54 protein-coding genes (2 of these 54 running past the window's edge) are annotated in these 57,671 nt (G+C 59.5%); 17 read left to right on the top strand and 37 right to left on the bottom strand.

The window, feature by feature from the left end:
* Positions 1-191 carry the final stretch of a hypothetical protein gene (locus tag NX84_RS07120; RefSeq protein WP_052319701.1) on the top strand. 370 nt of this gene lie to the left of the window's left edge, so the window shows 191 of its 561 coding nt (coding positions 371-561); its start codon lies off the left edge, out of view; the stop codon is at positions 189-191.
* Positions 192-390: 199 nt separating this feature from the next.
* Positions 391-1,056 (top strand): tetraspanin family protein, encoded by a 666-nt coding sequence (locus NX84_RS07115; RefSeq protein WP_052319700.1) that lies wholly within the window; start codon positions 391-393, stop codon positions 1,054-1,056.
* Here NX84_RS07115 and NX84_RS07110 read toward each other — a convergent pair.
* On the bottom strand, positions 1,053-1,742 hold the full coding sequence (locus tag NX84_RS07110; protein WP_039675297.1) for an NAD(P)H-binding protein: 690 nt from the start codon (positions 1,740-1,742) through the stop codon (positions 1,053-1,055). The two genes, NX84_RS07115 and NX84_RS07110, sit on opposite strands and share 4 nt — an antisense overlap.
* 79 nt (positions 1,743-1,821) lie before the next feature.
* Between NX84_RS07110 and NX84_RS07105 the strand changes: the two genes are divergently transcribed.
* The 4 genes from NX84_RS07105 (at position 1,822) to NX84_RS07090 (ending at position 4,810) form a co-directional block, all read left to right on the top strand.
* Positions 1,822-2,091, top strand: a complete 270-nt coding sequence (locus NX84_RS07105; protein WP_039675295.1) for an ACT domain-containing protein — start codon at positions 1,822-1,824, stop codon at positions 2,089-2,091.
* Positions 2,092-2,106: 15 nt separating this feature from the next.
* Positions 2,107-3,471: a PFL family protein gene (locus NX84_RS07100; RefSeq protein WP_039675292.1), complete on the top strand. Its 1,365-nt coding sequence runs from the start codon at positions 2,107-2,109 to the stop codon at positions 3,469-3,471.
* 72 nt (positions 3,472-3,543) lie between these two features.
* Entirely contained in the window at positions 3,544-4,233 is a 690-nt protein-coding gene (locus tag NX84_RS07095) for a MerR family transcriptional regulator (RefSeq protein WP_039675290.1), read from the top strand.
* 148 nt (positions 4,234-4,381) lie between these two features.
* On the top strand, positions 4,382-4,810 hold the full coding sequence (locus NX84_RS07090; RefSeq protein WP_231913679.1) for a hypothetical protein: 429 nt from the start codon (positions 4,382-4,384) through the stop codon (positions 4,808-4,810).
* Here NX84_RS07090 and NX84_RS07085 read toward each other — a convergent pair.
* Positions 4,807-5,544 (bottom strand): hypothetical protein, encoded by a 738-nt coding sequence (locus NX84_RS07085; protein ID WP_039675288.1) that lies wholly within the window; start codon positions 5,542-5,544, stop codon positions 4,807-4,809. The two genes, NX84_RS07090 and NX84_RS07085, sit on opposite strands and share 4 nt — an antisense overlap.
* Positions 5,545-5,712: 168 nt before the next feature.
* Positions 5,713-7,344, bottom strand: coding sequence for an ABC-F family ATP-binding cassette domain-containing protein (locus NX84_RS07080; RefSeq protein WP_039675286.1), 1,632 nt, complete (start codon positions 7,342-7,344; stop codon positions 5,713-5,715).
* Positions 7,345-7,505: 161 nt separating this feature from the next.
* Here NX84_RS07080 and NX84_RS07075 point away from each other — a divergent pair, with 161 nt between their 5' ends.
* Positions 7,506-9,506, top strand: coding sequence for a fructose-specific PTS transporter subunit EIIC (locus tag NX84_RS07075; RefSeq protein ID WP_039675517.1), 2,001 nt, complete (start codon positions 7,506-7,508; stop codon positions 9,504-9,506).
* A gap of 131 nt (positions 9,507-9,637) precedes the next feature.
* Here NX84_RS07075 and NX84_RS07070 read toward each other — a convergent pair whose 3' ends face one another.
* The 7 genes from NX84_RS07070 to NX84_RS07040 form a co-directional block, all read right to left on the bottom strand.
* The gene (locus NX84_RS07070) at positions 9,638-10,063 is read right to left on the bottom strand and encodes a metal-sulfur cluster assembly factor (protein WP_039675284.1); all 426 of its coding nucleotides are present in this window, start codon (positions 10,061-10,063) and stop codon (positions 9,638-9,640) included.
* Positions 10,064-10,513, bottom strand: a complete 450-nt coding sequence (sufU, locus tag NX84_RS07065; RefSeq protein WP_039675282.1) for a Fe-S cluster assembly sulfur transfer protein SufU — start codon at positions 10,511-10,513, stop codon at positions 10,064-10,066.
* Entirely contained in the window at positions 10,510-11,757 is a 1,248-nt protein-coding gene (locus tag NX84_RS07060; RefSeq protein ID WP_039675280.1) for a cysteine desulfurase, read from the bottom strand. The genes sufU and NX84_RS07060 overlap by 4 nt, the downstream gene beginning before the upstream one ends.
* A 68-nt stretch (positions 11,758-11,825) precedes the next feature.
* Positions 11,826-12,584 carry a Fe-S cluster assembly ATPase SufC gene (gene sufC / locus NX84_RS07055; RefSeq protein WP_039675278.1) on the bottom strand — a complete coding sequence of 253 codons (759 nt, stop codon included), beginning with the start codon at positions 12,582-12,584 and terminating at the stop codon, positions 11,826-11,828.
* A 27-nt stretch (positions 12,585-12,611) separates the two neighbouring features.
* Positions 12,612-13,802, bottom strand: coding sequence for a Fe-S cluster assembly protein SufD (sufD, locus tag NX84_RS07050; RefSeq protein WP_039675275.1), 1,191 nt, complete (start codon positions 13,800-13,802; stop codon positions 12,612-12,614).
* Positions 13,803-15,209, bottom strand: coding sequence for a Fe-S cluster assembly protein SufB (gene sufB / locus NX84_RS07045; protein ID WP_169744709.1), 1,407 nt, complete (start codon positions 15,207-15,209; stop codon positions 13,803-13,805).
* A gap of 60 nt (positions 15,210-15,269) precedes the next feature.
* The gene (locus tag NX84_RS07040; protein ID WP_039675271.1) at positions 15,270-15,977 is read right to left on the bottom strand and encodes a helix-turn-helix transcriptional regulator; all 708 of its coding nucleotides are present in this window, start codon (positions 15,975-15,977) and stop codon (positions 15,270-15,272) included.
* A 137-nt stretch (positions 15,978-16,114) separates the two neighbouring features.
* On the opposite strand from NX84_RS07040, the gene mptB reads away from it, so the two are divergent.
* The 5 genes from mptB to NX84_RS07015 all read left to right on the top strand — a co-directional run bounded on the left by mptB (position 16,115) and on the right by NX84_RS07015 (position 21,753).
* Positions 16,115-17,878 (top strand): polyprenol phosphomannose-dependent alpha 1,6 mannosyltransferase MptB, encoded by a 1,764-nt coding sequence (gene mptB, locus NX84_RS07035; RefSeq protein ID WP_039675269.1) that lies wholly within the window; start codon positions 16,115-16,117, stop codon positions 17,876-17,878.
* 6 nt (positions 17,879-17,884) lie between these two features.
* Positions 17,885-18,799 carry an ABC transporter ATP-binding protein gene (locus tag NX84_RS07030; RefSeq protein ID WP_039675266.1) on the top strand — a complete coding sequence of 305 codons (915 nt, stop codon included), beginning with the start codon at positions 17,885-17,887 and terminating at the stop codon, positions 18,797-18,799.
* Positions 18,800-18,854: 55 nt separating this feature from the next.
* Positions 18,855-19,616, top strand: coding sequence for an ABC transporter permease (locus NX84_RS07025; RefSeq protein ID WP_039675264.1), 762 nt, complete (start codon positions 18,855-18,857; stop codon positions 19,614-19,616).
* 80 nt (positions 19,617-19,696) lie between these two features.
* Complete coding sequence (locus NX84_RS07020; protein ID WP_052319699.1) at positions 19,697-20,671, top strand: COX15/CtaA family protein; 975 nt, start codon at positions 19,697-19,699, stop codon at positions 20,669-20,671.
* Between the two features lie 113 nt (positions 20,672-20,784).
* On the top strand, positions 20,785-21,753 hold the full coding sequence (locus NX84_RS07015) for a quinone oxidoreductase family protein (RefSeq protein ID WP_039675262.1): 969 nt from the start codon (positions 20,785-20,787) through the stop codon (positions 21,751-21,753).
* Between the two features lie 28 nt (positions 21,754-21,781).
* Here NX84_RS07015 and NX84_RS07010 read toward each other — a convergent pair whose 3' ends face one another.
* The gene (locus NX84_RS07010) at positions 21,782-22,726 is read right to left on the bottom strand and encodes a heme o synthase (RefSeq protein ID WP_039675260.1); all 945 of its coding nucleotides are present in this window, start codon (positions 22,724-22,726) and stop codon (positions 21,782-21,784) included.
* 276 nt (positions 22,727-23,002) lie between these two features.
* Between NX84_RS07010 and tkt the strand changes: the two genes are divergently transcribed.
* From tkt to pgl, 5 genes are all read left to right on the top strand, one after another.
* Positions 23,003-25,078, top strand: a complete 2,076-nt coding sequence (gene tkt / locus NX84_RS07005) for a transketolase (RefSeq protein WP_174519853.1) — start codon at positions 23,003-23,005, stop codon at positions 25,076-25,078.
* A gap of 89 nt (positions 25,079-25,167) precedes the next feature.
* Entirely contained in the window at positions 25,168-26,253 is a 1,086-nt protein-coding gene (gene tal / locus NX84_RS07000; protein ID WP_039675256.1) for a transaldolase, read from the top strand.
* Between the two features lie 253 nt (positions 26,254-26,506).
* Positions 26,507-27,958 carry a glucose-6-phosphate dehydrogenase gene (zwf, locus tag NX84_RS06995; protein ID WP_370664343.1) on the top strand — a complete coding sequence of 484 codons (1,452 nt, stop codon included), beginning with the start codon at positions 26,507-26,509 and terminating at the stop codon, positions 27,956-27,958.
* Positions 27,959-27,978: 20 nt separating this feature from the next.
* Positions 27,979-28,917 (top strand): glucose-6-phosphate dehydrogenase assembly protein OpcA, encoded by a 939-nt coding sequence (locus tag NX84_RS06990; RefSeq protein ID WP_039675253.1) that lies wholly within the window; start codon positions 27,979-27,981, stop codon positions 28,915-28,917.
* 44 nt (positions 28,918-28,961) lie between these two features.
* Complete coding sequence (gene pgl, locus NX84_RS06985; RefSeq protein WP_039675252.1) at positions 28,962-29,723, top strand: 6-phosphogluconolactonase; 762 nt, start codon at positions 28,962-28,964, stop codon at positions 29,721-29,723.
* Between the two features lie 152 nt (positions 29,724-29,875).
* Here the strand turns inward: pgl and secG are convergent, their stop codons facing one another.
* The 26 genes from secG to carA form a co-directional block, all read right to left on the bottom strand.
* Positions 29,876-30,109, bottom strand: a complete 234-nt coding sequence (gene secG / locus NX84_RS06980; RefSeq protein WP_039675251.1) for a preprotein translocase subunit SecG — start codon at positions 30,107-30,109, stop codon at positions 29,876-29,878.
* A gap of 197 nt (positions 30,110-30,306) precedes the next feature.
* Positions 30,307-31,086 carry a triose-phosphate isomerase gene (gene tpiA, locus NX84_RS06975; protein WP_039675250.1) on the bottom strand — a complete coding sequence of 260 codons (780 nt, stop codon included), beginning with the start codon at positions 31,084-31,086 and terminating at the stop codon, positions 30,307-30,309.
* Between the two features lie 38 nt (positions 31,087-31,124).
* Complete coding sequence (locus NX84_RS06970) at positions 31,125-32,342, bottom strand: phosphoglycerate kinase (protein ID WP_039675249.1); 1,218 nt, start codon at positions 32,340-32,342, stop codon at positions 31,125-31,127.
* Between the two features lie 191 nt (positions 32,343-32,533).
* Positions 32,534-33,541, bottom strand: coding sequence for a type I glyceraldehyde-3-phosphate dehydrogenase (gene gap, locus NX84_RS06965; RefSeq protein ID WP_039675247.1), 1,008 nt, complete (start codon positions 33,539-33,541; stop codon positions 32,534-32,536).
* Positions 33,542-33,930: 389 nt separating this feature from the next.
* Positions 33,931-34,920 (bottom strand): DNA-binding protein WhiA, encoded by a 990-nt coding sequence (gene whiA / locus NX84_RS06960; protein WP_039675245.1) that lies wholly within the window; start codon positions 34,918-34,920, stop codon positions 33,931-33,933.
* 141 nt (positions 34,921-35,061) lie between these two features.
* A complete protein-coding gene (locus NX84_RS06955; RefSeq protein ID WP_039675243.1) occupies positions 35,062-36,027 on the bottom strand; it encodes a gluconeogenesis factor YvcK family protein in 966 nt (321 codons plus the stop codon).
* A gap of 63 nt (positions 36,028-36,090) precedes the next feature.
* Complete coding sequence (rapZ, locus tag NX84_RS06950) at positions 36,091-36,972, bottom strand: RNase adapter RapZ (protein ID WP_082013929.1); 882 nt, start codon at positions 36,970-36,972, stop codon at positions 36,091-36,093.
* 114 nt (positions 36,973-37,086) lie between these two features.
* Positions 37,087-39,141, bottom strand: coding sequence for an excinuclease ABC subunit UvrC (gene uvrC, locus NX84_RS06945; RefSeq protein WP_039675239.1), 2,055 nt, complete (start codon positions 39,139-39,141; stop codon positions 37,087-37,089).
* On the bottom strand, positions 39,141-39,704 hold the full coding sequence (locus tag NX84_RS06940; RefSeq protein WP_039675237.1) for a PH domain-containing protein: 564 nt from the start codon (positions 39,702-39,704) through the stop codon (positions 39,141-39,143). The genes uvrC and NX84_RS06940 overlap by 1 nt, the downstream gene beginning before the upstream one ends.
* Positions 39,705-39,794: 90 nt before the next feature.
* Positions 39,795-40,277, bottom strand: coding sequence for a 6,7-dimethyl-8-ribityllumazine synthase (ribH, locus tag NX84_RS06935; RefSeq protein WP_039675235.1), 483 nt, complete (start codon positions 40,275-40,277; stop codon positions 39,795-39,797).
* Positions 40,278-40,313: 36 nt separating this feature from the next.
* On the bottom strand, positions 40,314-41,576 hold the full coding sequence (locus NX84_RS06930) for a bifunctional 3,4-dihydroxy-2-butanone-4-phosphate synthase/GTP cyclohydrolase II (protein WP_039675232.1): 1,263 nt from the start codon (positions 41,574-41,576) through the stop codon (positions 40,314-40,316).
* 11 nt (positions 41,577-41,587) lie between these two features.
* Complete coding sequence (locus NX84_RS06925) at positions 41,588-42,202, bottom strand: riboflavin synthase (RefSeq protein WP_039675230.1); 615 nt, start codon at positions 42,200-42,202, stop codon at positions 41,588-41,590.
* 7 nt (positions 42,203-42,209) lie between these two features.
* On the bottom strand, positions 42,210-43,208 hold the full coding sequence (gene ribD / locus NX84_RS06920; RefSeq protein ID WP_255209179.1) for a bifunctional diaminohydroxyphosphoribosylaminopyrimidine deaminase/5-amino-6-(5-phosphoribosylamino)uracil reductase RibD: 999 nt from the start codon (positions 43,206-43,208) through the stop codon (positions 42,210-42,212).
* Between the two features lie 8 nt (positions 43,209-43,216).
* The gene (gene rpe, locus NX84_RS06915) at positions 43,217-43,894 is read right to left on the bottom strand and encodes a ribulose-phosphate 3-epimerase (protein ID WP_039675226.1); all 678 of its coding nucleotides are present in this window, start codon (positions 43,892-43,894) and stop codon (positions 43,217-43,219) included.
* 28 nt (positions 43,895-43,922) lie between these two features.
* Positions 43,923-45,464 (bottom strand): RsmB/NOP family class I SAM-dependent RNA methyltransferase, encoded by a 1,542-nt coding sequence (locus NX84_RS06910; protein WP_039675224.1) that lies wholly within the window; start codon positions 45,462-45,464, stop codon positions 43,923-43,925.
* Positions 45,461-46,426, bottom strand: coding sequence for a methionyl-tRNA formyltransferase (gene fmt, locus NX84_RS06905; RefSeq protein ID WP_039675222.1), 966 nt, complete (start codon positions 46,424-46,426; stop codon positions 45,461-45,463). Before fmt ends, NX84_RS06910 begins: the two co-directional genes overlap by 4 nt.
* 71 nt (positions 46,427-46,497) lie before the next feature.
* A complete protein-coding gene (gene def / locus NX84_RS06900) occupies positions 46,498-47,007 on the bottom strand; it encodes a peptide deformylase (RefSeq protein ID WP_039675220.1) in 510 nt (169 codons plus the stop codon).
* Between the two features lie 91 nt (positions 47,008-47,098).
* Positions 47,099-49,132 (bottom strand): primosomal protein N', encoded by a 2,034-nt coding sequence (locus NX84_RS06895; RefSeq protein ID WP_039675218.1) that lies wholly within the window; start codon positions 49,130-49,132, stop codon positions 47,099-47,101.
* Between the two features lie 11 nt (positions 49,133-49,143).
* Entirely contained in the window at positions 49,144-50,367 is a 1,224-nt protein-coding gene (gene metK, locus NX84_RS06890) for a methionine adenosyltransferase (protein WP_039675216.1), read from the bottom strand.
* Between the two features lie 132 nt (positions 50,368-50,499).
* Positions 50,500-51,741: a bifunctional phosphopantothenoylcysteine decarboxylase/phosphopantothenate--cysteine ligase CoaBC gene (gene coaBC / locus NX84_RS06885; RefSeq protein ID WP_039675214.1), complete on the bottom strand. Its 1,242-nt coding sequence runs from the start codon at positions 51,739-51,741 to the stop codon at positions 50,500-50,502.
* Positions 51,742-51,852: 111 nt separating this feature from the next.
* Positions 51,853-52,155, bottom strand: coding sequence for a DNA-directed RNA polymerase subunit omega (gene rpoZ, locus NX84_RS06880; protein ID WP_039675212.1), 303 nt, complete (start codon positions 52,153-52,155; stop codon positions 51,853-51,855).
* Between the two features lie 38 nt (positions 52,156-52,193).
* Positions 52,194-52,763 carry a guanylate kinase gene (gene gmk, locus NX84_RS06875; RefSeq protein WP_039675210.1) on the bottom strand — a complete coding sequence of 190 codons (570 nt, stop codon included), beginning with the start codon at positions 52,761-52,763 and terminating at the stop codon, positions 52,194-52,196.
* An 8-nt stretch (positions 52,764-52,771) separates the two neighbouring features.
* Positions 52,772-53,092, bottom strand: a complete 321-nt coding sequence (gene mihF / locus NX84_RS06870; protein WP_039675208.1) for an integration host factor, actinobacterial type — start codon at positions 53,090-53,092, stop codon at positions 52,772-52,774.
* A gap of 259 nt (positions 53,093-53,351) precedes the next feature.
* Complete coding sequence (gene pyrF / locus NX84_RS06865) at positions 53,352-54,212, bottom strand: orotidine-5'-phosphate decarboxylase (protein ID WP_039675206.1); 861 nt, start codon at positions 54,210-54,212, stop codon at positions 53,352-53,354.
* Positions 54,196-57,537 carry a carbamoyl-phosphate synthase large subunit gene (gene carB, locus NX84_RS06860; RefSeq protein ID WP_039675204.1) on the bottom strand — a complete coding sequence of 1,114 codons (3,342 nt, stop codon included), beginning with the start codon at positions 57,535-57,537 and terminating at the stop codon, positions 54,196-54,198. The genes pyrF and carB overlap by 17 nt, the downstream gene beginning before the upstream one ends.
* Before the next feature lie 30 nt (positions 57,538-57,567).
* Positions 57,568-57,671: the 3' end of a glutamine-hydrolyzing carbamoyl-phosphate synthase small subunit gene (gene carA, locus NX84_RS06855; protein WP_174519852.1), read on the bottom strand. It continues 1,075 nt past the right edge of the window; the window shows 104 of its 1,179 coding nt (coding positions 1,076-1,179); its start codon lies off the right edge, out of view; its stop codon occupies positions 57,568-57,570.

Genomic DNA, 57,671 nt, shown 5'->3' with positions numbered 1-57,671 from the left:
ACACGCCAATGGAATTTTCTCAGATGGGCATCGCGGTGGTCGACGATGAAAACGACGCGAAGTTTGAACGAGTGAACGGTTGGTACCTGGCAGGCCACATCGCTACCAAGCCGCTGAATGAAGCTGGTTTCGCGCACCGACTCACCAAAGATCAGGTGCGGGCAGGCCTCAATGCTGCCCTACATGCCTAGCAATCGGAGCTAATCCTCCGAGTCTCCTCGGCGACGCTCCCCATCCAGCATTGCATGAGCCGGTTTCTCAGTTAGTGTGCGAACTATGACACAGTCACCCATCACTCTGCCGCGCACCAAGTTGAAGCTTTCGCCGCATGTGCCGAGAACTCTCGCAGCTCAACAATCTACAGCCGATGTATCCCAGCCAAATCCACATATGGATCGCAGTGGTGTCCGCGAAATCATCGATGGCGCCGGCCCCAGCCCGGGACGCGCCCTGCTGGAAAAGAATTCCACTGGCCTCATCACCGGAATTCTTGCCATAACAGTGGGCATCATCGGCCTCGCGATAGCTGTTGCCGCTTACGCGATATGGGCAGAGACCAAGGCAACAGGCCCCATCGTCCTTATATGCCTTCTGGTCTTTATCGCACTGACAGCATTTATTGTTGCCGCTTCTATCCGTGGCAAGAAGTCGTTGAACCGCATCGCAGAAAGCACAGATAACGCGTGGATAAACGGGTGGATCGAATACCGCCCAGTCCTCATTGGCGAGCTAGCCCACGTGCGTCAGGTGGACGACGGCGACACAGTGACGCACTACTACACCGCACCGCTTTTGATGCTGCAGCCAGATGGAACCATGCATAGGGTTCCTACGTACGAGTTCATTTATAGGGACCCAGCGTGGCTAAAGGCGAAAAACTTCGCGGTAGCCGACAGCCCACAGACAGCTACCGTAGACTTCGCCCACAATAATGGCTGGGACGTGGCTGGATACCGTGTGGACGTACCCAACCCGAAGCCCCAGTTTGGACTCGGGCTCACCAAGCAGCAGGTAGACGCAGTTCTTTCCTTCGCAGAGCAGAACTGGGTGCGCTAAATATCCTGGACGCTGCCGTCGCCGTCGATGAACTCCAGCGGAGAAGACGGAAGAGTCTCACGAGAGGCTACCTCGGCGACAACCTCGGCTACCAATTCTCGCGATGTCTTCATATCAGCAGTGCGCTGCGAATTATCCGTGACAGCGGTAATGCCCTGCGCTGGCTCCTCAGTGAGAGCAGCTGGGCCTAGGATAAGATAATTCAGGTCAGTGGAGTTGAGCTTATTGTCCACGGCCTTCTTGGACTCCACGTAGGCATACCACTTCTCGTCCGCAGGATCGGTGGTATTCGTCGTGGCACCCATGTAGGAAATCATGATGTAGGCCGGAGTGTTCTTGCCGGCGGCAGCAAGCTTCTCCAGACCCGCAATCGATGCGAGCGCAGCATCGCGGTCCACGGCCCAGGTTACGTCAGCGCCTGCGCGGCCACCGTTGCCAGCGCCCCATACGACGACGTCATAATCACCGAGGAGTTCAGCCCACTGTTCCTCGGAAATCTCAGTGAGATCGTGCAGAACCGGTGTGGCTCCACTCGCCTCGATATCTGGAACCTGGTTGGGGTTACGGATAAGCGAGTGGACGTCTAAGTTGGCGTCGACAAGTTTCGGCGCCGCCAGCAATCCCACCTTCCCGTGGCCGCCAATGTAGAGAACTTTCTTACGCGCGTTAGTTGTCGTATCAGTCATGTGCGCCACCGTACGCGCCTTCCTGGCACACTGCATGACCCCTGGGCAGTGTTAAAAACGCGCGGGATACAATGAGATCATGATTGCCATCATGACTGTCACCGGTGCCGATCGCACCGGCATCATCGCGTCCGTGTCTACTGCCCTCGCTGAGCTCAACGTCAACATCGTGGATGTTTCGCAGACTCTTATGTCGGGCTTTTTCACCATGATCCTGAGGGTTGAATTCGACGAGAATGAGGTGAGCATCCGCGAGATCCAGGACCGTATGAACGCCGTGGGCGAGTCCACCAAACAGTCCATTCGTGTGCAGTCGGAAGCGCTGTTCACTGCCATGAACGAGATCTAGGGACGATAACTAGTCATGCTTAATCGCTTCAATGCTGCCAGTATTCTCGACACCATCGAAATGATCGAGAAATACCGCCTCGATATTCGCACCGTCACCATGGGTATTTCCCTGCTCGGCTGCACGCGACCCACCATGGAAGCCACGGCTGAAGCCGTCTACGACCACGTGACCTCCCGCGCCGCGCAACTGGTCGAGGTGTGCGAAGGGATCGAGGCCGAGCTCGGCATCCCGATCGTCAACAAGCGCATCTCCGTGACCCCTATCGCGCTCATCGTGGCCGGTGTCGACGGCAACCCCGTCGACGTCGCCCGCGCGCTGGACCGTGCGGCAGCCGCCACTGGCGTCGACTTCGTTGGTGGCTACTCTGCGCTCGTTGAAAAGGGCGCTACCACCGCCGAAAAGGCGCTCATCCGTTCCATCCCGGAAGCCCTGGCAGAGACAAACCTTGTCTGTTCCTCGGTCAACATCGCCTCCTCCCGCGCCGGCATCAACATGAATGCGGCCGCACAGATGGGGCGCATCATCAAGGAAGCAGCCGAGCTTACCAAGGACCGTAGCGCCATCGGCTGCGCCAAGCTCGTGATCTTCTCCAACTCCGTCGGCGATAACCCCTTCATGGCCGGCGCTTTCCACGGCATCGAGGAGCCCGACTGCGTTGTGTCCGTTGGTGTTTCCGGTCCTGGCGTAGTCGACCGCGCACTCGGTTCCCTCGAGGGCGCCACGCTCAACGAGGTTGCCGAGGAGGTCAAGAAAGCCGCCTTCAAGGTCACCCGCGCTGGCCAGCTCGTGGGTGAAATGGCTTCTGAGCGCCTCGGTGTTCCCTTCGGCATCATCGACCTCTCCCTCGCTCCCACCGCGGAGCTGGGTGACTCCGTCGCACACATCCTGGAGCACATGGGCCTGGATCAGGTGGGCACGCACGGCACCACGGCAGCATTGGCGCTGCTTAACGACGCCGTCAAGAAGGGCGGCATGATGGCTTGTTCCCGCGTGGGCGGATTGTCTGGTTCCTTCATTCCGGTCTCTGAGGACAAGGGCATGATCGATGCAGTGCGCTCTGGCGCTATCTCCATCGACAAGCTGGAAGCCATGACTTCTATTTGTTCGGTGGGCCTCGACATGATCGCTATCCCGGGCGATACCTCTGCGGAGACCATCGCCGGCATGATCGCGGACGAAGCCGCCATCGGCGTGATGAACCATAAGACAACCGCTGTGCGTGTTATCCCCGCCCCTGGCACGCAGGCCGGCGACGAGGTCAACTTCGGCGGTCTACTGGGCTACGCCCCGGTCATCCCGGTTAATGAGGTGGGCAACTCCACCTTCATTAACCGCGGTGGCTTCATTCCGGCTCCGGTGCACGGATTCCGAAATTAAAGCCTCACCACCTCGGATTAGTTTTCACCAAGCGCTTGACCCTCACACAGTGTGAGGGTTTAGCTTTGTCCTATGAAGATATCGGACGTTGCCGCGGTCGCTGGTTGCTCAGTGCGCTCCGTGCGCCATTTGCACGAAACGGGCGCGGTTCCTGAACCCGCACGCACCAGCGGAAACTATCGCGACTATTCTGTCTCTGACCTGGCTTCGGTGCTGCGAGCGCGTGCGCTTATCGACGCCGGCGTCCCCATCGCTGATGTCTCATCTCCTGATGCGGTCGAGCGCTCGTTTAACATGCTGGATGAGCGCATTGCTCGGCTGCAACAGCAGCGAGAACGTTTGCGTGCCCTTTCTCAAGCCCCAAAAGGGACACCAGAGGATATCCGTGACTCCCTCAGCCAGCTCATCGAGGATCCGGCAATACTTCAACTCGAACTGGATTCCTGGGATCTCATGGCGTTGACCAGTGTCGCCACACCAGCGACATGGGAACAACTACGAGAGAATCTTCGGGACAACACTTGCCTTGCAGCGCTCCCCGAATCCGAGATGTTGTGGCTAGAGCTTGGCTCACTGTCTCCGCATGATTGTGGGGTCACGCGTGTCGTCGAGAAGCTGCGCTACCTGGGGGAACACGGGTTGATGCGAGGAATCTATCCCACCTTGCAACCTGGTAAAGCTCCGCTAGCAGTAGCTGATGCTCCGGCTACTGGTGCGCAAGGTGTAGCGCTCAAAGCTTTGGTGGGTGGCTCAGGTGGCTAGTATCTGGCGACTTGTGGGGAAACATCCTGGATTTCGCCTAGCCAAATATGAAATAGGCTTCTACCACGATCTGTGGCGCTGGCTTCGGGGCCAGACGTTGGTCCCCGCCGGAGCGGTGGCGCTTCCCCACCCTCCGGGCAGGCTACAAATGCTCGGCTTCGTCACTGCAGTGTTGGTGATTGAAATGGTGGCAGTTCATTTCGTATTGCCTGCAGGCGCCCTACGAATCTTAGCCTTGCTGCTGTCGGTGTGGGCCATTATTTTTGTCTGGGGCTTGATTGCTGCCGAACGTATTCGACCGAGCTATGTCACCGAAGAACGCACGGTTTTGCGGCGCGGAAAAACTATCTTCGTCCAGGTGCCGATGGCTCTTGTCCGCAGCAAGCGGGCAGACCGTACTTTCGAATCAGCAGTTGTTATAAGCAAAGGTGAACTCACTGTAGGTGGCCCAGCTGGAACCGATACCCTCCTTGACCTCAGTGAACCCGTCCAGGCATCACCGGACCGCTACCCATGGCAGCGCGCTCACCCAAAGGAGGTAACGAAGGTGCGCTTCTATGGTACTCTTTCTTGCTAATTGCTGGCGTTGCGTAGTTGCTCCTCAAGCTCCGCAATCATGGGAAGCGCTAACTTCGCACGTTCAGCATCAATTCCCCACTTCTCCGGTTCACTGCGGACCATGGTGGCTGTGGCCTTGAGAAAGCGGGCGAAGTTTTCGACTACGGCACGGTTGTTATTGCGAATACCTTCGGTGAGCACGGTGGTACTCAGCCGTTCGGTCCAAATTTCGAGGATATGGGGTGAGGTGCTCTTGGCTATCGTGGTGCAGGCGGCGCGCGCTAAGCGCACACTCTCATCGTCATGCCACACTCCTCCGGGGGCGCGAAGTCGGCACGAAATAATTGCTGCGCCTTCGACGGCCGGGATCATTCCCATGCGCACACACGTTTCTACGTAGTCGGCGCCGTAACCGACGGCCATGATAGGACCGATGTCCTTGACAATGCCACGTGTGTCATCCTCTGTGACGTACCACGCGCGGAAGGCGAGGTAGTCCTCGTAGTGGAAGTGGCCCGCCGCCGCGAGCACTTTCAGCAACCTGGCGGACAACACCTTAGTCCACACCTTGTCTGTACGCAGGTAACCGTTAAGGCGGTCACGAATCTGATCGAGATGGTCATCCCACTGACCTGACTCAATTCCCTCTTTCAATTCGGTGTAGGCCCAGTCCACGCGGACTTCAGGCCGTTTGCTCACTAAACCGGTGAGTAGCGGTTCGATGACAGAACCGAGGCTATCGGCGGTGCTCATGACTTCTTCCTCTCCTGCGGCAGCGCGTCGGGGTCTGACCACTTCTAGACCCTGTGCGTGGGAAGCGGAAGGACCCAAGAGAAGAGTCTTGAGCGGTGTGTGTGATTGTGAGCTCGAGTCTAGCCCAGGATGTAGAACAAGGATAGAGCCATATTTGAGAATTAGTCTTTAGGCTAGCTCCACGATTTCCATGTACTCGTCGTTCCACAAGTCCTCATCGCCGTCCGGCATGATGATGACGCGCTCCGGGTTGAGGGCCTTGACCGCTCCCGGGTCGTGGGTAACCAAGACCACGGCGCCGGTGTAGGTGCCTAGGGCGTCAAGTACCTGTTCGCGGGACTGGGGATCGAGGTTGTTTGTGGGCTCGTCGAGAAGCAGTACGTTTGCACGCGAGGATACAAGCGTTGCCAGGGATAGTCGGGTCTTCTCACCACCGGAGAGCGTACCAGCAGGTTGCTCCAGCTTGTCGCCGGAGAACATGAAGGCGCCGAGCAGACCGCGCAGATCCTGCTGCCCAGCATCCGGGCAAGCTTCGATGGTGTTTTCCCACACGGTCTTATCTGGATCGATGTTGTCGTGTTCCTGGGCAAAGTATCCGATGCGCAGGCCGTGACCGGTGACGATACCGCCTTCGCCGTCGGTACGCTCAACACCCGCCAACAGTTTCAGCAGCGTCGTCTTACCTGCGCCGTTATAGCCCAGCACAACCACGCGGGAGCCCTTGTCGATGGCCAAGTCGACGCCAGCGAAGACCTCAAGCGAACCATACATCTTGGTCAGGCCCTTGGCGTTCATCGGAGTCTTGCCGCAGGGAGCGGGTTCCGGGAATTTGATGTGGGCAACCTTATCGGCAACGCGGACGTCATCCAACTCGTTCATCATGCGCTCAGCTCGGTGCAGCATCTGCTTGGCGGCGGCGGCCTTCGTCGCCTTCGCACCCAGCTTGGCGGCTTGCTTGTGCAACGCTGCAGCCTTCTTTTCCGCGTTAGCGCGCTCGCGACGGCGGCGAGCCTCATCAGTCGCACGCGCGTCGAGGTACTTCTTGAAGCCCATGTTGTAGACATCGGCCTCGGCACGCACGGCGTCGAGGAACCAGACCTTGTTGCACACGGCCTCCAGCAGGTCCACGTCGTGCGAAATCATGACGAGGCCGCCCTCGTGCTTGGACAAGAAGCCACGCAGCCAGGTAATGGAGTCTGCGTCGAGGTGGTTGGTGGGCTCGTCGAGAAGCAATGTGGTCTGAGATTTGCCGGACCCTGCTGAGGCCGCGAAAAGGATCTGCGCTAGCTCCACACGGCGGCGCTGACCGCCGGACAGCGTCTTGAGCTGCTGATCAAGGACGCGCTGTGGAAGGCACAAGTTGTCGCAAATCTGCGCGCATTCGGAGTCCGCCTCGTAGCCGCCGAGAGCGTGATACTCCTCTTCCAAGCGAGAGAACTTGCGGATAGCCTTGTCGCGGAACTTATCGTCCGTGGCGGTTTCCATGAGCTCTTGCTGCTTGGCCATGCGGCGCTTAATGTCGTCTAAGCCGCGGGCCGAGAGCACACGCTCACGCGCCGTCTGCTCGATATTGCCCTCTCGGGAATCCTGCGGTAGGTAACCAATGGGCCCCGAGCGCGTCACCGAGCCGCCATAGGGCTCGGTCTCCCCCGCCAGAATGCGCATCGTCGTGGTCTTGCCCGCACCGTTACGCCCGACTAGGCCGATGCGGTCGCCCGGTTGCACGCGTAGGTGCTGGCCGGGGGCGTCGAGAAGCGTGCGTGCGCCCACGCGCACCTCGAAATCATTGGTCACAATCACGTCGAAACAGTCTAGCAACCAGGGTAGTTAAACCCGAACCCGCGGCAGTACGCCTGCAGCAGGTATCTGGGGGATCTGGAGTGTAGAGCATCTTGGAAAACCTGACTCCTGTTCGGCGCGTTTCACTCATGCATGAAAGTCGATGTGACTACATTGGCGTCATGAGCACATCAGACACATCGAGATCACCGTTGATCCTCGCGATTACCGCATGTCCGACCGGAATCGCTCACACTTACATGGCCGCTGAAAACCTGGAAGCTGCTGCCGCTGAACTTGGTTACCGCATCAAGATTGAGACACACGGTTCAATTGGTGTCGAAGGTACCTTTAGCTCGAAGGACATCGACGAAGCCGATGCCATCGTGATTGGCGCCGACACCGTGATTGCCAAGGACCGCTTCCGTGGAAAGCGCCTGGCAGCCACTGGCGTTGATGAAGCTATTAAGCAGCCAAAGGAGCTTCTCACTCGCGCTCTGTCAGCAGCGAAGTGGGAAGGAAAGACTTCGAGCGACGAGCCGCAAGGGAATCAGGGCGAAGAAACGTCCGGCAGCGCCACCGGGGTTCGTGCTTTGGGAGAGACGGTCTACAAAGCGCTAATGAATGGTGTTTCCCATATGATTCCGTTCGTGGTGACCGGTGGTCTCCTCATCGCGGTAGCACTCTCGCTCGGAGGAACTCCCACGCCCGAAGGCCTAGCTATTCCTGAAGACTCTTTCTGGAACACCCTGAATGAGCTTGGCGGCTTGGCCTTTTCTCTCATGGTGCCGATTCTTTCCGGCTATATTGCTGTCGGCATTGCGGACCGCCCCGGCTTGGCGCCAGGACTCATCACTGGTCTTATCGCTACGACCGGCTCACTCTATGGCTCAGAAGCTGGAGCTGGTTTCCTGGGAGGCATCGTCACAGGCATCCTGTCCGGCTACGTAGCCCTTGGAATCAAAAAGATTCCTGTTAATAAGTACATCGCCCCGATCTGGCCGATCATCGTGATTCCGATCTTCACCACGCTTATCGTGGGGCTCATCTTTATCTACTTCGTCGGTGCGCCGGTAGCCGGTGCCTTTGAAGCCATGACCGAGTACCTCGCCGGGATGGAAGGCTCCTCTGTCATTGTCCTCGGTCTCGTTATCGGCGCGATGATCGCTTTCGACATGGGCGGCCCCTTCAACAAAACTGCCTTCCTGTTCGGCGGTGGCATGATTGCCGCCGGTAATGCGGCTCCGATGGGTATGGCGGCTACCGCTATTGCCGTACCGCCCCTTGCGGTGGGTGTTGCCACCCTAGTCCGCCGTGCTTGGTTCACTAAGGCAGAGAAGGACGCCGGTATCGCCGCGCTCTTCATGGGGTTCTTCGGCATCACCGAAGGAGCTATCCCTCTTGCGGCTGCACGCCCGCTGCAGGTCATTCCGGCAAACGTCATCGGCGGTGCGATAGCAGGAGCCCTCGCAGGTGTGTTTGGTGTCACTGATCACGTCATGCATGGAGGTCCCATCGTCGCGGTACTTGGGGCTGTTGACAACATCGTGGGCTTCTTCATCGCACTGCTCATCGGCGTCGTCGTCTGTGCTTCTGTCATGCTTCTCTTGATTGGACTTACCCAACATGGAAAGGCCCAGAGCAAAGCTGCGAGCCAGGATGATCAGGACGCAGCGGGCATAGCTAAGGAGGATGTGTCAGAAGCATCGGCCCAAGACCAACCTCTGCTCTCTGCCGAGACGGTTAGCCTAGACCACGACCTTGGCAATGACCGCGACGAGATCATCAACTCTTTGGTCACGCTTGTCTCTCCCCGGCTTTCTGATCCTTCTAGGGTCACCAAAGCCGCCCTGGAGCGGGAGTCGAAGCACTCTACCGGGGTGGGTCATGGCGTGGCCATCCCTCATGCCCGTACATCGGGGGTGAACGTCCCGACTTTGGCTTTTGCTCGTCTTCCCGAGGGCATTAAGTGGGCAGATGGTGAGGAGCCCACGACGATGGTCTTCCTCATTGCTGTGCCTGAGGACGCCGGCAAGCAGCATCTCAAGCTGCTTTCCAAGCTGGCGCGGGCGATTATGAAGGATGATTTCCGTGCTCGTCTTCAATCCGCCACATCTAAGGAGGAAGCTGTAGAGATCATCTCCACCACCGTGGATCCTGCGTTCCTATCCGCATCGTCATAGCGCGATATGGTTCAACGCTTTTGAAGCACCGCACATTATGAAAAAGAAACCGCCAGCCCACGAGCACTGAAGGTCATGTTGTGAAGACCGCATGTATCTCGGACTGACGGTAATGGGGCTTGCAACCGAAACTAGACTGCGAAGCCGAGGGCCTGCAGCATCTCTCGGCCCTCCTCAGTGATCATGTTCGGGCCCCACGGCGGCATCCATACCCAGTTGAGTTGGACGGCCTCAGCAAGCTTGTTGCCCACGATGACATCTTCGATCTGCTCGCCAATAACGTCGGTGAGCGGGCAGGCCGGGGAAGTCAGCGTCATGTTAATGACGCAGGTGTTCTTGCCGTCGATGTCGTCGAGCCAGACGTCGTAGACCAAGCCCAGATCAACGATGTTGATGCCGAGCTCTGGGTCGATAACGTCGCGGAGATACTCGGTGATGTCGAAGACCTTAGCAATCTGCTCTTCAGTCTGCTCAGGCTTAACAGCGCCGCCGTCGAAGGACGCGTTCTGGTCCTGGTACGGGTCGGTAGGACCCGTGGTTTCAGTGTTTTCTGCCATCTATTTCTCCAATTCGTTCAGCGCCTCCATGGTGACGGCCTGGAAAGCCTTCCACCCCAGAAGAGCGCATTTCACACGGGCGGGGAACTTGGCCACTCCGGCAAAGGCGATGCCATCCCCAATGATCTCATCGTCACCCTCAACTTCACCGCGCGAGGTCACCATCTTCTCGAACTCGGCCAGCTTGGCATTGGCTTCCTCGAGAGGGACCCCCACGATTTCCTCCGCCATGACGGAGGTCGAGGCCTGCGAGATGGAGCAGCCCTCGGCGTCGTAGGAGACGTCTTCCACCGTTTTTCCATCGGCAGAGAGCTTGACGCGCAAGGTGATCTCATCACCACAGGAGGGGTTAACGTGGTGGACCTCTGCCTGGCCTTCGCGCAAGCCGGAGAGCTTCGGGTTCTTGTAGTGATCCAGGATGACGTCCTGGTACATGGAATCTAGGTTCATTCGCTCACTCCAAAGAAGGCACGGGCTGCCCGCACCGCCTCTACGAGGGCGTCGACCTCGTCCTCAGTGTTGTACAGGTAGAAACTAGCGCGTGCGGTCGAATTAGCCTTGCACGCGCGATGCAGCGGCCACGCGCAGTGGTGGCCAGTGCGAATGGATACGCCGTGGGCGTCGAGAACCTGGCCCAAGTCGTGGGGATGGATTCCCTCCACGACGAAGGATACCGCTCCCCCACGATCTTCGGTGTTATCGGGGCCAACGATGCGCAAGCCCGGAATCTGGGTGAGCTTCTCCAAAGCATAGGCAGTGAGCTTCTTCTCGTGGGCGTGGATGGCGTCCATGCCGATCTCACTGAGGTACTTCACGGCCGCACCAAGCCCAACGACCTGGCTGGTCATCTGGGTACCAGCCTCAAATCGAGTAGGTGGCTCAGCGAACGTGGTGCTGTCCATCTTCACAACCTCAATCATGGAACCACCCGTGAGGAAAGGTGGAAGCTGCGACAGAAGCTCGGCCTTGCCATAGAGCACGCCGATACCGGTAGGCCCACACATCTTGTGCCCAGAGAACGCCGCGAAGTCGACGTCCAGCGCATGGAAGTCCACCGGCATGTGCGGAACGGACTGGCAGGCGTCCAAGACAACCAAGGCGCCTACGGCACGAGCGCGCCGCACCAACTCCTGCACAGGAGCCACTGCACCTGTGACGTTGGATTGATGGGTAAAAGCCACGACCTTAACGGACTCATCGAGCTCAAGTGAATCGAGGTCAATGCGGCCATCCTCAGTCATGGAGTACCACTTCAGCGTGGCACCGGTGCGCTGGCATAGCTCCTGCCACGGCACGAGGTTCGCATGGTGCTCGAGCTCGGTGACCACCACGGTGTCACCTTCACCAACGTAGAGCTCCCCCGCACGTTCATCACTGAGCGTGTAGGCAACCTCATTGAGTGCCTCCGTGGCGTTCTTGGTGAAAGCAATCTCATCGCGGTCGGCGCCGACGAAGGCAGCGATGGCCTGGCGAGCGGACTCGTAGGCATCGTCAGCTTCTTCCGCCAGCTGGTAAGAGCCGCGGTGCACCGGCGCGTTGGTGCCGAGGACGAATTCCTCCTCGGCCTTCCACACCGGCAGCGGACGTTGCGAGGTCGCGCCCGAATCCAGGTACACCAAGGGTTTACCATCGCGCACGGAGCGCGAAAGGATGGGGAATTGCTCCCTAATCGCAGTAACGTCTAGTTCAGACATGGGTCCTTCTGCTCGGTTCTTCTACGTATCGCGCGATCTTGTCGCGCGACTCATGATGTGGATGTTGCTTACTTGAGGAACTGATCGTAGCCGTCAGCCTCAAGCTGGTCAGCCAGCTCCGCCCCACCGGTCTTGATGATCTGTCCATCAGCGAAGACGTGAACGAAGTCCGGGGTGACGTAGTTGAGGATGCGCTTGTAGTGCGTAATGAGGAGGATGCCGCCGTTGGTTTCATCCTGGTAGCGGTTGATGCCTTCAGACACAACGCGCAGGGCGTCGACGTCCAGGCCGGAGTCGGTCTCATCCATGACAGCGAACTTCGGCTTGAGAATGTCCAGCTGCATAACCTCGTGGCGCTTCTTCTCACCACCAGAGAAGCCCTCGTTGACGGAGCGGTGAGCAAAGGACTTGTCAATAGCCAGCTTCTCGCGAGCTTCGGTTAGTTCCTTGTTCCACTCGCGCAGCTTCGGAGCCTCGCCGCGGATGGCGGTAACGGCCGAGCGCATGAACTGCGACATCTTCACACCCGGCACCTCGGTCGGGTACTGCATAGCGAGGAAGAGGCCAGCACGGGCGCGCTCGTCAACTTCCATCTCGAGGAGGTTTTCGCCGTCGAGAAGCACTTCGCCTTCGGTGACTTCGTACTTCGGGTGACCGGCAATGACATAGGACAGAGTGGACTTACCAGAACCGTTCGGGCCCATCACAGCGTGGGTCTCACCGGAGTTGATGGTGAGGTTGACGCCTTTGAGAATCTCCTTGGCCTCGCCGTCCTCCTCGTTAGGGAGCACCTGCGCGTGGAGGTTCTTGATTTCCAGAGTAGACATGAAGTTGGTACCTGCTTTCGGGGAGTTTTAAGCGTTGATCTTGGCGAGCTCGTCGACGACGCGGGATTCCAGATCCTCGCGCAGGGACTCGACTGGGATGCGGGAAATGACTTCAGAAAAGAAGCCGCGGATGATGAGGCGACGAGCCTCGGCGGCCGGGATGCCGCGGGACATGAGGTAGAACAGCTCGAGGTCGTCGAAGCGACCCACGGTGGCGGCGTGGCCGGCACCAACGATCTCACCGGTCTGGATCTCCAGGTTCGGGATGGCGTCAGCACGCGCACCTTCGGTGAGGATCAGGTTGTTGTTCGTCTCATAGGTATCGGTGTTGTTGGCGTCCTTGCGGATGAGTACGTCACCGACCCAACAGGTACGTGCCTCTGGGGTTCGCGAAGCAGAGCCCGCCTCTTCCTTCTCCGCAGCGGTCGCGCCCTGCAGAGCGCCCTTATAGAACACGCGGGAGCGGCAGTTCGGGACGTCGTGGTCGACGAGCAGGCGGTTCTCAAAGTACTGGCCGGCATCGGCGAAGTAGACGCCCAGCAGCTCGGCATCGCCACCGGGTCCATCAAAGACCACGCGTGGGACGAGGCGCACAATCTCACCGCCGAAGATGGCGGTGTTGTGGCGCAGGACGGCATCGCGACCTACCTTCGCAACCTGGTGCGACAGGTGGACTGCGTCATCCTCCCAGTCGGCGTCCACAACGACGGTGACCTGGGCGCCATCCTCCAGCACGAACTCCACATTGTCAGCATGAGTGCCAGAGCCGACGTACTTAAGCACGATGGTGGCCTCAGCGTGGTGTCCCACGTGAATGGAGGTTGCGCCGAAGGAGGTCACGCCGTCACCGGCACCGGTGATAGTGATCTCCACAGGCTTGTCCAGCTGTGCCTCGGCAGCGACGGTGACAACCTGTGCCTCCGGCATGGATGTCCACGCCTGTGCAGCAACGCGGTCAGCTGGTGCACCAGCCGTGCCCAGACGGGAGTCATCAGCAGCCACAGTCTCGGTGGTCACTCCTTCTGGAGTGACGACGTCGATCTTCTGTGCGGTGGCCGGTGCGAACTCGCCGTTGTGCAATCCACGCAGGTTGCGCAGGGCAATGAAGCGCCAAACCTCATCGCGGCCGTGCGGAACCGGGAAATCCTCGACGTTAAACGAGGTGAACTGGTCACCCTTGGTGACGTCAGCGGGGTTAAATTCGTTGGAAGCTACCACTTAGCCCACCGATCCTTCCATCTGCAGCTCGATAAGACGGTTGAGCTCCAAGGCGTATTCCATAGGGAGCTCCTTGGCAATCGGCTCGACGAAGCCGCGCACGATCATGGCCATTGCCTCTTCCTCGGCGATACCGCGGGACATGAGGTAGAACAGCTGCTCCTCAGACACCTGAGACACGGTTGCCTCATGGCCCAGGGTGACATGATCGTTGCGGATGTCGTTGTACGGGTAGGTATCCGAACGCGAATCGTTGTCCACGAGCAGTGCATCGCACTCGACGTTCGCGGTGGAGTTGGAGGCGTTGTTGTTGACCTGCACGAGTCCGCGGTAGGCGGCGCGGCCGCCGTTGCGGGCCACGGACTTCGACACGATGTTGGAGGAGGTGTTCGGCGCCATGTGGATCATCTTGGAGCCGGTGTCTTGAACTTGGTTTTCGCCTGCAAAGGCCAAGGAAAGAACCTCACCCTTGGCGTGCTCGCCGGTGAGCCAGCAGGACGGGTACTTCATGGTGACCTTGGAGCCGATGTTGCCATCGACCCACTCCATGGTGCCGCCCTCTTCCACCTTGGCGCGCTGGGTCACCAGGTTGTAGACGTTGGTGGACCAGTTCTGGATCGTGGTGTAACGGCAGCGGCCGCCCTTCTTCACGACGATCTCAATAACACCGGTGTGCAGGGAATCCGAGTTATAGATCGGAGCCGTGCAGCCCTCGATGTAGTGAACGTAGGCACCCTCTTCAACGACGATCAGGGTTCGCTCGAACTGACCCATGTTCTCGGTATTAATACGGAAGTAGGCCTGCAACGGGATGTCTACGTGCACGCCTTTCGGGACGTACACGAAAGAGCCACCGGACCAGCAGGCATTGTTCAGCGCAGAGAACTTGTTATCGCCAGCTGGAATCACGGTGCCGAAGTACTCTTGGAGAATCTCCGGGTACTCCTGCACGGCCGTGTCGGTATCGACGAAGATGACGCCCTGCTCCTCAAGATCCTCACGGATCTTGTGGTAGACAACCTCTGACTCGTACTGAGCCGCAACGCCGGAGACCAGCCGCTTCTTCTCAGCGTCCGGGATACCCAGCTTGTCGTAGGTTTCCTTAATATCCTCCGGAAGGTCATCCCAGGTCTGGGCCTGCTTCTCGGTAGAACGAACAAAGTACTTAATGTTGTCGAAGTCGATCGCAGACAGATCCGGGCCCCACGTCGGAACCGGCTTCTTATTGAACACACGCAGTGCCTTGAGGCGCGACTCGAGCATCCATTCGGGCTCGTTCTTCTTCTTCGAAATGTCGCGAACGACGTCCTCGCTCAATCCGCGGTGTGCTGCCTGGCCGGCTTCGTCGGAATCGTGCCAGCCATACTCGTAGCCGCCGATGGAGGAGATGATCTCGTCATCGCTCATCTTGGTTTCAAGCCCTGGTGCTGGTTGTGCCTGTGTCAAAGCCCGCTCCTTTCTCGTCGATTAGCGTTCCTGCCGCCCCGCCGTGGACGGCGGTACGGGCGTTAAAGGGATGTTTGTGGTGCAGATTCCATGACCATCCGCAATGGAGGCCAAGGGCTGCACATGTTTTCCTAAAAGGGCAGAGAAGACTTCCTGTTCAGCCTCACACAGCTCCGGATGCTCAGCGGCCACGTGGGCTACTGGGCAATGGTGCTGGCAAATCTGCACGCCGTTGCCGACGGACGTCACCGTGGCTGCGTAGCCGTGCGCATCGAGAGCCGCAGCGAGCTGGCGTGCCACCTCTGGTACCGATTCATCTTCGTTGACCAGGGGTTTGACGTCCTCCACAAGGCGCTCAAAACGAGCCTTGGCGAAGCGGCGCACGGCCTCTGGGCCACCTGCTTCACGTAGTGCGGTGAGGGCTTCGGCAGCCAGTTCGTCATAGGCGTGGCCGAATTGCGCGCGGCCTTGATCTGTGAGGCGAAAGTGTTTGGCTGGGCGGCCACGGCCAGCCGTATGCCCGGGGCGGGCTGGCGGGCGGCGGTGCACGACCTCAGTAAGTCCTTCTTCCACCAGAATGTCTAAGTGCCGGCGGATGCCAGCGGCCGAGAGACCTAGGCGTTCACCCAGGTACGACGCCGTCACGGGGCCGTCCTTGAGAAGCAGCAACATGACATGGCGGCGGGTATCGCCCTCGGTGGAGCGAGTCTCCTTCGTCACGGTGTGCACCTCCTTGAGTGTGTCCTAGGGAACGTGTCTCAGATTAGACAACACTAGTGTTCCTTAATTGATTCCCGATTTCCACCTTTTAGCCCTTATCGGGAGGTGCGTGTCGCCTGCGGAGCGAGCGACTAAGGTAGACACTCATGAATGAGGAGCGTCACTACACCCGATCGGGGCGGTTCAGGCGCGCCGTGTGGGGCGTGCGCCATGAACTGCCGCGCATGGGCCTCGCCGGTTCCCGCTCTGCCCTCCTCCACGAGGACGCTCCGGATACAGCGCACGTAGGTTACGAGCCAGGGCTTGGCGACGTCCACCGGCGCACCATCGCCCACCTCCGGACTCTGTTCACCTTGCGATGGCTGGGCACTATCGGTGCTCTGCTCATCGGACTTGGGGGTCTTGGCGCCGGCGCACTGCCGGTAGTTGGTAACCCATACGAGTCCTTACCCTTTGGTTCGCTCATGTCCCGCATGTTGCAATCGGCCTCAGCCCTCGTCTTTATTGGTGTAGCCTTCATGGTTCTCGCGTGGGTCTGCATGGCTCCCTTCGTGGGCGCTCCCTTGCGCCTTCCGCTCCCGCGGCAGCTATCCTCTTCTGAAAAGTATGGACAAGAGAAGCGTTTTAGCCACTCCCCGCGTGTGGTGACTCAAAGCCAAATGTGGCGCACGTGGTTGGGCTGGGTGCTGCCACTTATCGTCACCGCTCCCCTTTTTACCCAGGACATTTACTCCTACCTGGCCAACGGCTCGATTGTGATGCAGGGCCTCGACCCCTATTCTGCTGGCCCTGTTGAATTGCTCGGCGCCGATAACGACCTTGCCCGCTCGGTGCCTTTCATTTGGGCCAACTCCCCGTCGCCTTATGGACCCGTCGCTTTAGGTTTGGCCGCCGTGGTGAGCTGGTTGACCAGCGATTCCATTATTTGGGGTGTCATCCTCCACCGCGTCTTCTCCTTGCTGGGCATCATTGCCGCCGGGTGGGCCATTGCGCGCTTGGCGGTGCGCTGCCGAGTTTCTCCCGAAGCCGCGTTGTGGCTGGGCATCCTAAATCCACTGACCATCCTTCACCTCGTTGGTGGAATCCACAATGAGGCTTTCATGTTGGGGCTCGCGCTTGTCGGCCTCGAGCTGGGATTGCGAGCGGTCAATGACGAACACTCCGAACGCTGGCACGAATGGCTTTTGTTCTTCGCCTCCGGTGTGCTTATTTCCTGCGCCGGGATGGTCAAGGTCACTGGCTTTATCGGTTTGGGTTTTGTCGGTATGGCGTGGGCCAAGAGGCTCGTCGACAAGCACGGCACCTCTCCCCTTCGCGCTGTGCTCACCGCCGGCCTCGTGCAGCTCGTGGTACTGGCCTTCTCGATTGCGTTCATCACCTTAATAACCGGTATCGACATCGGCTGGGTCCTCGGCCAGGGTGGTGCGGCAACGATTCGTTCTTGGCTGTCCACGACGACGTCGGTAGGCGTCGGCGCTGGCTTCCTCGGCATGCTGTTGGGGCTAGGTGATCACACCGAGGCCATTCTCACCGTCACCCGCACCGTCGGCGTGATTATCGCTACTGGTTTTATGATCCGCATGCTCTTCGCTGTCTATCGTGGCGCTATCCACCCGGTGGGAGGGCTGGGCGTATCCACGTTCGTCCTTGTCGTCTTTTTCCCTGTCGTCCAGCCGTGGTACATCCTGTGGGCAATTCTGCCGCTAGCGGCATGGGCAAACCGGCGCTTTTTTAGGATGGCGGTCATTCTCTATTCCGGCGTGATGAGTTTCATCGTGCTGCCCCGCGGGTTGGGTCTTCCTCCCGGGACTGTCTTCGTTATCTATCTCGCCGCACTTCTTACCTTCGTGGCTCTCGCTGCAGTGGGGTGGGTTGGGTTACGCAGGGCTGGTGTCCGTGTCCTACACTAGGCCTTCGTGAATACAACAGCGCTGGCCCTGGATAACGTCGTCAAGACCTATGGTGACGTGAATGCGGTGGACGGGTTGAGCTTCCGCGCCAATCGCGGCGAAATTCTCTGCTTGCTAGGCCCCAATGGCGCTGGTAAAACCACCACCATCGACATGTGTGAGGGGTTTACCACGCCCACATCTGGCAGAATCGAGGTCCTCGGAATCGACCCGTCCCGGCAACCAGATGCCGTGCGCTCCCGCATCGGCATCATGCTGCAAGGCGGCGGTTCTTATTCCGGAATCAAGGTGCGCGAAATGCTCAAACTCAGCGCTTCCTATAACAAGAATCCCTTGGACCCAGACTGGCTGCTCGATGTTCTCGGATTGGGTGGTGTCGCGAACAATACCTACCGGCGTCTTTCCGGCGGCCAACAACAGCGGCTGTCCTTGGCCCTCGCCATCATTGGGCGCCCAGAGCTGGTGTTCCTCGACGAGCCCACCGCCGGCATGGATGCTCAATCGCGGCTTGCCGTGTGGGACCTCATCCGCGCCTTGCGCGCCGATGGCGTGACAGTCGTGTTGACCACACACCTCATGGATGAAGCCGAGTCCTTATCCGACCATGTGGTCATCATTGACCACGGCAAGCTCGTGGCCAGCGGAACCACCACGGACCTCATGGCCTCAACAGAGACCTCCCAGGTGAGCTTTGAAACCGCTCGCCCGATAGACGTCGAAAAGCTCCGCTCCGCAGGTATGAGCGCCGAAACAGTCCGCCCACTGCACTACCGGCTGAGCGCGCCTGCTCAACCTGAGACTATTGCTGCTCTCACCGCGGAGCTGGCCCGGCAAGATGTTCTCGTGCGCAGCCTCGAAACATCACATCGCAACTTGGAAGACGTCTTCCTTGACCTTACTGGTCGGGAGATGCGCAGCTAGCCACTTACTCTCTTCCGCGCATTACCTTCGCGGAACGCTTTATGGAGACGACACAATGAGCACTTTCGCACCCGGTACTTTCAGTCCTCAGCCACAGCGCGTCGGCGTGGCGTCGATGGCTCGCGCCCAAGGCGCCATCGAGTCAAAGCTCATGCTGCGACATGGTGAGCAACAACTCCTCAGCATCATCATTCCGCTCGCCATTCTCATCGGCGCCCACCAGCTGGAGGGAACTACCGGTCACGGTATCGCTGAGATTTTTCCCATGGTGCTCGCTGTTGCCGCAACCTCGTCCGGGTTTACCGGTCAGGCAATCTCCCTAGCCTTTGATCGCCGCTACGGGGCCCTCAAACGAACGGGTGCCTCTGGCGTTCCCGCCTGGGCCATCGTCGCGGGCAAGATTATCGCCGTGCTGTCCATGGTCGTCCTGCAAGTTCTCGTCCTCGGCACAACAGCAGCGATTCTGGGCCTGCGCGTAGGTGTGGAGGGGATCGCCGTAGGCCTTATCGCTCTCGTACTGGGTGTCGCGGCTTTTACGGCACTGGGCCTTCTCCTCGGCGGTACCTTAAGCTCTGAGGTAGTTCTGGCCGTGTCCAACCTCATCTGGTTTATTCTCCTCGGCACCGTGGGATGGGTCATGTTCTCCCAGGGCTTAGGCGATAACGGCCTTCTTACCCTCGTGCCCACCGTTGCAATGGCAGCTGGCCTCGATACCGCGTTGAACGGGTCTTTCCCCGGATTCGAGCTCTTGGTCCTCGCGGGCTGGGCCGCGGTGGCGTCGGTTGCCGCGGTGCGATGGTTCTGCTTCGATGGCTAAATGTGACTTTTCTCCCCAGGTGGCGTGGCCGGGCTCATGGTATTAGTTCCGGGCACGCCCGAGCGGTAGGGTTATAAGCTGTGAGTACCGCCAATACATTGTCGCCCCCGTCATCAGCTCAGGTATCCGATGGCCAGATTGGCCCATCGGTCAAGATGCAGCGCATCCTCGCGCTGATCCTCCTGTTGTGCCAAGGTGGCATCACTGTCACCGGCTCCATCGTTCGCGTCACCGGCTCCGGCCTGGGTTGTGTGACGTGGCCCAACTGCCATCCCGGCTCGTTGGTTCCGATTAAAGGTGCGGCCCCGCTGGTCCACCAGGTCATCGAGTTTGGCAACCGCCTCCTCACCTTTGTCGTGGCGGCCGCTGCTGTGGCCACCATCGTGGCGATGCACAAGGCCAAGCGGCGGAAAGAGCTCAAGGTCTATGCCTGGTTAGGGCTCTTCGGCATCGTGGTGCAGGCGCTCATCGGTGCGCTCTCGGTCATTCTCAAACTGTCGTGGTGGTCAGTAGCAATTCACTTCCTTCCCTCCATGGTTTTGGTGTGGATTGCCGCCCTGTTGTACTCGCGCATCGCCGAACCTGACGAAGGGACCCCTACCCGACTCTTCCCTGCTGCTATTCGTACACTCGCGGTCGTTGCCGCAGTAGCGCTGTCCCTTGTCCTGCTCACCGGCACCTTTGTGACAGGGTCTGGTACCCACTCAGGTGATGCTGGCGTCGGCATGGAGGGCCGCCTCGGCGTTGATACCTACGGCATGGCCGTCATCCACGCCATCTGCATGTACGTGTACTTGGCCCTGACCTTGGTCGTCGTCTTCCTCTTGCACCGTTCCGATGCGCCGAAGGCCGCTAAGAAAGCCGGCTGGGTGCTCATCGTTTGCATCATTGTGCAGTGGGCCATCGGCGTTATCCAGTTCTACCTCCACATCCCACGCTGGACTGTGCCCTTCCACGTCGGAATGTCCTCTGTCGTGACCGCATGCACAGCGTTGCTGTGGGCCCATGGCCAACGCCGAATTCTCGGAAAAGAGCAGGCTCCGACCGTGCAGTAGTCACTCCCCGCAGAGTGCGCTAAGCCGCTCGACAAACAGGCGCTGTCTCCCCTTATGGCGGAGGCGGCGCCCTTTTGCTGCGCTCTCACCGTGATGTCGTTTAGCCTAGGTATATGCATGCAATTCAGGTAACCACGACCGGAGGACCTGAGGTCCTCACCTATACCGAGGTGGATAATCCCGCGCCGTCGGAGGAGCAGTTGCTTGTCGATGTCTCCGTGGCCGGCGTCAACTACATCGATACGTACTATCGCGAGGGCATTTACAACGCCTCTACCCCGTTCATCCTGGGTCTTGAAGGCACGGGACGAGTCGTCCACGATCCTAAGGGCGAGATTGCTGAGGGCACCATGGTGGCCTGGGATCATGCCTTTGGCTCCTATGCGGAGCAAGTGTGTGTGCCTCGTGATCGTGTCGTCGCCGTACCGGACGAGATTCCCTCAGCCGTTGCCGGATCTATGCTGCTTCAGGGAATGACTGCCCACTACCTCAGCCATGGCGTCTACCAGCTCGGTGAAGGCGCTTCCTGCCTCATCACGGCCGGTGCCGGCGGCGTGGGTCTCATCCTCACCCAGATGGCCAAGTCGCTTGGTGCGACCGTGTACTCCGTGGTCTCCACTGAGGAAAAGAAGAAACTCGCCTACTCCGCCGGCGCTGACGAGGTCTTTCTCTACAGCGAGGGACTAGCTGAGCAGGTGCGCCGCTTTAATGGTGGCCGGGGCGTCGACGTGGTCTACGACGGCGTGGGCAAAGATACCTTTAACGAGTCCCTTGAGGTTGTCCGTCCCCGCGGTACTGTGGCGCTTTTTGGAGCTGCCAGCGGTCCGGTTCCCCCGATGGACCCCCAATTGCTCAACAAACACGGCTCCATCTTCCTCACCCGTCCTTCCCTTGGTGCGTGGACGGCACAGGAGGGCGAGTTCCAGATGCGCGCGCAGGCGGTCGTCCAGGCAGTCATTGACGGTGACCTCAACTTCCGTATCTCCGCCGAGTACCCCCTCGCTGAGGCAGAGCAGGCGCACCGTGACTTGCAGGAACGCAAAACAACTGGCTCGATTGTCCTGCGCGTACGCGAGGACTAGCCGTTAACGCCGTTCGGCTCGACCGCGGCTAAAAGAGTGCCGCGGACCAGCCGAGCATTCGGCCAATGGGCTCCCAGCCCACCACGGCGTCGACAGACAAGCCGATAAACAGTACCGAGAGGTAGTTGTTGGAGTAGATGAACAGGCGCATGGGCTTAACCTTGGCGCCCTGTTTGACTCCTTGGTGAAGGCGGATGGCCATCCACAAGAAAACCGCTCCCGAGGCCACCGCGGCAATGAGGTAAATCCACGACGCCGCCGGAATGATGAGCAGGGTGACAATGACCGTGCCTACCGTGTACCAGACGATCTGACGGGTGACCTCGGATTCTGGGGCTACGACCGGCAGCATTGGTACGCCTGCCTTGCGGTAATCCTCCTTGTACTTCATGGCGAGCGCCCACGTGTGCGGCGGCGTCCAGAAGAAGATGATGAGGAAAAGCACAATTGCCTGCCACCAGCGGTCCGGCTCTCCTGCCGGCGCATTGTCACGGATAACGGCCCAGCCCACCATGGCGGGCATACAGCCGGCAAGGCCACCCCAGACAATGTTTTGCGAGTTCCTCATCTTGAGGAATTTGGTGTAGACGAAAACGTAGAAGAAATTGGTGAGCAGCACGAAGAAGGCTGCGAGCCAGGAATGAGCCAGTACGCCCAGCCAGAAGACAGACAGCGCCAACATAATCCACGCGAAAATCGCGGCATTACGACGCGAAATGGTGGCGCGCACGAGTGGGCGTGCACGGGTGCGTTGCATCTTCTGATCGATTTCATAGTCCACAACATTGTTGAATGTGTGGGCTGCGGCCGCGCCCATCCAACCACCGAAGATGGTGGAGATGATGAGCCAGAAGTTCGAGGACACCGCCTCAAATCCGCGCTGTGCCTGGAGCATCGCCGGGATTGCTGCAACGAGGAGGAGCTCAATGATCCTCGGCTTCGTTAGCGCAAAATAGGCCTTGATGGTCTCCAAGGAACAGTCCTCCGTAAATCCGGCTATACCAGCGTCTGAGTTAAGGGTCTTTGTAGTGGTCGGCTACGCGCACTGAAAAGTTCCCACGCATCCCACTGAGCTTGAGCACACAGGCGCTAGCCTCAACCATGCCAGCCTACCGCTCGGAACCCGGTTTCTATAATTCGGCGGAGCGTGGCCAAAAGCGCCTAGACTGTTGAACGGTATATCTGTTTCCAGAAGCGAAGTGAGGTTTTCGCCGTGTCGCACGAGAAGTTGTCACCAGAACTGCAGGCTATGGTCCAGCGCCGCTACCCCTCAGACTGGACCGACCTTGATACCCGCGCTGTGGACACCGTGCGTGTACTGGCTGCAGACGCTGTACAAAATTGCGGTTCGGGCCACCCGGGTACTGCGATGTCGCTGGCTCCGCTGGCCTACACGTTGTACCAGCGCGTCCTCAACCACGACCCCGCAGACGTGCACTGGGCAGGCCGCGACCGCTTCGTGCTGTCTGTGGGCCACTCTTCCCTGACGCAGTACATTCAGCTCTTCCTCGGCGGCTTCGGCCTCGAGATGGAGGATCTCAAGACGCTGCGCACTTGGGGCTCCAAGACTCCGGGCCACCCGGAAGTCCACCACACCGACGGTGTGGAGATCACCACTGGCCCGTTGGGGCAGGGTCTCGCTTCCTCGGTAGGTATGGCCATGGCGGCGCGTAAGGAGCGCGGGCTTTTCGACGCTTCCGCTCCCGCCGGCGAGTCTCCCTTCGATCACTTCATCTACGTCATTGCTTCCGACGGTGACCTTCAGGAAGGCGTGACCGCTGAAGCATCGTCCCTCGCTGGCACACAGCAGTTAGGCAACCTCATCGTCTTTTGGGATGACAACCGCATCTCCATTGAGGACGATACGAATATTGCCTTTAACGAGGACGTGGTTAAGCGCTACGAGGCTTATGGCTGGCACGTGCAGACCGTGGAATCCGGCGAAGACGTAGAAGCCCTCGAAGCTGCCGCTGCAGCTGCCCGCGCCGAAACTACCCGCCCGTCCTTCATTCGCGTCAAGACAGTCATTGGCTACCCAGCGCCCAACAAGATGAACACCGGTGGCGTCCACGGCGCTGCCTTGGGTGAGGATGAGGTTGCCGCCACCAAGGAAGTCCTCGGCTTCAACCCTGAGCAACATTTCCACATCGACGAGGATGTTCTGGCCCATACCCGCAAGCTCACGGAGCGCGGCGCTAAGAAGCACGCCGAGTGGCAGAAGAAGTTCGATGAGTGGGCAGCGGCCAACCCTGAGGAGAAGAAGCTCTTCGACCGCCTCCAGGCCCGGGAACTTCCGGAGGACTTCGCTGCGGATCTCCCTTCCTGGGAGGCCGGTGAATCGCTGGCAACCCGTAAGGCGTCTGAGGCCGCTATCCAAGCGCTGGCAGCATCCTTGCCGGAAATGTGGGGTGGCTCCGCCGACCTTGCGGGCTCCAATAACACGGTGATCAAGGGCGCTGAATCCTTCGGTCCGGAATCCATCACCACCAACGCGTGGTCTGCGCAGCCATACGGCCGCAACCTGCACTTCGGTATCCGTGAGCACGCCATGTCCGCGATCATGAACGGCATCGCGCTGCACGGTAACACCCGCGTATACGGCGGTACCTTCCTCATCTTCTCCGAATACCAGTACCCGGCTGTGCGCCTTGGTGCGCTCATGGCTACTGATACCTACTACGTGTGGACCCACGACTCGATTGGTCTGGGTGAGGACGGCCCGACCCACCAGCCGGTTGAAACCCTCGCTGCACTGCGCGCCATCCCGAACCTCTCCGTCATCCGTCCGGCAGATGCAAACGAAACTGCCCAGGCGTGGGCCGCGGCGATGGAATATAAGGCTGCACCGAAGGGCCTAGCCCTCTCTCGTCAGAATCTCCCGGTTCTCGAGGGCACCAAGGAGAAGGCCGCCGATGGTGTTCGCCGCGGCGCCTACATTCTTGTCGAGTCTTCGAAGGAGACCCCGGATGTCATCCTGCTGGCCACTGGCTCCGAGGTGCAGCTGGCCGTTGAAGCCGCCAAACAGCTCGAGTCTGAGGGCACGGCTACACGCGTTGTCTCTGCTCCGTGCCTGGAGTGGTTTGACGAGCAGGACACCGAGTACCGCGAATCGGTCCTTCCTTCCTCCGTCCTTGCTCGCGTGTCCGTCGAGGCGGGTGTGTCGATGCCCTGGCACAAGTACACCGGTTCCTTCGGCCGCACGGTTTCACTGGAGCACTTCGGTGCATCTGCCCCAGCCGGTGAGCTTTTCGAAAAGTTTGGTTTCACCGCCGAGGCTGTTGTCGACGCCGCCCGTGACGCCCTCGGCGCCGCCCAAGCCAACTAGCCCATAGCCCCCAGCCAACTAGCCCACGCTTATTTAAGCCCTCCACCACGGCATTTCACCGCCGGCTACGAAAGGATTCTGCACTCACCATGACATATATCGATGATCTCGCTGAACTCGGCACTTCAACATGGCTCGATGATTTGTCGCGCGAGCGCCTCGACTCGGGTAATCTCCGCGAGCTTCTCACCTCCAAGTCCATCGTGGGTGTCACCACGAATCCGGCTATCTTCGCATCAGCGATGTCCTCTGGAACCTCCTACGACGCTGATATCGCTGCGCTGAAGGAAAAAGGCACTGCTGCTGATGAGGCTGTCTACTCCCTCGCCATAGACGATGTCCGCAATGCCTGCGATGTATTTTCGGACATCTTCGACAAGACCGAAGGCCGCGACGGCCGGGTTTCCATCGAGGTGGATCCGCGCATCTCTGCGGATGCTGAGGCCACGTTGGCTCAGGCCCGTGAACTGTGGACACAGGTGGATCGCCCCAACCTCATGATCAAGATTCCTGCCACGGAAGGTTCCCTTCCGGCCATCGTTGATGCCCTCGCTGAAGGTATCTCCGTCAACGTCACTCTGATTTTCTCGGTGGAGCGCTACGCCGAGGTCATTGCCGCCTACAAGGAGGGCATTGCACGTGCGGCGAAGGCCGGTAAGGACGTCTCCGCTATCCATTCCGTAGCATCCTTCTTCGTGTCTCGCCTTGACACTGAGGTGGACAAGCGCCTCGAATTGCTGGGTAGTGATGAGGCACTGGCGCTTCGCGGTAAGGCTGGTGTGGCCAACGCTCAGCGTGCCTACGCACTGTACTCCAAGGAGTTTGGCGCCGATTCTGGCCTTCCGGAAGGCGCACAGGTACAGCGTCCCCTATGGGCGTCGACTGGTGTGAAGAACCCCGAGTACCCCGCCACCCTGTATGTCTCCGAACTGGCAGGCCCGAACACGGTGAACACCATGCCGGAGAAGACTATCGACGCTGTCCTTGAACAGGGCAACCTGCACGGCGATACCCTCAGTGGCGCTGGCGCACAGGCAGAAGAGGTCTTCGCACAACTTGAAGCAGTCGGCATTGACTTCGCCGATGTTTTCACAGTGCTAGAGCAAGAAGGCGTGGACAAGTTCGTCACTGCCTGGGAAGAGCTTCTCGCCTCGATGACTGATCGTTTGGCTTAACCCTCGCCTTCACCGAGTCCATCCGCAGCCGCTAAGGCCGCGCTGCGGAGCATCTCTTTAGGGTTCAGCCGCACCACTCGCCCCACCAACGCACAGGCAACTATCGTTGGTGGGGCACGTATCGCTATGCTGGGCTGTTGGACTTACCTCACACAGACCGAAAGGACACTTAGTGAGCACTACCAGCGCGTGGGTCAACCCGTTGCGCAACGCGAAAGACAAGCGTCTTCCGCGCATTGCTGGACCCTCTGGCATGGTGATTTTCGGCGTGACCGGTGACTTGGCACGTAAAAAGCTCCTGCCGGCCATTTACGATTTGGCCAACCGCGGTCTGTTGCCGGCCGGCTTTACCCTTGTGGGCTACGGGCGCCGTGACTGGGACAAGGACGCCTTCTGCGCCTATGTCCGCGAGGCTGCAGAAGCAGGCGCCCGCACTACCTTCAGTGAGCATGTCTGGGAGCACCTAGCCAAGGGCATCGAATTCGTCCAAGGCAATTTCGATGATGCCGGCTTCGACAAGCTCTCAGCGCGGCTGTCTGAGCTCAACACCTCCCGTGGCACGGGTGGTAACTGGGCGTATTACTTGTCCGTTCCACCAGAGTTCTTCTCCGATATTTGCCACCAACTGGAACGCGTTGGCATGGCCGATAGCACGGACAACTCATGGCGCCGCGTCATCATTGAGAAGCCCTTCGGCCACGATCAGGCTTCCGCCCGTGAGCTCAATGAAATCGTTAATGCCGTCTTCCCAGAATCGTCGGTCTTCCGTATCGACCACTACCTAGGCAAAGAAACCGTGCAGAACATCATGGCACTGCGCTTTGCCAATCAGATTTTTGAGCCAATGTGGAATGCTCACTACATCGACCACGTCCAGATCACAATGGCGGAGGACATCGGCCTTGGTGGACGTGCCGGCTACTACGACGGTATTGGCGCTGCGCGCGACGTTATTCAGAATCACCTGCTGCAGTTGCTTGCACTTGTGGCCATGGAGGAACCTTCCTCCTTTGCCCCGGCAGCCCTTCAGGCCGAAAAAATCAAGGTTCTGGAGGCCACACAAGCGGTGCATCCGCTCAACAAGACCACTGCTCGCGGTCAATACTCGGCCGGTTGGCAAGGTTCGGTGTATGTCAAGGGTTTGCGTGAAGAAGAAGGCTTCGATCCCGAATCCACTACCGAGACCTACGCCGCGTGCACCCTCAAGGTGAATTCTCGCCGTTGGGCAGGAGTCCCCTTCTACCTCCGCACGGGCAAGCGCTTGGGCCGCCGCGTAACCGAGATTGCCCTCGTGTTCAAAACTGCTCCGCACCAACCCTTTGACCAAGGTCAAGCCGAAGCGCTTGATCAGAACGCAGTCGTTATCCGTGTTCAGCCGGATGAAGGCGTGACTATGCGCTTTGGTTCAAAGGTTCCCGGTTCCACCATGGAAGTCCGTGATGTCAACATGGACTTCGCTTACGCCTCCGCCTTTACAGAGGAGTCCCCCGAGGCCTACGAGCGCCTCATCCTCGATGCTCTATTGGACGAGTCGTCGCTCTTCCCCACCAACCGTGAGGTGGAGTTATCCTGGTCCATCCTGGACCCTATCATCCAGTATTGGTCTGGCATTGGCCAGCCGGAACAGTATCGCGCGGGAACGTGGGGACCCGAGTCCGCTGATAGAATGCTGCGCCGTCAGGGTCACTCCTGGCGCCGTCCGTAGGTCCTGAGGAGTAAAGCACCATGATTATCCCTTTGCCCAATACGACGACGCGCAAGATTTCCCAGAAACTCGTCGAGATGCAAGAGCACTACACGCTCACCACGGGTCGCGTGCTCACCCTCATCGTCATGACTCAGGAGGGCGACGACCTGGACAACCTGCTGGATTCTGTCCGCGATGCCTCCCACGAGCACCCCTCCCGCGTAATCGTTATTGCGCGCGGTAACCCAGCTGACAAGACGCGCCTTGATGCCGAGCTGCGCGTTGGTGGTGAGGCCGGCGCGTCCGAGATCGTAGTCATGCATCTCCACGGCGCTTTGGCCGACCAAGCAGAGGCGGTCGTAACTCCCCTGCTGTTGCCCGATACACCTATCGTCGCGTGGTGGCCTACGGCCTGCCCACAGTCCCCAGCTTCGGTTCCGATTGGTACGCTGGCTCAGCGCCGTATTACCAACGTGGCCCATGGCGATGGCGTCGATCAATACGACCTTCACCTCTTGTCATCGGGGTATAAGCCGGGTGACTCCGATATGTCCTGGGGCGCGATTACCCTGTGGCGCGGCATTGTTGCCTCGGCTCTGGACCGGCACCCGCACGAGCCCGTGACCTCGGTAGAGATTGCTGGTGCACACAACCACGCAGCCGTGGACTTTGCCGCAGGGTGGCTTCTCGACGCCCTCTCCGTCCCCGTCCATCGCACCGTTGCTGACTGCGAGGACAACACGTTCCCGATTACTTCCCTAGTGTTCCGACGACCAACCGCAGATGTCAATATTACGGTCGTCGACGCCGAAACCGTTAAGGTCACCGTACCGGGTTCACCGGAATCACTTGTGAGTCTGGCGGTTCGCTCGGAAGCTGAGGTGCTGTCCGAGGAGCTGCGTCATTTGGACGCCGACAGGACATACGCCCATGCTCTCCGCGCTTTGGCAAACGTAGACTACAGTGAGAAGCAATAAAGAAACTAAACCTCGATAGCTTTCACGAAGGATCGCCCTGCACCATGGTTACTCTTCACCGCGTCAGCGATGTAGACGAGCTCATATCCTCCGCCGCTCTCGCGTTTATTGATGCGATTGCGGCAGTCCAGACCCCGGGCGGCGGCCTGCATAAGGACGGCGTCGCCCGCGTTGTGCTCACTGGTGGCGGTGCAGGAATTGGTCTCCTTCGCGAGCTCGCGCGTTTGGACCACGCAGCCAAGGAACAGGGGCCCGATTTCCCTGCTCTCACGGTCGATTGGACTCGCGTTCACGTCTTCTTTGGTGATGAGCGTAATGTTCCGGTCACGGACCCCGATTCGAACGAAGGCCAAGCCCGCCAAGCACTCCTTAGCCACGTGGATATTCCTGAGCAGCACATCCACGGCTACGATCTCGGTGCCATCTCGATGGAGCACGCAGCTCAAGCCTATGAGGGCGAGATTCGAGAATTTGCCCCAGAAGGTTTTGACCTCCACCTGCTGGGCATGGGCGGAGAAGGCCACATTAATTCCATTTTCCCGCACGCAGAGGCCGTATACGAAGACAAAGACTTTGCCTTTGCAGTCCATGATTCCCCCAAGCCCCCAGCAGAACGTGTCACTCTGACCTATCCCGCGATTAACCGTTCGCAGCGCGTCTGGTTCCTCGTCGCGGGTGAGGAAAAGGCCGAGGCCGCAGCGCATCTAGTCGCCGGTGCCGCTGCTGAGGACTGGCCCGCTGCCGGTGCTCACGGTACCGAGGAAACCGTTCTCTTCCTCGCTGACAGCGCTGCCACTGAGCTCTAGTGCATAGAGCCCCTAGGGCTTGCGAAAGCCGATCCCTCTAGGCTCTTCTCACAATAAAGACAAAGGCCGCGGTCCCCCTCCATCGTTGTGAAGGGTGCCGCGGCTTTTTGGTTCTTCGCCCCACACGCCCTTGGCGTGCAGGGGTTAACGCTCTAGCTGTATGCCTGAAGCAGGTTCAGCGCCACGATGCAGGCGAGCCAAATAATGACCATGACCACGGTGTAGCGATCAAGGTTCTTCTCCACCACGGTGGAACCAGAAAGGTTGGACTGCACGCCGCCGCCGAACAGGCTCGACAGGCCGCCGCCCTTGCCCTTGTGCAACAGCACGAAGATGGACATAAGGATTGCGGCAATCACCAGGATGATTTCCAGGGCCAAGATCATGAAATAGTTCCTTGTTTACACGGTTGAAGCGTTTGTAATGGTTGCGCGGCATCAAGACGGCACTGCTCAGCGCGCCTGAAGCATCCAGCCAGCGCAGGACATTCCTTGATGCTACACCATAAAGCGGGCCGGAAACCATTCCGACCCGCCTAGCGGTAGCGCAGCTGTGTGGTGCCTCGGCGTGAGTGCGTCAGAGCTTAAGCATCCAAAGCAGCGTTGGCTGCCAGCTTGGCAAACTCCTCACCCTTGAGCGAAGCGCCGCCAACCAGACCGCCATCAACGTCCGGCTTGCCTACGATTTCAGCAACGGAGTCAACCTTGACGGAGCCTCCGTAGAGAATGCGGATGCTCTCAGCAACCTCCTCGCCACCAAGCTCGCGGACGAGGTCACGGATGGCCGCGCACACTTCCTGGGCGTCATCCGCAGATGCCACCTTGCCGGTGCCGATGGCCCACACTGGCTCATAAGCGATAACAGTCTTGGCCAAGTCTTCGGCGGACAGGCCGTCCAGAGAGTTACGAGTCTGGGTTACCACGTAGTCAACGTGCGTGCCCTTTTCGCGAACGTCAAGCGGCTCGCCTACACAGACGATAGGGCTGATGCCATTGGCCAGAGCCGCAGCGGCCTTCTCGGCTACGAGCTTGTCGGTCTCGCCGTGGTACTGGCGGCGCTCAGAGTGACCAACGACTGCCCACGAGCAGCCCAGGGCGGAGAGCATCTTGCCAGAGACCTCACCGGTGTAGGCGCCGGACTCGTGCTTAGAAATGTCCTGAGAACCATAGGTGAACTTGAGATCGTCGCCATCGACAAGCGTCTGCACCGTGCGGATATCGGTGAACGGAACCATAAAGGCTACGTCGACCTTCTCGTAGTAGTCCTTCGGCAATGCAAAGGAAAACTTCTGCAGGGAGCCGATGGCTTCCTTGTGGTCGAGGTTCATCTTCCAGTTGCCGGCGATAAGTGGGGTACGTGCCATGATGTGCCTTTCTACAGGTTGAGCTTGAACGTAGTGGATTAGGACTCGAGGACCTTGACGCCCGGCAGCTCCTTGCCTTCAAGGAACTCAAGGGATGCGCCACCACCGGTGGAAATGTGGGAGAAGCCATCTTCGTCCAGGCCCAGCAGGCGGACGGAGGCAGCGGAATCGCCGCCACCCACGACAGTGAAGGAGCCATTCTTAGCGGTGGCATCGATAATGGACTGCGCGACGCCAGCAGTGCCCTTGGAGAAAGCCTCCATCTCGAAGACACCCATGGGGCCATTCCAGAAGACAGTCTTGGAGGTGGCGATAACCTCATCGAACTTCTTTACCGACTCCGGTCCGATATCGAGGGACATCCAGCCTTCCGGAATTCCGTCGAGCGCGACGACCTTGTTCTCTGCGTTGGCGTCGAACTCGGTGGCCGCAACGAGGTCTACTGGGAGAACGATCTTGTCGCCGAAGCGCTCGAGCAGGTCCTTGCAGTTGTCAATCTGATCTTCCTGCAGCAGGGAGTTCTGGACGTTGTAGCCCTGAGCTGCCAGAAGGGTGTAGCACATGCCGCCGCCGATGATGACCTTGTCGGCTTTGCCTGCAAGTGCCTCAATGACGCCGAGCTTATCGGAGACTTTGGCGCCACCAAGAACGACAACGTAGGGGTGCTCCGGCTCCTTGGCTACGGCAGCAAGGGTCTCTACTTCCTTCTGAACGAGCTTGCCGGCGTAGGCAGGAAGGCGCTTAGCCACGTCGTACACGGAAGCCTGAGCGCGGTGAACAACGCCGAAACCGTCGGAAACGAAAGCACCATTGTCAGCGGCTAGAGCGACAAGTTCATCGGCAAAAGCGCCACGTTCTGCTTCATCCTTGGAGGTCTCACGCGGGTCGAAACGGACGTTTTCCAGCAGGAGTACATCGCCATCATTGAGGCCGTTGGCGCGTTCGTGAGCGTCTTCACCGCTGACATCGCCAGCAAGCGCCACGTACTGGTCGAGGGCTTCAGACAGAGCCTCAGCAACCGGCTCCAGGGAGTACTTCGGGTTGGCCTCACCCTTCGGGCGACCAAGGTGAGCGGACAGGATTACCTTGGCGCCGCCCTCCACGAGGGCCTTGATGGTGGGAAGGGACGCGGTGATGCGGCCGGAGTCGGTGATGTTTCCTTCGTCATCCAAGGGGACGTTGAAGTCCGAGCGGACGAGGACGTGGCGGCCCTCGACGCCTTCTTTGAGCAGGTCATCCAAAGTCTTGAAAGCCATGGTGTTCTCCTTTAATGGTCAGTGTTCAAGCTAAAGGTTAGAGGTATTCAGTTAAGAAGTGTGGAAATGCGCATCTTCGTCACCCCCACAGACGACAACCGGCCCAGCGCACGCCACGATAGCGAGGGCGTGGTGCATGGGCCGGAGTAGTCACAGCGTTGTCACTGTGGTCGTCTAAAGGCGCCGAAGCCTTAGAGCTTGGAAGCAACCAGGTTGGTTACGCGAACCAGCTGGGAGGTGTAGCCCCACTCGTTGTCGTACCAGCCAAGGACCTTGACGAAGTTGCCGTTGGACACCTTGGTCATGCCAGCATCGAAGATGCAGCCGTGCGGGTCAGTGATGATGTCGGTGGAGACAATCGGGTCCTCGGTGTAGCCCAGGGTCTCACCAAACTCGCCGGTAGCGGCTTCCTTGATAGCGGCGTTGATTTCCTCGACAGTAACGTCGCGCGAAGCCTGGAAAGTCAGGTCGGTAGCGGAACCGGTGATGGTCGGCACACGCATTGCGTAGCCGTCGAGCTTGCCTTCCAGCTCTGGGAGAACGAGGGAGACAGCCTTGGCTGCACCGGTGGAGGTCGGAACCATGTTCACGGCTGCGGCGCGGGCACGGCGCAGGTCACGGTGCGGGGCATCCTGGATGCGCTGGTCGCCGGTGTAAGCGTGAATGGTGGTCATCAGGCCCTTTTCGATGCCGAACTTCTCGTGCAGGACCTTAGCCATCGGAGCAAGGCAGTTGGTGGTGCAGGAAGCTGCGGAGATGACGTTGTGGTTGGCAGCGTCATACTCATCGGAGTTGACACCGTAGACGAAGGTGGCGTCAACGTTCTTGCCCGGAGCAGAGATGATGACCTTCTTGGCGCCAGACTCGAGGTGAGCCTTTGCTGCTTCACCATCGGTGAAGAAACCGGTGGACTCGATGACGATGTCGACGTTGTGCTCGCCCCAGTTCAGGTTCTTCGGGTCGCGCTCAGCGGACACTGCGACGCGGTGACCGTTAACGGTGATGGACTCATCATCGTGCTCAATCTCGCCATCGAAGCGGCCGAGAACGGAATCGTACTTGAGCAGGTTTGCCAGAGTAGCGTTATCGGTCAGGTCGTTGACGGCGACAACCTCAAGGTCGTTGTTGCCCTGTGCAACTGCACGGAAGAAGTTACGGCCAATGCGGCCAAAGCCGTTGATGCCTACGCGAATGGTCACTGTATTGTCTCCTCAAATAATCGAGTGAAGTTCTGCGTGGGGACTTCCGATAGGCGGCCACTCTCTTGTGACGTCGTCGTCGGTTTTCCCAACACGGCCGATACTACCCACGGTTTTTGACCTTCGCACAGGTCCTTTGCCCCCTCAGCCACCACGCTAGCAGCTCGTTTCAAAGAGGCGTACACTGGTAAAGCGCCTTTTTGGGCTCGGGGGCCATTTACACCATTACACCTGCAGATATGTCCGTTCGTGTGGGTTTATGTTGCATGCCGTTGGTTCAACGTGGGATATGTCACCCAATCAAAAATTAGTGAAGCCACCCAGACATATATTCAGGGTGGCGTCGCGGAAATCCGCCGGATTAATGTCCGAACGGGCGTTAACTTTCCTTAGGCATCGTTAAAAAGGTCCTCCGTTACGGACTTCGTGGTATCGGGGACTCCGAGTTCTTTCGCTCGTTTATCTGCCATGGACAGCAATCGTCGGATGCGGCCCGCAACCGCATCCTTGGTCATCGGCGGGTCCGCCAGGCGGCCTAGCTCTTCCAAGGACGCTTCGCGGTGCTGTACGCGCAAACGGCCTGCATCGGCTAGGTGCTCAGGTACGTCATCGCCCAAAATCACCATTGCGCGCTCTACACGGGCAGCCGCAGTAACAGCCGCACGCGCTGAGCGCCGCAGGTTGGCATCGTCAAAGTTGTCGAGACGACGGGACGTGTCATGAGCTTCGCGTTGAATGCGCTTCTTCTCCCATGTCAAGCGCGTTTCTTGCGCGCCCATACGGGTCAACAGCGCACCGATTGCGTCGCCGTCACGCACCACGACGCGGTCCGCACCACGGGTTTCCTTCGTCTTAGCTGGCACACCTAGGCGGCGAGCACAGCCCACAAGTGCCAGTGCTGCCTCTTGGCAAGGGCAAGTAACTTCCAGCGCTGAGGATCGTCCCGGCTCAGTGAGCGATCCCTGGGCCAAGAATGCACCACGCCATGCGGCCTCATTATCAGCGATGGAACCGGAGATAACCTGAGGCGGCAGGCCTACTACTGGGTGACCGGAACGTGTCACGAGGCCGAGACGGCGGGTAAGCTCCTTCGCCCCAGACGTAATACGAACCTGGATACGATTCTTCTTCGACGAGGACGCAGGGCCCGCCAGGTTCGTCGTGGCAGTGATGGAATAGAGCTCATCCAACGCACTGACGAGGCGGTCAGCCACCTTTTTCGACTCCAGCTCGACGTCATAGGTCACGCGCTCGCCAGTGACGTGAAGCTCACCTGCGAACCTCAAAATAGCGGCAACTTCTGCCGCGCGGGCAGACTGTCGCGGTACGGAAACCGCAGTTAGCTCCTCCTTGACCTGATCGGTCAATGACGCAGACACTTTGTGTCTCCCCTTTCGACTGTTGATACCGCCATGCGGCTGTAAGTGCCCCATAGTTTAACGTGCGGGCCGTGCGCACGCGCACGGCAGGGCTTCTATCGCACCTTGCCTGCCGTAGTATGCAGCAGGTCCACGCTTCGACTATTCAGCCTCGCTGGCATACTCGCTATAGAGCTCGTTAAATACCGCAGCAAGTTTATCCGGACAATGCTTATTAAGGATCTGCCCGTTGTCATCGACCTGGCACACGTCTCGGAAAACCGCGGTCGCTCCTAACACGCTTGCAGCACGTTGGACAAAAACGCGCTCGGATTCATTGGGCAGGCTTTCACTATCGACGATGACGCGGTCTACCCGCAGATTCGGAGCATGTTGTGCCAAGACGTGAAGGTGACGCTCAGCAGAAAAACCTTGGGTCTCCCCTGGCTCGGCCGACAGATTCAGCACGACAACGCGCAGCGCATCAGAGGACGTAATTGCTTCCACAATGTCCGGAACCAACACGTGCGGCAAGACGGAGCTAAACCACGATCCAGGCCCCAACGTAATCATGTCCGCCTTATGCAGAGCATCGAGCGTATCTGGGTTTGCATCCGGACGTTCCGGAATGATGCGCACGCGGCGTACCTGTCCCACCGTCGACGCAACGGCCACCTGACCGCGAACAGAGCGCATGACTCGGGGGTCGTCGTCAAGCCCAGCTACATCCGCTTCAATATTGAGCGGAAGATTGACAGACGGGAGCACGCGCCCAGCGGAGCCTGTGAGCTTAGCTACAGCGTCCAGCGCTGCCTGAAAATCACCCAACACGTCACTCAATCCAGCGATGAGCAGGTTGCCCACGGCGTGGCCAGCCATGGCGCCATTGCCACGGAAACGGTGCTGCAAGGTCGTCGCCCACAGCTGGCCCTCCTCAGAATCGCTGGACAACGCTGCCAATGCCATGCGCAGGTCCCCGGGCGGAATAATGTCGAGTTCACGGCGAAGCCGGCCGGACGAACCGCCGTCATCCGCCACCGTCACGATGGCAGAGATCGCTTCGGCGCCCGTACGGCGAGCTGCCAGCAGGGTTTGGTAAAGGCCATGGCCTCCGCCAAGGCTGGCCATGTGAGAAGGAGCTGAGGTCACGTAGGTACCGGCTTTCGATGTGTGGTGTGAGAGAGAGTGAAACTAATCGCGATTGATGTCGCGGTGCAGCGTGCTGACGTCGATGTCCCCGCGCTCACGCAGTCGGCGCGCGATTTCTTCAGTAATCGCAACTGAGCGATGGTGACCACCGGTACAGCCAATGCCTACCGTGATGAAGTTCTTTCCTTCATGGCGGTAGCCAGTCAGCATCGAATCAAACATGTTGATGAAGTTCTGGATGAAGGGCTCTGCAGCGTCTCGTGACAAGACGTAGTCAGCTACAGGTTCGTCCGTACCGCGGTAGCCGCGCAGTTCCGGGACCCAATAAGGATTGGGAAGAAACCGCACATCGACAACGAGATCGGCATCGCGCGGTGAGCCGTGCTTGAAGCCAAAAGACTCAAGCGTGACGTGCTGGCGTTCATGCCCCATCTCGCCGAACGACGCCTCAATGGCCCGGCGCAGATCATGAATAGAAAGATTAGTCGTATCGATAATGATGTCCGCACGGTTGCGAATATCCTGAACGGCCACGCGCTCACGCTGGATACCTGCCTTGAGGGTCTCTCCGTCCTGGAGCGGGTGGGTTCGGCGCACCGAATCGAACCGGCGGATAAGGACATCATCGCGTGCATCAAGGAAGAGCAAAGTCGGTTTCATGTCCAGTTCTGCCAGCTCGTCGAGCGTCTCCGGAAGGGAGCCAGGGAACATGCGGGAGCGCACATCAGTCACCGCCGCGATCTTGGTCACCGGCGAGTCCGGACGTGCACAAAGCTTGAGCAGGTCAACGATGGCCTTCGGCGGGATGTTGTGGGCCACGTAGTAGCCCTTATCCTCCAACACCTTGGCTGCCGAGGTTAGGCCTCCACCGGACATGCCGGTCACCAAAATGGGCGGGGAATCAAACAACGTCATGGCCTCTATTCTTACCACCTCACCTGAAGATTCGGTGTGAATACGGCAACGATACCGTGAAGGGGTACAACTTCCTACGGAGAGGTGCGCGGCCCTGTGGGCGCCTAATCCTTCTGTCGGGACTCAATTCTTCTGCAGGTGGTCATACACCGTCTGCGCGAGCTTCGGTCCAAACCCCTTGACCTCTGCGATATCCTCCACGCTGGCTTCCTTGAGCTTCTTCACCGAGCCGAAATGCTTGACCAAATCAGTGCGGCGTTGTGGCCCCAAGCCTGGTACGGAGTCCAGCACTGATGTCCGCATGCGCTTGGAGCGCTGTTGACGGTGATAGGTAATGGCCACGCGGTGTGCCTCATCACGCAGGTGCTGAAGGAGGAATAGCGCTTGCGAATTGCGGGGAAGAATGACTGGTTCATCGTCACCGGGAACCCAAATCTCCTCCAGACGCTTAGCCAAGCCGATCAGTGTGACATCGACAATGCCCAGTTCGTCGAATACTGCCTGGGCAGCTGCAACCTGGGGCGCGCCGCCATCGACGATGAACAGTTGGGGAGGATAGGAGCTGCGCCTAGACGTACTGGCTGCTTCCTCACGCACTCGTTCGTCAGAGAATGTGGTGTTCTCCAGCTCCTCATCCGGCACGGCGCGTTTGTCGTCGTGATGGTGTTTGAAACGGCGTCGGGTCACCTCAGCAATGGAGGCCACGTCATTGGAATGTCCGTCACCGGCGGCTTCCTTGATGCGGTAGCGGCGGTAATCCGATTTACGCGGCAGACCATCCTCAAAGACAACGAGGGAGGCCACAACATCGGTGCCTTGGATGTGCGAGATATCCGTACATTCGATGCGCAGCGGTGCGGAGTCCATTCCCAAAGCTTCCTGCAGTTCTTGCAGTGCTGCCGACCGTGCGGTGAGGTCACCGACACGCTTGAGCTTGTGCTGACGCAGTTGCTCCTTGGCATTGCGTTCCACGGTCTCCATGAGCGCGCGCTTATCGCCGCGCTGTGGGACGCGCAGGTCCACTTGGGCGCCGCGCAGTTCCTCTAAGACGATTTTGACTTGCTCAGCTTCCTCCGGTGGGACCTGCACCAAGATTTCACGCGGAATAGCGTTGCCGCGATGCACGTCGGTGTGGGATTCTTGGTCCACTCCCCTGCGCTCTAGTTTGGCGTCCTCGGCGGCTTCTTGGCGCTGCCTGTCGACGGCATCGGAATAGAACTGCACAAGGAAGTTCTGGATAAGTGCCGGCAGGCCGGGGTCCGGTTTTCCTTCCTCGATAGGCTCCGTCGTGGCCTGATCGCCTGAGCGCTCTACTACCCACCCTCGCTGGCCACGGATACGGCCTGCGCGCACATGGAAAATCTGTACTGCTGCTTCAAGCTCATCGGAGCAAAACGCAATGAGATCGGCGTCGGTGCCATCAGAAAGCACCACGGCCTGCTGCTCCATGAGCTTGTCAATCGCGCCCAAGTCATCGCGGAGGCGCGCGGCCAGTTCGAACTCGAGGTTTTCCGAGGCTTCCTCCATTTCGCGGGTCAACCGCTTACGCACTGGTGCCGTGTTGCCGTTCATGAAGCTTATGAGTTGGTTCACCGTCTCACGGTGATCTTCGGGGCTCACCCGGCCAATGCAGGGCGCGTCGCACTTGCCGATGTAACCCAACAAGCACGGCCGACCTAGGCGCTCGTGGCGGTTGTACACGCCTTTAGCGCACGTGCGCATGGGGAACACACGGGTAAGGAGATCGAGTGACTCACGTACTGCCCACGCATGCGAATACGGGCCGAAATAGCGTACGCCTTTGCGGCGCGGGCCACGGTAGAAAAATGCGCGCGGGATAGTCTCCCCCACTGAAACCGCGAGCATGGGATAGGTTTTGTCATCGCGGTACATGACATTGAACCGCGGATCGAAGCGCTTAATCCAGGTGTATTCCAGCTGGAGTGCTTCTACCTCGCTGGCCACCACGGTCCATTCCACCGACGCGGCTGTGAGAACCATCTGGCGGGTCCGCGGATGCAGTTGCGTAATGTCCTGAAAGTAGTTGGACAAACGTGCACGGAGGTTCTTTGCCTTGCCCACGTAGACAACGCGGCGGTTCTCATCCCGGAATTTATAGACGCCCGGGTCCGTAGGAATGCTTCCAGGAGCCGGGCGGTAAGTCGTGGGATCAGCCACTAGTCATCCTGCGGCATGTAGCGGGCTTCAAGGTCGCGGAAGGAACGCACCTTCGGAATCACGTCAGTCTTATCGCCGGATTGCAGCGCCCACACCGGAACGTACTCGAAGTCCGGCAACTCGATGCGCGCCATACGTGAACCTTCCGGGAAGGACAGGCCATAAATCACTTGCCAAGGGTAAAAACGCGTACCCACAATGTTGCGAACCTCCACACCGTCAGAATTGGCGCGAAGGCGCGGACGGGTAAGAGCGAACCAGGACAGCACAGAAATCAGTACGCCGACGCCGGGGAAGGCGAACTTATCAATAGTGGTCACGCTGGCACCGGTAAAAGACAAGCCCACGGTGAAGCCCATGAAGAGGTGCGCCGCCATGACAAGGATGACCCAGACAATCGCTACCTTACGAAGGAAAGGTGAACGGGCCTCGTATTCCCAGGGCTTCGTCGACGTCTTAGCAAAGGGATCAGCACTGGTATAGGCCAACACCTGCTCATCGCTCAGTTCGGGGCGAGCAGCGAGCGGCTGCTGCTTCTCCGAAGGAACCTGTGGGTCCGTCATCGAGTCCTCCATCCATGTATCACTCCCGCTTCTCGACGTATCTTGTCACGGCTTGTCACAGCAAGGGCCGCGTGGCCTACTTACTGCGGGCTACTGCGGGGTCGACTCGTTTAGTGTACGCAAGGTGTGCACGGTTTCTAAAGCTGCGTGCATGGATTCCGCGCCCTTGTCTTCGGCGGAGCTTTCAAAACCTGCGCGGTCAACAGCTTGGTCATACTCGTTGACAGTAAGCACGCCATTGCCTACCGGCGTCGACTCATCCAGAGCAATGCGGGTAAGACCCTGTGTTACCGAGTCACACACGTAATCAAAGTGCGGTGTCCCCCCGCGTACAACGCATCCCAGTGCAACGACGGCATCGTGCGTACGTGCCGCAGCCTGGACCACCACAGGCAGCTCCAGTGCCCCGACGACGCGCACAGCAGTGACCGTGGCGCCCGCTTCTTCAGCGGTTTCAATAGCGCGGCGGTGCAGCTGATCGCAGATCTCCTCGTTCCACGTCGCCGTCACCACAGCCACGCGGACGCCTTCGCCGGAGACATTCTTCGGGGTAGGCAGGCCTTCTTTGCTCATTGTGTGCTCCTTTGAGAACGTTGAAGTCGAAAACGTTTAAGAGTGCTTCTTGTCCCACTCTGCCACCTGCGGCAGGTCGTGGCCCATACGGTCGCGCTTAGTGCGCAGGTAGGCAATGTTATCCGCCGTTGCTGGGGTAGCCAGCGCAGTGCGTGCAGAGGCATCAATGCCAAAGCCCTGCAGTCCTTCGCCCTTGTGCGGGTTGTTGGTCAACAGGTTCACGGAGGCTACGCCGAGGTCTCGCAGAATCTGACCGGCCACGGAATATTCGCGGGCGTCTTCTGGCAGGCCTTGCTCGACGTTAGCGTCAACGGTATCCAACCCGCCGTCCTGCAGGCTATAGGCCTTGAGCTTGTTGATGAGCCCAATGCCCCGCCCTTCCTGGCCACGCAGGTAGATAACAATGCCGCGTCCAGCTTCCTGTACCGCACGCAGAGATTCCTGCAGCTGCGGGCCGCAATCGCAGCGCTGGGAGCCAAACACGTCACCGGTAAGACACTCCGAGTGCACTCGCACCGGCACATCCGTGGCGCCGGCGTAATCCTTGATATCACCGACGACGAGTGCAACGTGCTCGCGCTTGTCGACGTCATTCCGGTAACCCACCGCTTTAAACTCGCCGTGCTCAGTGGGCAGGCGGGTTTCTACTTGACGGGTAACTTGCTGCTCGTTGTGACGGCGCCATTCGATGAGTTGTTCAATGGAAATCATGGTGAGCCCGTGTTTATCGGCGAAGCGACGCAGCTCCGGAGACCGCGCCATATCGGTCGGGTCCTCTTCAGAAACGATCTCACACAAAACACCTGCTGGGCGCAGCCCTGCGAGGCGGGCCAAATCGATGGATGCCTCGGTATGACCATCGCGCTCGAGCACGCCATTGGGGCGTGCTGCGAGGGGAACCACGTGGCCCGGACGGGTGAAGTCCGCGGGCACTGAAGAAGGATCCGCCAACGCGCGAATCGTCTCGCAGCGCGAGGTGGCGGAGATACCCGTGGAGCCGTTGGCTAAGTCCACCGTCACCGTGTAGGCAGTGTGACGCACGTCTTGGTTCACGGCCATCATTGGCGGCAGGTTGAGACGCTCACAATCCTCCGGCAGGAGTGGTGCGCAAATGTAGCCGGAGCTATAGCGCACCATAAAGGCCACGAGTTCAGGAGTGGCCAGCTCAGCAGCAAAGATGAGGTCACCCTCGTTCTCGCGGTCCTCGTTGTCCACGACGATGACAGCTTTGCCGGCCGCGATGTCCGCGATGGCTTGGTCGACGCTATCTAGAGTGAAGGTTGAATCTGCGGCGGTCATAAGGTTTAACTCTATCCCTCTGAAGAATGCGCAGTGACGTTAGGGTGAACCATCTTCTCCACATACTTGGCAACCACATCAACTTCAAGGTTGACCATCGCCCTAGGCTCTAGGGAACCGAATACGGTATCGCGCAGGGTGGTGGGGATGAGCGAAACCTCAAAGTAGTCCTCGCCCACTGCCGAGACAGTCAGGGAGGTTCCTTGCACGGCGATGGAACCTTTCTCCACCACGTAATGCGCTAGCCCCTGCGGGAGGCTGAAACGCAGAACTTCCCAGTTCTCCGACGGTGCCCGTGACAGCAGCTTCGCCGTTCCATCCACGTGTCCTTGGACAATGTGTCCGCCGAGGCGTGTAGTGGGAAGGACCGCACGCTCGAGGTTGACCGCCGAGCCAATCGATAGTTCTCCCAAAGAACTGCGATTGAGGGACTCCTGCATGACATCGGCGATAAACGTGCCTTCGCCAAGCTCAGCTACGGTCAGGCACACACCGTTGACCGCGATGGAATCACCCAACTGGGCGTCCTCCACAACTGTGGTCGCGGCGATTCCAAGGCGCACGGCATCGCCTTGTTTCTCCACGCTGTCAACGCGACCGATTTCTTCTACAAGTCCGGTAAACACCGAGTCTTTATCCTTTCCTCTGATACTCAACAAGCAGGTCATCGCCCAGTTCGATGACGGAGTGACGGCGCCAACGCGGTGCATCGGCCAGCGTCGTTGTAACCGCGTGCGTAAGCACACCTGTGCCTTCCCCGAGGATCACATTGCCTAGGTAGGCCTGGATCCAATCGATGTACCCGAGCTCCAGCATGCTGGTGGCGAGCCCCGCTCCACCTTCCACGAGCACGTCACGGGCACCACTGGCATACAGTTCAGCTAGGGCCTGCTCAGGCGTGGCGTAGTGCTCGAAACCTAGACGTGCCAGGTTTTGGGCGCCGTGCTTGGCGACGTCCCTGCTGCCCACCACGACACGCCGCGGCTGATGGTCACGCAATTCACCGTCTGGGTAGCGCGCGGTGAGTGAAGGGTTATCGGCCAACGCCGTGCCGGTGCCAATGAGGATGGCATCGCGCCGAGCGCGGTCGATATGGACGTGTTCGCGGGCCTGAGCACCAGTAATCCATTGGCTCGTGCCGTCTACCGCAGCGGTAAAGCCGTCGAGGCTTTGGGCAAACTTCAGCGTGACATGTGGCCGGCCCAAGTCCATCGCGGTGAGCCACGGAATAAGCGCATCCTCGACTCCTACGGGCGCTTCAAGCGTGCCGACGGTGATACCGGCCGCTGCTAGTGCCGCGGCACCGCCCGCTGCTTGCGGAGTGGGATCAGGATGGAGGAAGTACACGCTGGCCAGGGAGGAGTCGATAAGCGCCTGTGCACACGGTCCCGTACGGCCGGTGTGGTTGCAGGGCTCCAAAGTCACCACGGCGGTCCCGCCGCGGGCCTTCTCCCCCGCCGCCTTGAGCGCCATAATCTCCGCATGGGGACCGCCGGGTGGCTGCGTGTGTCCCACTCCAGCAATCTCACCGGCGGCGTCCAGAATGACCGCCCCGACGGGTGGATTGGGACTGGTGGTACCTCGTGCTTGGGCGCCGGCCGACATGGCTAGGCGCAACGCATTCTCAATCAAAGCTCTAGTTACAGCGTGGCTAGGCGGCGCAATTCGTCGACAGCCGCGGCCTTATCCGCCTGCTTGTAAATGGCGGATCCCGCCACGAAGGCATCACAACCGGCTTCTGCGGACTGGCGGATGGTATCGGCAGAAATGCCACCGTCGATCTCAATGAGAACATCAAGACCGCGCTCATCAATGGCCCGACGCAGCGTACGGACCTTATCGAGTTGCTCAGGCATAAAGCTCTGACCGCCAAAGCCCGGCTCCACGGACATGACGAGAACCTCGTCGAAATGCTCCAAAGAATCCAACCACGGTTCAATCGGTGTGCCCGGCTTGATGGAAAATCCTGCACGCACACCGAGAGCACGAATCTTCTGCGCGAGCGCTAGCGCAGCGTCCTTATCGGCGACAGCCTCAACGTGGAAGATGATGCAATCAGCGCCGGCCTTGGCATAGGTCTCGACCCACTTTTCTGGCTCCTCAATCATGAGGTGCACGTCAAGGGTTTGCGTCGTAATGCCGTCTACGGTGGCGGTGATGTCCGGGCCGAAAGACAAGTTGGGGACGAAATGACCATCCATAATGTCAACGTGGATCCAGTCCGCGTTGGCAACTGCGCGGACTTCCTCACCAAGTTGGGTAAAGTCGGCGGCCAGAATGGACGGGGCAATGATGGGACCAGACTTTTCTGCAGACATGTCACTCAGCCTAGTCCCTTCGTCCCCTCTAGTCCGCGAGTCGGCGAAGGACTGCGAAAAACATGGCGTCGGTGCCATGACGATGCGGCCACAACTGCGCGGAGAGTTCGCTGCCCACATTGCCCATGTCCGGCAGAAGTTGGCGCGCATCGAGTTCTTCAATGCGCAACGCTGCTCCCTCGCTGTGCTGGGCGACGGCCGCGTCGACAATCTCGCGGGTTTCGCGCAGGTCCGGCGAACACGTCGAATAGACCACAACGCCTCCCGGGCGAACCAGGTTAAGTGCGGATTCGAGAAGCTCTGCCTGCAGTGAGGTGAGGTCCTTGATATCGGATTCAGACTTGCGCCATCGGGCCTCTGGTCGGCGACGCAGGGCGCCAAGGCCGGAGCAGGGGGCGTCGACAAGAATGCGGTCGAACCCCGGCTCGAGGCCGGGCGCGCGGCCATCGGCCGTATGCACACGCACCGGTAAATCCCTCGCGGTCTTCTCCACGAGCTTCGCTCGGTGCGGGGACACCTCGATGGCGTCGACAGTAGCGCTGTCGATGCGCGCAATAGCTCCCATGAGCGCAGCCTTACCACCTGGCCCTGCGCAGAGGTCCAGCCAACGGCCGGTGTCGTCTCCGATTAGGGGAGCCTCCGTGACCGCGCGTGCAATAAGCTGCGAACCTTCATCCTGTACCGCGGCCATGCCTTGGCGCACGGGTTCCAGCGAACCTGGGTCACCGTGCTCCAGATACACCGCGTACGGCGAATACTTTCCTTCCTCGCAACCAGTCATGAGGGCTAGCTCTTCTGCAGTGATCTCACCTGGACGTGCTACTAGGTGCACGATTGGCCGCTGCGAATCAGCCTCCAGCGCCTGCTCCAACTCATCTGCGTCACCTAAAGCTCGCGCGAAAGAGTGGGCAATCCACTCGGGGTGGGCGTGGCGGAAGGCTAATGCTGCAATCTCGCCGCTCGGTGTCAGCTGTTCCAGCCACTCTTCTGCTGGCGTGCGGGTAATAGTGCGCATGATGCCATTGGCAAAACCTTTCGCCTTCTCGTGGCCAGCTGCCTCGACAAGGCGCACGGTGGTATCGACGGCTGCATGCGCCTCCACGCGGGTATAAAGGACCTGGTAGGTACCCAATCGCAGTGCTGTAAGCACCTCCGGCGCAATCGCGTCGAGTCCACGGGAAGCACATGTCGCGATAACCGCATCAACCACGCCTTCGGTACGCAGGGCGCCATAGGTGAGTTCTGTAGCAAACGCCGCATCACGTCCAGTGAGCTTGTTCGCGCTCAAGGCTTTGGGCAACGTGAGGTTAGCGAAGGCATCATCAGCATCCACACGACGCAGCACGTCAAAGGCCACCGCTCGCGGGACATCGACACCGCTGCGGCGCGCGGCTTGAATCAGCGAGTCAGTAGGGCGAACGCGATCATTTCGGCGTCCCGCGGTGCCCCGATTGTTGTGGCGCGCTGAGGCACGCTTCTGCGAGCCGACATGACCCTTTTTGTCGTGGTTCTTCTGTCCCCGATCAGCCGGGTCACCAGACTTACTGCGAGATCTGAATCCTCCGCTCACGAGAAAGTCACCTCATCCTGTTCATCCTTGGGCAACTGGCTGCTCAACCCTCTGCCCCAATCGGCAGCATTCATCATCTTCTTGCCTGGCGGCTGAATCTGGCCCAAACGCACTGGGGCGCTGCCCGTACCGACGACGACTTCCTTCTTAGCGAAGCGCACCTCGCCCGGACGCAACTCAGCCTCGCCTGGTTCAGCAGCAGCTAAGCTGACCGGACCGACTTTAAGGCGGGACTCACCCAGCAACGTCCATGCACCTGGGCCTGGAGTATGGGCGCGGATGTGGCGGTCGATGACGTCGGCAGGCTGTGCCCACTCAATTCGGGCATCCTCAGTAGCAATCTTGTGCGCGTACGTCGGTTCACCTTCCTGCGGCTGCGGGGAAATGCTGCCGTCTTCGAGACCATCCATCGTCTCCACGAGAAGGTCCGCCCCTGCGTAGGCAAGGCGGGTGAGCAGATCATCTGCGGTATCGGTGGGCTGAATTCGCTCCTCCAAAGTCGCAAGGATGTCACCGGTATCCAGCCCCTTGTCGATGCGGAAGGTGGTGGCTCCAGTGACCTCATCCCCGGCAGCAATGGATGCTTGTACTGGGGCCGCGCCGCGCCACGCGGGAAGCAGGGAGAAGTGCAGGTTTACCCAACCGTGGGCCGGAACCTGGAGAAGGTCTTCAGTAATGAGGTTGCCATAGGCCACCACCGGAATGGCCTCGGGAGACAGCTCCGCGAGACGTGCGCGGAGAGCATCGCCGTCCTCAGTCCCCGGCTTCAGCGTGGTTGGTGTCAGCACCTCGATGCCATGCTTCTCCGCCAAAGCCTTGACCGGACTCGGATGGAGCGTGCGTCCACGGCCGCGGCGGGCATCGGGGCGGGTAATGACAGCAGCAACCTCATGGCGGGAAGCAATGAGCTTCTCCAGCGCCACGACAGCTGGCTCAGGTGTTCCGGCGAAAATGATGCGCACTGTAAGACTCGTACCTTTCTAATAGATGTGTAGGAGGGTTCCCTATGGGAGTTCGCGAATGCTGTTGTGCATCAAGCGTTAAACCAGTCTGATTCTCGGATGGCCTTCATAGATTCCTTCCGCAGCTCAGTACTCAAGCGCTGTAGAAAGAGCACTCCATCAAGGTGGTCGGTCTCGTGCTGAATGCACCGCGCCATAAGGCCCGACGCCACCATGGCGAGTGGCCGCCCTGACGTATCGAAACCACTCACTCGGACCGTGTTGAAGCGTTCAGTTGGTTGCGAGATGCCCGGGATGGATAAACAACCCTCGGTTCCCAGCTGGGTCTTATCCCCTACGGCCTCCCATGATGGATTAATAATGGCTCCACGAAGCCCATCTTGATAATGCGAGCAGTCAAAGACAAAGATGCGCTTGGTCAGGCCTATCTGGTTAGCTGCAAGGCCCACTCCACCGGCATCCTCCATTGTCTCGAGCATGTCTTGAGCGAGGCGCTCGAGGGAGGGACCGAACTCGGTAACCTCCTCGGCACGGGTATTCAGGACAGGATCGCCATATAAGCGAACCTCGCGCACAGTCATGGTGAGTACTCCTCGTCGTTGGGACGTTCTTGACCGACAATAGTTCACCGCACAGCGTCCGCGCCTACGAGGTCCCCCTCGTGCGTGGCGGCTAACCTATGTTGATGGGATCGACGGCGATACGTAGCGGCAACACATCTTTGCGTGCACTGCGCACCGCGTTCGCGGTACGTAGCGCCACACCAAGTTCCGAGCGTGGCCCTAGTGGAGTGCGCACCAACAATCGCTGAGGCTCACCGCCGCGCTCGCGGTCATAGTCGCCCGGCAGGCTCACACCAGGCGGCAAAGGCACGGGGCCAAGAAGCTCTGCATGTTCTGGGAGTTCTACAAGCTCGAGGAAGGAATCCAAGGAAGCATCGGCACCATCGATTGCCGCCATGTGCACTGCGGGTGGGAAACGCACCTCCCGACGTGCGTGCAACTCCGCGGCAGCAGCGCCCACCATGTCCCAGTTCATGAAGAAACCCACCAAGGGTAGCTGCTCATCAGCGGCCACAACGACCACACCACCAGCTTCCGCTGGGCGCACGAGTGTCGCCGCAGCAGCCCACTTAGCCAGAGTATCTTCCGTTGCGCGCAAATCTTGGCGGCCGAGCAACGCGCCGGTCTCCACGAGTAATGCTGCGCCGTACTGCCCATTGTCCGCCACGTGAGGTTCCGCGCCTGGAGTTGCAATAACGAGAGCCGGGCCCTGTGGGATTTCATCGACCACCTTCGAGCCCCCTGACTGAATAATGCGAGTCTGGGGGAAGGCCCGACCTAGTTCCTCCGCGGTGCGCTCGGAACCTAACACAATAGCGCGCAGGCGTGGTGAGCCGCATTCGGAACAGCGATAGTGTGTGTCTACTCGCCCACACCAACGGCAGGTAGGCAGAGAAGCCGACTGAGAATCGCTACCGCTGGCGGCGGGTAGACCCAGTGGGCCGTTGCAGTGACGACAGCGCGCTGGGGAAAAACATTGCCCGCACGCGAGGATAGGTGCGTAGCCTTTGCGCGGTACCTGAACGAGGACCGGCTCGCCTCGGTCGAGGGCTGCTCGCGTGGACTGGAAAGCAGGACCAGAGACCGAGGTGGTACCTCCCTGCATGTGCCTAGCGAGGTTTACGCCGAAGGCACCTACCGGGACGATGTCCGGGCGAGATGCTTTAAGAGCCTCTTCTGTGGGGACGAGGTTGTGAGCCCACCCAGACTCCACCAAGAGTTGAGCTTCAGCAGTGCGCGAATGTCCAGCCAAAATCAAGCTGCAGCCTTCGTGTGCAGAACGCGTGCTGAGTACTTCGCGAGCATGGACATAGGGCTTGAGATTATCCACAAGGTTATCGTCACCATCGTTGAGAATAACCGCGAGCTGTAAATCCTTGACGGGTGCGAAAGCCGCTGAGCGCGTTCCGATGACAATGCGGGATTGACCAGTCAGTGCTGAAAGGTAGCGCCGGTAGCGCGCCTGGGGTCCAGTGCTATGAGCAAGGACAGTGATCTGCTTGGCGGAGACAAACTGCCGGAAGGCCTTTTCCAGCCGGTCAAGGTCGCGCTGATCGGGAACGACCATGAGCACTCCCCCGCCCTTGAGTGCCACGCTCGAGCCGAGAGCTGCGAGTGCCTCAGCCCAGTCGGCGCCAGGCGCAATTTGCCAGGCCGCACGAGCGATGTGCCCTGCTAGAACTGAGTCAACGAAAGACTCTCCATGTGCATACCGTGACCAGGAAGAAAGATCTGGGTGTTCAGTGCTCCCCAACTCGTCCCACGGGGTCTCCAGATCTGCCTCTTCTGCCTTTGCATGACGCGCAGGAATGGCCGTGCGAATGATGTCAGAACGCACCCCGCCATAGCGTGCCGCCAGTGATTCCACCAGTGCTGAAATTACGGGTGTGTAGACCGCATATGGTGAGATGACGCGGTCAATATAGCGCAACGATCCCTCAAACTCTGAGTCACTACCGCGGGCGAGGAGGATGGCGTCAACGAGCCGACCGTTGAAGCGGATGCGCACGCGTACACCTGGCTGAGCAGCCTCTGAATCAGTTTCGTCGATGAGATAGTCAAAGGCACGGTCCAGGTGTGCGACCCCCAATAAAGGCAACACCCGCCCGACCGGTTGGTGGGCGGCGGGTGTCTTCTTGGGCATAACGCCCGATTCTACAGGCCGGCGGCGCGGCGTAGATCCTCAGCGCGGGAGGTGTCCTCCCACGGCAGGTCGACGTCGGTACGGCCGAAGTGACCGTAAGCGGCAGTCTTGCTGTACAGCGGGCGCTGCAAGTCCAAATCGCGGATGATGGCAGCCGGGCGAAGGTCAAAGACCTTGTTGACAGCGGCCTGGATGGCGCCGTCGGTCAGCCCTTCCTTAGCTGTCCCAAAAGTCTCTACGTACAGGCCTACCGGCTTAGCACGACCGATGGCGTAGGCCACCTGAACCTCGGCGCGGTCAGCGAGACCGGCAGCCACGATGTTTTTAGCTACCCAGCGCATTGCGTAAGCAGCAGAACGGTCCACCTTGCTCGGATCCTTGCCGGAGAACGCGCCACCGCCGTGGCGGGCCATGCCGCCATAGGTATCAACGATGATCTTGCGGCCAGTTAGTCCGGCATCACCCATGGGACCGCCCAAGATGAAGGAACCAGACGGGTTGATGAGCAATTCAGTCTCGTCGGTGTAGTACTTGCCCAACTCGGCATCATCAACAACCCATTCCACCACGTGCGTACGCAGCTGCTCGGCGAGCCATTCCTGCGTGACATCCGGATCATGCTGGGTGGAGATAACGATGGTTTCTAGGCGAGTAGGAACATCATCTTCGTCATAGGCGAAGGTCACCTGAGTCTTACCATCGGGGCGCAGGGAGGGAACAATTCCTTCCTTGCGCACCTGGGTCAGTCGGCGGGATAGGTGGTGAGCCGTGGAAATCGGTAGCGGCATGAACTCAGGCGTCTCATTAGTGGCGTAGCCGAACATGAGGCCTTGGTCGCCGGCGCCGTACTGGTCATCATCCTCATAGTCACCGGAGCGCACTTCGGTGGAAGCGTCCACACCGGCGCCAATCTCCTGGGACTGCTCACCAATGGCAACGTTGACACCGCAGGTGTGGCCATCGAAGCCAACGTCGGATGAGGTAAAGCCGATGTCCACGAGAGTCTTGCGAACAATCTGCGGGATTTCGACGTAACCAGAAGTGCGGACCTCGCCCACAACGTGGACCTGGCCCGTGGTCACCATCGTTTCGACGGCAACGTGGGCATCGGGGTCGACCTCCAGAAGGGCGTCAAGAATGGCGTCCGAGATCGCATCACAAATCTTATCCGGGTGACCTTCTGTCACGGATTCGCTGGTGAAGAGGCGTACTGCCTGAGTAGCTGATTCAGTCACACATTGTCCTTAAGCTAGTTCTGCGCGCCGTGGAGGGAACAGAGAAAGCTGGTACAAAACTCAACTTAAAGTAGCGGCGCGTTGATACCAGCCCATCGTAGACCAAGCGGTCTACAGCTGCAAGAACGAGCGCTACATCGGAAGTATTTCATTCACTGCATCAAGGATCTGTGCCGCCACTGCTTGTTTGCTGCCATGCTCCACCACTACCGGTTCCGTATCGCGCCGAAGGATCCACCCCGCGCTGGTGGATTGTCCAAAGACCTTGCCTTCGCCCACTTCATTGGCCATGAGGACGTCACAGCCTTTTCTTTCAAACTTCTGCTGGGCGTACTCGAGGACGCTTGTAGTGGCATCACCGGTTTCGGCAGCGAAGCCTACAATGACGGCGTCTTCGTTGATTTCTCCACTGGCGCGACGCGACACGAGGCCCTTGAGGATATCTGGATTCTCCACAAGTTCAAGGCGCGCCAAATTCTCGTCGGCAGCGCCCTTTTTCATCTTGGAATCAGCCACGTGTGCTGGGCGATAGTCCGCTACTGCGGCGGCCATAATGACAATATCGGCATCTGCGGAGTGCTCGTTCATGGCGGCCTCCATATCGCGTGTTGAGGTCACGCGTACCACTTCGGCACCGGAAGGAACTGGAAGGTCCTCGGTATCACCAGCCACGATGGTGACATCGGCACCACGTTGCGCGGCAATCTCCGCTAGTGCAAAGCCTTGGCGGCCCGACGAGCGGTTGCCAAGGAAACGAACCGGGTCAAGGTTTTCCTGCGTACCGCCGGCAGAAACAACAACCTTACGGCCCTTCCAGTCGAAGGGAACCGTGTGACCATCAATGACGGTCCGTGCAAACTCTGCGATCTGGCTCGGCTCTGGCAGACGGCCCGCGCCAGTGTCCTTGCCAGTAAGGCGTCCATGTGCGGGTTCCATAACGGTAATCCCCCGACGGCGCAGCGTTGCTACGTTGTCTTGGGTTGCCGGGTTCAGCCACATCTCCGTGTGCATCGCGGGAGCTAGAACTATTGGGCATGTCGCCACGAGTACGGAGGCAGTGAGCAAATCATCGGCGCGGCCACATGCTAGTCGCGCGATCAGATCCGCCGTTGCTGGGGCGATAACGACGGCATCTGCTTGTTGACCCAAAGCCACGTGCTGGACTTCATCCACCGCGTCAAAGACAGTTGTCGACACTGGATTGCCAGATAGAGCTTCGAAGGTGGCCGCACCGACAAAATTAAGCGCCGCTTCGGTGGGTACCACGCGCACGTCGTCGCCATGCTCTTTGAAGTCACGGATAAGGTGGCAGGCTTTGTAGGCGGCGATGCCTCCGGCCACACCAACAAGGATGCGGCGGTGGGTACTGGTCATGTCTGGGGTTTCCTGTACGTCCTTCACCCGGACGATGTTACCCAAGACGAACGAAACCCACCCAGGCATCTCGCAAGATGCACTAGGTGGGTAATCGACGACTAGTCGAGGTTAGTTGCCTTCCTCGTGGTCGAGGAGACCGGCCTCGATCTCGCGCAGGGCGATGGACAGCGGCTTCTCTCCCGGCTCCGGGGTCACCAGCGGTCCGACGAACTCGAAGACGCCTTCGTCTTGCTCCTGGTAGTAGCTGTTGATCTGGCGCGCACGCTTCGCTGCGAAGATCACCAGAGCATACTTGGACGAGACCTTATCCAGCAGCTCATCAATCGGCGGGTCAGTAATACCCGTTGGCGGATCGAAAACTGGCTCAGGCTTTACGGCCTCAGAATTAGCAGGTGTGGTCACGTTGGTCACATGCACCTTTACTGTTGGTAGATGGTCAAAATCTTGGTCTATCCACGCAGGATAGCACTAATAGCAGTTACGGCCTCATCGAGCTCATTGTTGACTACGACGTGGTCGAACTCCTTTTGCGCGGCAAGTTCCGTCTCTGCAGTCTGCAGTCTACGGTCGATGACATCTTGGGGTTCCGTTCCCCGCCCAGTCAGGCGCTCAACGAGAACGTCCCAAGATGGTGGGGCAAGAAACACAGTTTCTGCTTCCGGCATCGCCGCCTTGACGTTGCGGGCGCCTGCAAGATCAACCTCTACCAACACCGGACGGCCAGCCTGCAAAGCTTCCTGGACCGGCTGCGCCGGCGTACCGGAACGCTGCAAGCCACCGTGAATTTCTGCCCATTCGAGCATGTCTCCGGCGTCGATACGTTCTTGGAAGACCTCCGGGGTGACGAAGAAATAGTCAACCCCGTCGGTCTCGCCAGGACGGGGTTGGCGCGTCGTCATAGAGACGCTGAAGTAGAGGTTTTCGACATCGTCGCGCAGGCGCGAAACCACAGTGGACTTGCCCACTGCAGACGGCCCGGCCAGTACGACCAGGCGTCCGCGTGCAGTTTCGTCAGCCATTGCGCTATTTACTCGCCGTAGCCGAAACGCTCAAGCAGGGCGCGACGCTGACGGTCACCCAGGCCACGCAGGCGGCGGGTCTGAGCAATCTCCAGGTCCTCCATGATTTCCTTGGCCTTGACCTTGCCCACCTTCGGCAGGGCCTCGAGGAGAGCGGAGACCTTGGTCTTGCCGATGATCTCATCGGTCTCAGCCTTCTCCAGAACGTCCTGCAGGTTGGTCTCGCCGCGCTTCAGCGCAGCCTTGAGCTCAGCACGAGCCTTGCGGGCCTCAGCGGCCTTTGCGAGAGCTTCCTTGCGCTGCTCATCAGTCAACTTGGGAAGGGCCACGGGTTTCCTCCGATTTCATTAGTGTGAACATTTTCGTCTGATGGCTGGCACCAGAATCTCGGTTCTCAGGGGCGTAATTTCCCCAGCGGGAGATAGCTTTTGCTTCCTCCACGAACCGACTTCTGGCAATCCTAGCACTGGTCTGTACGCGATGACGTAACCCGGTCCCCTTGTTTTAAAGGTTCCTGCACGTCAACGCACATGCCTTAAACAAAATACCAGGTAAACGGCGCACTCGTTAATTGGGCACGCCGTTGACTTAATCGCGGAATTCTGCCGCGGTATCTATGACTGCTTTCCGCAGGTCATCGACCTTCGGGCCACACGAAAGAATGGCGCGAGACACGTTGGCAAAGCCCAACTCCGGCGCTGTTTTGGTCAGCGCTCGGACATCTGCGGGCGTAGCTCCTTGGGCACCCACGCCTGGAAGAAGCACCGGGCCATTCAATTGGTCTAACTCTGGCGGAGTGTCGAGCGTTGCTCCTACGACGACGCCCAAGGCACCGACTGTTGGGTCGGTGTCATCGCCGTGGGCTGCCACCGCCGCGTTGCGTTCTGCCAGCTCATCAACAACGCGCTGGGCTACGCTACGGCCTTCGACGCTCAACGATTGCAGAGCCTTCGCTTCCGGGTTGGACGTTGCCGCCAGGACAAACACTCCCCGACCTGATTGCTCGGCCATGGCGAAAACTGGGCTGAGTGCACCAACGCCGAGGTACGGCGAGACGGTCACCGCATCTGCTCGCAACGGGGAGTTCTCCCCTAGCCACGCCTCGGCATAACCCGCCATAGTCGAGCCGATATCGCCACGCTTGGCATCCGCAAGGCTGAGGCAACCGCTCTCACGCAAAGCCACCAGAGCTTCCTCCAGGACCGCGAAGCCTCGGGAGCCATAGCGCTCGAAGAAAGCTACCTGCGGCTTCACCATGGCTGCGGTATCCACGAAGGCTTCCACGCAGGTCATCGTGAAGGTACGAAGACCGTCAACGTCGGCAGGCAACCCCCAGGACTCGAGCAAGTGCGGGTGCGGATCAATGCCAACGCACAGACGCCCACGCTCACGGCCGGCGGCAACCGCCTTTTCGCCGAAGGCGACCGGATCTTTAGTTAGCTGGGGCATGCTCAAGCTCCTGGAGTGCGCGGACCTTCAGGTCGCCCCGGCGCAGTGCCTCGATGCCCTGCACCGCTGCGGTCACGCCCTGAACGGTCGTCACGAGCGGCACACCGACAGACACCGCAGCGGCGCGAATGTCGTAGCCATCGTGGCGAGCGCCGGCGGAGCCAGCTGGCGTATTAAGGATGAGATCAACCTTGCCGCTAAGGATGGCATCAACGATGGACTCCTGGCCCTCCTCAGCCTCAGAGACCTTGGTAGCTACCTCGCATTCCACACCATTGCGGCGCAGCATCTGCGCAGTACCGTCAGTAGCCACGATGGTGTACCCCATGTAGGCCAAACGCTGAATCGGGAAGATGAGCGTGCGCTTATCGCGGTTAGCCACGGACACGAAGACCGTTCCTTCCGTCGGCAACTCACCGAAGGCAGCCATCTCACCCTTGGCGTAGGCGGCACCGAAGTTATCGGCCAGACCCATGACCTCACCAGTGGACTTCATCTCAGGCGACAACAGCGTATCCAGCAGTTGGCCGTCAGGGCGACGGAAACGGTTGAACGGAAGAACCGCTTCCTTCACCGCAATTGGGTGCTCAAGCGGAAGGGAGCCGCCATCGTAGTTAGATGGGATAATGCCCTCCTCACGCAGCTGTGCAATTGAAGCACCGAGCATGACGCGCGCGGCAGCCTTGGCCAGCGGTACGCCCGTAGCCTTGGACACGAACGGCACCGTGCGAGAAGCACGCGGGTTGGCTTCGATGACGTAGAGGGTGTCATCTTTCAGTGCGTACTGAACGTTCATGAGGCCCTTGACGCCGATACCGTGAGCGAGGCGGCGCGTCGACTCACGTACCTTCTCAATATCCTGCGGTCCGAGCGTCATCGGCGGAAGTGCACACGACGAGTCACCGGAGTGAATGCCGGCTTCCTCAATATGCTCCATCACGCCGCCAAGGTAGACCTCCTCGCCATCGCAGAGTGCATCGACATCAATCTCAATAGCGTTGTCGAGGAACCGGTCCACCAGTACTGGGTGATCGGAGGTGATTTCAGTAGCGCGCTCAATGTAGTCACGCAGGGAGTCTTCATCATAGACAATCTCCATTCCGCGGCCGCCTAGAACATAGGACGGGCGGACTAGCACCGGGTAGCCGATGCCCGCGGCAACCTGGCGAGCCTCATCAAAGGACGTTGCAGTGCCAAACGCTGGGGCTGGCAGCTCAGCTGCTTCAAGAACCTTGCCGAACTCACCGCGGTCTTCTGCCAAGTCAATGGCTGCGGCGGAGGTACCAACGACCGGTACACCGGCAGCGGTGAGACGCTCTGCCAAACCCAGCGGGGTCTGACCACCCAGCTGGACGATGACGCCAGCAACCTCGCCGGACTGGGCCTCTGCGTGGTAGACCTCCATGACGTCCTCGAAGGTCAGCGGTTCGAAGTACAGACGATCAGCGGTGTCATAGTCGGTAGAAACCGTCTCCGGGTTGCAGTTAACCATGACGGTCTCGTAGCCCTCACGGGAGAGCTCCAGTGCAGCGTGGACACACGAGTAGTCAAACTCGATGCCCTGGCCGATGCGGTTCGGGCCAGAGCCCAAGATGATGACCTTACCCTTCTTACCCTCGGCCATCGGGCCGACTTCGGACTCAGCGTCAGGATCCATCTCATAGGCACTGTAGTGGTACGGGGTCTGAGCCTCGAACTCACCAGCACAGGTATCGACCGTCTTGTAGACCGGGCGAATACCCAGGGACCAGCGCAAGGAACGCACGCCGTCCTCGCCAGCGAACTCCGGACGCAGCGCAGCAATCTGGGCATCAGACAGGCCGAAGACTTTGGCGCGGCGCAAAAGCTCAGCATCGAGCACAGGAGCCTCAACAAGTTCGGTGCGGAACTGAACGAGTGCCTCAAGCTCCGCGAGGAACCAGGGGTCCACGTTCGAGTGCTCATACAGCTGTTCCACGGTGGCGCCGAGGCGGAAGGCCAGCTCGATGTCGTACATTCGGCCCTCAGTCGGGCGCTCCAAATCCTTGAGCACAGCGTCCAAGTCAGTAGCGCGCTCGCCGGCAAAGTACTCGTCTGGCTGGGTCCAGAATCCGGCAGGCTTGCCCTCCAAGGAGCGCATGACCTTGTTGAGGCCGGCGATGTAGTTGCGGCCAATACCCATGGCCTCGCCCACGGACTTCATCGTCGTGGTGAGGGTGTCATCGGCACCTGGGAACTTCTCGAAGGCAAAGCGTGGTGCCTTGACAATGACGTAGTCCAGCGTCGGTTCGAAGGCAGCCGGAGTAACACCGGTGATGTCGTTGCGAACCTCATCAAGGGTGTAGCCGATGGCCAGCTTGGCGGCCAGCTTCGCAATCGGAAAACCGGTGGCCTTGGAGGCCAGCGCGGAGGAACGAGACACGCGTGGGTTCATCTCAATGGTGATGATGCGGCCATCGTCTGGGTTGACAGCAAACTGGATGTTGCAGCCGCCGGTATCAACGCCGACCTCGCGGATAATCGCAATACCCTGATCACGCATCGTCTGGTACTCGCGGTCCGTCAAGGTCAAGGCCGGTGCCACGGTCACGGAATCACCAGTATGGACGCCGAGTGCGTCGACGTTCTCGATGGAAGCAATGACCACGACGTTATCGTCGCCGTCACGCATGAGCTCAAGCTCGAATTCCTTCCACCCCAGAATGGACTCTTCGATAAGAACGTTGGCTTCCGGGGACGCTGCCAAGCCACCACCAGCGATGCGCTCGAGGTCCTCCTCATTAAACGCAAGACCGGATCCCAAGCCACCCATGGTGAAGGACGGGCGCACGACTACCGGCAGTCCGAGTTCCGCTACAGTCTCGTGGACCTCCTCCATCGTGTGGCACACGCGGGAGCGCGCAGATTCGCCACCAATGGAGGCGACAATGTCCTTAAACTTCTGACGGTCCTCACCGCGCTCAATCGCGTCGATATCAGCACCAATGAGCTCGATGTCGTACTTCTTCAGAATGCCCAGGCGGTCCAACTGCACCGCGGCATTGAGGGCGGTCTGGCCACCAAGCGTTGCCAGGACTGCATCGATGGGGTGGCCCTCCTCCTTTTCCTTGAGGAGGATTTTTTCAATGAACTCGGGCTCGATGGGCTCGACGTAGGTGTGGTCGGCGAACTCTGGGTCCGTCATGATGGTCGCCGGGTTGGAGTTGACCAGCGTCACGCGCAGGCCTTCCTCCTTGAGCACGCGGCAGGCCTGGGTGCCGGAGTAGTCGAACTCACAAGCCTGGCCGATGACAATCGGACCGGAGCCGATAACCAGGACGTGATTGATGTCGTTGCGCTTTGGCATAAGTTTCTTCTTCCTTTTCCTGGTTGCGGTTTACTTGTTCGGGGACTTCTCAGTCATGAGCTCAATGAACTGGTCAAAGAGCGGGTTCGCATCGTGCGGGCCAGCGGCGGACTCAGGGTGGTATTGCACGGAGT

The sequence above is a fragment of the Corynebacterium minutissimum genome, assembly GCF_000805675.1.
In the GTDB taxonomy this organism is placed as follows: domain Bacteria; phylum Actinomycetota; class Actinomycetes; order Mycobacteriales; family Mycobacteriaceae; genus Corynebacterium; species Corynebacterium minutissimum.
This window is presented reverse-complemented; position numbering and strand designations above follow the sequence as displayed.

Coding starts and splice junctions, on each gene's coding strand:
- NX84_RS07115 (WP_052319700.1), top strand. CDS start 391: ATGGATCGCAGTGGTGTCCGCGAAATCATCGATGGCGCCGGCCCCAGC.
- NX84_RS07110 (WP_039675297.1), bottom strand. CDS start 1,742: ATGACTGATACGACAACTAACGCGCGTAAGAAAGTTCTCTACATTGGC.
- NX84_RS07105 (WP_039675295.1), top strand. CDS start 1,822: ATGATTGCCATCATGACTGTCACCGGTGCCGATCGCACCGGCATCATC.
- NX84_RS07100 (WP_039675292.1), top strand. CDS start 2,107: ATGCTTAATCGCTTCAATGCTGCCAGTATTCTCGACACCATCGAAATG.
- NX84_RS07095 (WP_039675290.1), top strand. CDS start 3,544: ATGAAGATATCGGACGTTGCCGCGGTCGCTGGTTGCTCAGTGCGCTCC.
- NX84_RS07090 (WP_231913679.1), top strand. CDS start 4,382: ATGCTCGGCTTCGTCACTGCAGTGTTGGTGATTGAAATGGTGGCAGTT.
- NX84_RS07085 (WP_039675288.1), bottom strand. CDS start 5,544: ATGAGCACCGCCGATAGCCTCGGTTCTGTCATCGAACCGCTACTCACC.
- NX84_RS07075 (WP_039675517.1), top strand. CDS start 7,506: ATGAGCACATCAGACACATCGAGATCACCGTTGATCCTCGCGATTACC.
- NX84_RS07070 (WP_039675284.1), bottom strand. CDS start 10,063: ATGGCAGAAAACACTGAAACCACGGGTCCTACCGACCCGTACCAGGAC.
- sufU (WP_039675282.1), bottom strand. CDS start 10,513: ATGAACCTAGATTCCATGTACCAGGACGTCATCCTGGATCACTACAAG.
- NX84_RS07060 (WP_039675280.1), bottom strand. CDS start 11,757: ATGTCTGAACTAGACGTTACTGCGATTAGGGAGCAATTCCCCATCCTT.
- sufC (WP_039675278.1), bottom strand. CDS start 12,584: ATGTCTACTCTGGAAATCAAGAACCTCCACGCGCAGGTGCTCCCTAAC.
- sufB (WP_169744709.1), bottom strand. CDS start 15,209: ATGAGCGATGACGAGATCATCTCCTCCATCGGCGGCTACGAGTATGGC.
- mptB (WP_039675269.1), top strand. CDS start 16,115: ATGAATGAGGAGCGTCACTACACCCGATCGGGGCGGTTCAGGCGCGCC.
- NX84_RS07025 (WP_039675264.1), top strand. CDS start 18,855: ATGAGCACTTTCGCACCCGGTACTTTCAGTCCTCAGCCACAGCGCGTC.
- NX84_RS07015 (WP_039675262.1), top strand. CDS start 20,785: ATGCATGCAATTCAGGTAACCACGACCGGAGGACCTGAGGTCCTCACC.
- tkt (WP_174519853.1), top strand. CDS start 23,003: ATGGTCCAGCGCCGCTACCCCTCAGACTGGACCGACCTTGATACCCGC.
- tal (WP_039675256.1), top strand. CDS start 25,168: ATGACATATATCGATGATCTCGCTGAACTCGGCACTTCAACATGGCTC.
- zwf (WP_370664343.1), top strand. CDS start 26,507: ATGGTGATTTTCGGCGTGACCGGTGACTTGGCACGTAAAAAGCTCCTG.
- NX84_RS06990 (WP_039675253.1), top strand. CDS start 27,979: ATGATTATCCCTTTGCCCAATACGACGACGCGCAAGATTTCCCAGAAA.
- pgl (WP_039675252.1), top strand. CDS start 28,962: ATGGTTACTCTTCACCGCGTCAGCGATGTAGACGAGCTCATATCCTCC.
- secG (WP_039675251.1), bottom strand. CDS start 30,109: ATGATCTTGGCCCTGGAAATCATCCTGGTGATTGCCGCAATCCTTATG.
- tpiA (WP_039675250.1), bottom strand. CDS start 31,086: ATGGCACGTACCCCACTTATCGCCGGCAACTGGAAGATGAACCTCGAC.
- NX84_RS06970 (WP_039675249.1), bottom strand. CDS start 32,342: ATGGCTTTCAAGACTTTGGATGACCTGCTCAAAGAAGGCGTCGAGGGC.
- NX84_RS06955 (WP_039675243.1), bottom strand. CDS start 36,027: ATGGCCAGCCTTGGCGGAGGCCATGGCCTTTACCAAACCCTGCTGGCA.
- NX84_RS06940 (WP_039675237.1), bottom strand. CDS start 39,704: ATGACGGACCCACAGGTTCCTTCGGAGAAGCAGCAGCCGCTCGCTGCT.
- ribH (WP_039675235.1), bottom strand. CDS start 40,277: ATGAGCAAAGAAGGCCTGCCTACCCCGAAGAATGTCTCCGGCGAAGGC.
- NX84_RS06930 (WP_039675232.1), bottom strand. CDS start 41,576: ATGACCGCCGCAGATTCAACCTTCACTCTAGATAGCGTCGACCAAGCC.
- rpe (WP_039675226.1), bottom strand. CDS start 43,894: ATGTCTGCAGAAAAGTCTGGTCCCATCATTGCCCCGTCCATTCTGGCC.
- def (WP_039675220.1), bottom strand. CDS start 47,007: ATGACTGTGCGCGAGGTTCGCTTATATGGCGATCCTGTCCTGAATACC.
- NX84_RS06895 (WP_039675218.1), bottom strand. CDS start 49,132: ATGCCCAAGAAGACACCCGCCGCCCACCAACCGGTCGGGCGGGTGTTG.
- coaBC (WP_039675214.1), bottom strand. CDS start 51,741: ATGACCAGTACCCACCGCCGCATCCTTGTTGGTGTGGCCGGAGGCATC.
- gmk (WP_039675210.1), bottom strand. CDS start 52,763: ATGGCTGACGAAACTGCACGCGGACGCCTGGTCGTACTGGCCGGGCCG.
- pyrF (WP_039675206.1), bottom strand. CDS start 54,212: ATGCCCCAGCTAACTAAAGATCCGGTCGCCTTCGGCGAAAAGGCGGTT.
- carB (WP_039675204.1), bottom strand. CDS start 57,537: ATGCCAAAGCGCAACGACATCAATCACGTCCTGGTTATCGGCTCCGGT.